Annotated in this window: 63 protein-coding genes (2 of these 63 only partly in view); 19 read left to right on the top strand and 44 right to left on the bottom strand. The window is 69.6% G+C overall.

The annotated features are described in order from the left end of the window. Window positions 1-264, top strand: the 3' portion of a protein-coding gene (cutA, locus tag ACZ7OH_RS33745; protein ID WP_470284534.1) for a divalent-cation tolerance protein CutA. It extends 63 nt beyond the left edge of the window; only the last 264 of its 327 coding nucleotides appear in the window; its start codon lies beyond the left edge, outside the window; it ends in the stop codon at window positions 262-264. On the opposite strand, the gene ACZ7OH_RS33740 is transcribed toward cutA, so the two are convergent. Then, window positions 261-1,256 carry a hypothetical protein gene (locus ACZ7OH_RS33740; protein ID WP_470284533.1) on the bottom strand — a complete coding sequence of 332 codons (996 nt, stop codon included), beginning with the start codon at window positions 1,254-1,256 and terminating at the stop codon, window positions 261-263. The two genes, cutA and ACZ7OH_RS33740, sit on opposite strands and share 4 nt — an antisense overlap. Before the next feature lie 365 nt (window positions 1,257-1,621). Between ACZ7OH_RS33740 and ACZ7OH_RS33735 the strand changes: the two genes are divergently transcribed. The 6 genes from ACZ7OH_RS33735 (at window position 1,622) to ACZ7OH_RS33710 (ending at window position 4,028) form a co-directional block, all read left to right on the top strand. Continuing rightward, the gene (locus tag ACZ7OH_RS33735; RefSeq protein ID WP_470284532.1) at window positions 1,622-1,954 is read left to right on the top strand and encodes a hypothetical protein; all 333 of its coding nucleotides are present in this window, start codon (window positions 1,622-1,624) and stop codon (window positions 1,952-1,954) included. Next, the gene (locus ACZ7OH_RS33730; RefSeq protein WP_470284531.1) at window positions 1,951-2,307 is read left to right on the top strand and encodes a hypothetical protein; all 357 of its coding nucleotides are present in this window, start codon (window positions 1,951-1,953) and stop codon (window positions 2,305-2,307) included. The genes ACZ7OH_RS33735 and ACZ7OH_RS33730 overlap by 4 nt, the downstream gene beginning before the upstream one ends. After that, window positions 2,294-2,548, top strand: coding sequence for a hypothetical protein (locus tag ACZ7OH_RS33725; protein WP_470284530.1), 255 nt, complete (start codon window positions 2,294-2,296; stop codon window positions 2,546-2,548). Before ACZ7OH_RS33730 ends, ACZ7OH_RS33725 begins: the two co-directional genes overlap by 14 nt. Beyond that, window positions 2,545-2,904, top strand: a complete 360-nt coding sequence (locus ACZ7OH_RS33720; RefSeq protein ID WP_470284529.1) for a helix-turn-helix domain-containing protein — start codon at window positions 2,545-2,547, stop codon at window positions 2,902-2,904. The genes ACZ7OH_RS33725 and ACZ7OH_RS33720 overlap by 4 nt, the downstream gene beginning before the upstream one ends. Continuing rightward, the gene (locus ACZ7OH_RS33715; protein WP_470284528.1) at window positions 2,901-3,260 is read left to right on the top strand and encodes a helix-turn-helix domain-containing protein; all 360 of its coding nucleotides are present in this window, start codon (window positions 2,901-2,903) and stop codon (window positions 3,258-3,260) included. The genes ACZ7OH_RS33720 and ACZ7OH_RS33715 overlap by 4 nt, the downstream gene beginning before the upstream one ends. A 528-nt stretch (window positions 3,261-3,788) precedes the next feature. After that, complete coding sequence (locus ACZ7OH_RS33710) at window positions 3,789-4,028, top strand: helix-turn-helix transcriptional regulator (RefSeq protein WP_470284527.1); 240 nt, start codon at window positions 3,789-3,791, stop codon at window positions 4,026-4,028. A gap of 69 nt (window positions 4,029-4,097) precedes the next feature. On the opposite strand, the gene ACZ7OH_RS33705 is transcribed toward ACZ7OH_RS33710, so the two are convergent. The 33 genes from ACZ7OH_RS33705 to ACZ7OH_RS33545 all read right to left on the bottom strand — a co-directional run bounded on the left by ACZ7OH_RS33705 (window position 4,098) and on the right by ACZ7OH_RS33545 (window position 26,921). Next, on the bottom strand, window positions 4,098-4,436 hold the full coding sequence (locus tag ACZ7OH_RS33705; RefSeq protein ID WP_470284526.1) for a hypothetical protein: 339 nt from the start codon (window positions 4,434-4,436) through the stop codon (window positions 4,098-4,100). Next, the gene (locus tag ACZ7OH_RS33700) at window positions 4,433-5,212 is read right to left on the bottom strand and encodes a hypothetical protein (protein ID WP_470284525.1); all 780 of its coding nucleotides are present in this window, start codon (window positions 5,210-5,212) and stop codon (window positions 4,433-4,435) included. Before ACZ7OH_RS33700 ends, ACZ7OH_RS33705 begins: the two co-directional genes overlap by 4 nt. Beyond that, a complete protein-coding gene (locus ACZ7OH_RS33695; RefSeq protein ID WP_470284524.1) occupies window positions 5,212-5,853 on the bottom strand; it encodes a hypothetical protein in 642 nt (213 codons plus the stop codon). The genes ACZ7OH_RS33700 and ACZ7OH_RS33695 overlap by 1 nt, the downstream gene beginning before the upstream one ends. Beyond that, entirely contained in the window at window positions 5,843-6,094 is a 252-nt protein-coding gene (locus ACZ7OH_RS33690) for a hypothetical protein (protein WP_470284523.1), read from the bottom strand. Before ACZ7OH_RS33690 ends, ACZ7OH_RS33695 begins: the two co-directional genes overlap by 11 nt. A 74-nt stretch (window positions 6,095-6,168) precedes the next feature. Beyond that, the gene (locus ACZ7OH_RS33685; protein WP_470284522.1) at window positions 6,169-6,708 is read right to left on the bottom strand and encodes a hypothetical protein; all 540 of its coding nucleotides are present in this window, start codon (window positions 6,706-6,708) and stop codon (window positions 6,169-6,171) included. A 21-nt stretch (window positions 6,709-6,729) separates the two neighbouring features. After that, a complete protein-coding gene (locus tag ACZ7OH_RS33680) occupies window positions 6,730-7,452 on the bottom strand; it encodes a hypothetical protein (RefSeq protein WP_470284521.1) in 723 nt (240 codons plus the stop codon). After that, window positions 7,452-8,594, bottom strand: coding sequence for a DUF5047 domain-containing protein (locus ACZ7OH_RS33675; RefSeq protein WP_470284520.1), 1,143 nt, complete (start codon window positions 8,592-8,594; stop codon window positions 7,452-7,454). Before ACZ7OH_RS33675 ends, ACZ7OH_RS33680 begins: the two co-directional genes overlap by 1 nt. Next, window positions 8,591-9,994, bottom strand: a complete 1,404-nt coding sequence (locus ACZ7OH_RS33670) for a hypothetical protein (protein ID WP_470284519.1) — start codon at window positions 9,992-9,994, stop codon at window positions 8,591-8,593. Before ACZ7OH_RS33670 ends, ACZ7OH_RS33675 begins: the two co-directional genes overlap by 4 nt. After that, complete coding sequence (locus ACZ7OH_RS33665; protein ID WP_470284518.1) at window positions 9,991-11,835, bottom strand: hypothetical protein; 1,845 nt, start codon at window positions 11,833-11,835, stop codon at window positions 9,991-9,993. Before ACZ7OH_RS33665 ends, ACZ7OH_RS33670 begins: the two co-directional genes overlap by 4 nt. Window positions 11,836-11,921: 86 nt before the next feature. After that, window positions 11,922-12,419, bottom strand: coding sequence for a hypothetical protein (locus tag ACZ7OH_RS33660; RefSeq protein ID WP_470284517.1), 498 nt, complete (start codon window positions 12,417-12,419; stop codon window positions 11,922-11,924). 205 nt (window positions 12,420-12,624) lie between these two features. Continuing rightward, window positions 12,625-12,894 carry a hypothetical protein gene (locus ACZ7OH_RS33655; protein WP_470284516.1) on the bottom strand — a complete coding sequence of 90 codons (270 nt, stop codon included), beginning with the start codon at window positions 12,892-12,894 and terminating at the stop codon, window positions 12,625-12,627. A gap of 21 nt (window positions 12,895-12,915) precedes the next feature. Beyond that, a complete protein-coding gene (locus ACZ7OH_RS33650) occupies window positions 12,916-13,266 on the bottom strand; it encodes a hypothetical protein (RefSeq protein ID WP_470284515.1) in 351 nt (116 codons plus the stop codon). Between the two features lie 14 nt (window positions 13,267-13,280). Beyond that, a complete protein-coding gene (locus tag ACZ7OH_RS33645) occupies window positions 13,281-13,694 on the bottom strand; it encodes a hypothetical protein (protein ID WP_470284514.1) in 414 nt (137 codons plus the stop codon). A gap of 13 nt (window positions 13,695-13,707) precedes the next feature. Then, window positions 13,708-14,073, bottom strand: a complete 366-nt coding sequence (locus tag ACZ7OH_RS33640; protein WP_470284513.1) for a hypothetical protein — start codon at window positions 14,071-14,073, stop codon at window positions 13,708-13,710. Beyond that, window positions 14,070-14,420: a phage head-tail connector protein gene (locus ACZ7OH_RS33635; RefSeq protein WP_470284512.1), complete on the bottom strand. Its 351-nt coding sequence runs from the start codon at window positions 14,418-14,420 to the stop codon at window positions 14,070-14,072. Before ACZ7OH_RS33635 ends, ACZ7OH_RS33640 begins: the two co-directional genes overlap by 4 nt. Further along, on the bottom strand, window positions 14,417-14,686 hold the full coding sequence (locus ACZ7OH_RS33630; RefSeq protein ID WP_470284511.1) for a hypothetical protein: 270 nt from the start codon (window positions 14,684-14,686) through the stop codon (window positions 14,417-14,419). The genes ACZ7OH_RS33635 and ACZ7OH_RS33630 overlap by 4 nt, the downstream gene beginning before the upstream one ends. Then, entirely contained in the window at window positions 14,686-17,808 is a 3,123-nt protein-coding gene (locus ACZ7OH_RS33625) for a phage portal protein (RefSeq protein WP_470284510.1), read from the bottom strand. Before ACZ7OH_RS33625 ends, ACZ7OH_RS33630 begins: the two co-directional genes overlap by 1 nt. Before the next feature lie 56 nt (window positions 17,809-17,864). Then, window positions 17,865-19,433 carry a terminase gene (locus ACZ7OH_RS33620; protein ID WP_470284509.1) on the bottom strand — a complete coding sequence of 523 codons (1,569 nt, stop codon included), beginning with the start codon at window positions 19,431-19,433 and terminating at the stop codon, window positions 17,865-17,867. Further along, complete coding sequence (locus tag ACZ7OH_RS33615) at window positions 19,433-19,762, bottom strand: terminase small subunit (protein ID WP_470284508.1); 330 nt, start codon at window positions 19,760-19,762, stop codon at window positions 19,433-19,435. The genes ACZ7OH_RS33620 and ACZ7OH_RS33615 overlap by 1 nt, the downstream gene beginning before the upstream one ends. Before the next feature lie 149 nt (window positions 19,763-19,911). Further along, on the bottom strand, window positions 19,912-20,202 hold the full coding sequence (locus ACZ7OH_RS33610) for a hypothetical protein (RefSeq protein ID WP_470284507.1): 291 nt from the start codon (window positions 20,200-20,202) through the stop codon (window positions 19,912-19,914). After that, window positions 20,195-20,410 (bottom strand): helix-turn-helix domain-containing protein, encoded by a 216-nt coding sequence (locus tag ACZ7OH_RS33605; protein WP_470284506.1) that lies wholly within the window; start codon window positions 20,408-20,410, stop codon window positions 20,195-20,197. The genes ACZ7OH_RS33610 and ACZ7OH_RS33605 overlap by 8 nt, the downstream gene beginning before the upstream one ends. Before the next feature lie 74 nt (window positions 20,411-20,484). Next, window positions 20,485-20,979 carry an HNH endonuclease gene (locus tag ACZ7OH_RS33600; RefSeq protein WP_470284505.1) on the bottom strand — a complete coding sequence of 165 codons (495 nt, stop codon included), beginning with the start codon at window positions 20,977-20,979 and terminating at the stop codon, window positions 20,485-20,487. A gap of 328 nt (window positions 20,980-21,307) precedes the next feature. Then, window positions 21,308-21,580 carry a hypothetical protein gene (locus tag ACZ7OH_RS33595; RefSeq protein WP_470284504.1) on the bottom strand — a complete coding sequence of 91 codons (273 nt, stop codon included), beginning with the start codon at window positions 21,578-21,580 and terminating at the stop codon, window positions 21,308-21,310. Window positions 21,581-21,590: 10 nt separating this feature from the next. Next, on the bottom strand, window positions 21,591-22,913 hold the full coding sequence (locus ACZ7OH_RS33590) for a replicative DNA helicase (RefSeq protein WP_470284503.1): 1,323 nt from the start codon (window positions 22,911-22,913) through the stop codon (window positions 21,591-21,593). Beyond that, window positions 22,910-23,995: a hypothetical protein gene (locus ACZ7OH_RS33585; protein ID WP_470284502.1), complete on the bottom strand. Its 1,086-nt coding sequence runs from the start codon at window positions 23,993-23,995 to the stop codon at window positions 22,910-22,912. The genes ACZ7OH_RS33590 and ACZ7OH_RS33585 overlap by 4 nt, the downstream gene beginning before the upstream one ends. Continuing rightward, complete coding sequence (locus ACZ7OH_RS33580; protein ID WP_470284501.1) at window positions 23,995-24,297, bottom strand: hypothetical protein; 303 nt, start codon at window positions 24,295-24,297, stop codon at window positions 23,995-23,997. The genes ACZ7OH_RS33585 and ACZ7OH_RS33580 overlap by 1 nt, the downstream gene beginning before the upstream one ends. Window positions 24,298-24,391: 94 nt before the next feature. Further along, window positions 24,392-24,703 carry a hypothetical protein gene (locus ACZ7OH_RS33575; RefSeq protein ID WP_470284500.1) on the bottom strand — a complete coding sequence of 104 codons (312 nt, stop codon included), beginning with the start codon at window positions 24,701-24,703 and terminating at the stop codon, window positions 24,392-24,394. Further along, window positions 24,696-24,896: a hypothetical protein gene (locus ACZ7OH_RS33570; protein WP_470284499.1), complete on the bottom strand. Its 201-nt coding sequence runs from the start codon at window positions 24,894-24,896 to the stop codon at window positions 24,696-24,698. Before ACZ7OH_RS33570 ends, ACZ7OH_RS33575 begins: the two co-directional genes overlap by 8 nt. Beyond that, the gene (locus tag ACZ7OH_RS33565; RefSeq protein ID WP_470284498.1) at window positions 24,893-25,444 is read right to left on the bottom strand and encodes a hypothetical protein; all 552 of its coding nucleotides are present in this window, start codon (window positions 25,442-25,444) and stop codon (window positions 24,893-24,895) included. Before ACZ7OH_RS33565 ends, ACZ7OH_RS33570 begins: the two co-directional genes overlap by 4 nt. Continuing rightward, window positions 25,437-25,694: a hypothetical protein gene (locus ACZ7OH_RS33560; protein WP_470284497.1), complete on the bottom strand. Its 258-nt coding sequence runs from the start codon at window positions 25,692-25,694 to the stop codon at window positions 25,437-25,439. Before ACZ7OH_RS33560 ends, ACZ7OH_RS33565 begins: the two co-directional genes overlap by 8 nt. Next, a complete protein-coding gene (locus ACZ7OH_RS33555; protein ID WP_470284496.1) occupies window positions 25,691-26,059 on the bottom strand; it encodes a DUF6907 domain-containing protein in 369 nt (122 codons plus the stop codon). Before ACZ7OH_RS33555 ends, ACZ7OH_RS33560 begins: the two co-directional genes overlap by 4 nt. Next, window positions 26,056-26,718: a hypothetical protein gene (locus ACZ7OH_RS33550; RefSeq protein WP_470284495.1), complete on the bottom strand. Its 663-nt coding sequence runs from the start codon at window positions 26,716-26,718 to the stop codon at window positions 26,056-26,058. Before ACZ7OH_RS33550 ends, ACZ7OH_RS33555 begins: the two co-directional genes overlap by 4 nt. Next, entirely contained in the window at window positions 26,715-26,921 is a 207-nt protein-coding gene (locus ACZ7OH_RS33545; protein WP_470284494.1) for a helix-turn-helix domain-containing protein, read from the bottom strand. Before ACZ7OH_RS33545 ends, ACZ7OH_RS33550 begins: the two co-directional genes overlap by 4 nt. Before the next feature lie 224 nt (window positions 26,922-27,145). On the opposite strand from ACZ7OH_RS33545, the gene ACZ7OH_RS33540 reads away from it, so the two are divergent. From ACZ7OH_RS33540 to ACZ7OH_RS33530, 3 genes are all read left to right on the top strand, one after another. After that, window positions 27,146-27,988, top strand: coding sequence for a hypothetical protein (locus ACZ7OH_RS33540; protein ID WP_470284493.1), 843 nt, complete (start codon window positions 27,146-27,148; stop codon window positions 27,986-27,988). Further along, complete coding sequence (locus tag ACZ7OH_RS33535; RefSeq protein WP_470284492.1) at window positions 27,988-29,190, top strand: tyrosine-type recombinase/integrase; 1,203 nt, start codon at window positions 27,988-27,990, stop codon at window positions 29,188-29,190. Before ACZ7OH_RS33540 ends, ACZ7OH_RS33535 begins: the two co-directional genes overlap by 1 nt. 91 nt (window positions 29,191-29,281) lie before the next feature. Further along, complete coding sequence (locus ACZ7OH_RS33530) at window positions 29,282-30,124, top strand: PaaX family transcriptional regulator (protein ID WP_470284491.1); 843 nt, start codon at window positions 29,282-29,284, stop codon at window positions 30,122-30,124. Here the strand turns inward: ACZ7OH_RS33530 and ACZ7OH_RS33525 are convergent. Beyond that, the gene (locus ACZ7OH_RS33525) at window positions 30,111-30,506 is read right to left on the bottom strand and encodes a RidA family protein (RefSeq protein WP_465286015.1); all 396 of its coding nucleotides are present in this window, start codon (window positions 30,504-30,506) and stop codon (window positions 30,111-30,113) included. The genes ACZ7OH_RS33530 and ACZ7OH_RS33525 overlap by 14 nt on opposite strands. Window positions 30,507-30,573: 67 nt before the next feature. Between ACZ7OH_RS33525 and ACZ7OH_RS33520 the strand changes: the two genes are divergently transcribed. Continuing rightward, the gene (locus tag ACZ7OH_RS33520; protein WP_470284490.1) at window positions 30,574-32,916 is read left to right on the top strand and encodes a bifunctional salicylyl-CoA 5-hydroxylase/oxidoreductase; all 2,343 of its coding nucleotides are present in this window, start codon (window positions 30,574-30,576) and stop codon (window positions 32,914-32,916) included. Continuing rightward, the gene (locus ACZ7OH_RS33515; protein ID WP_470284489.1) at window positions 32,913-34,079 is read left to right on the top strand and encodes an acyl-CoA dehydrogenase family protein; all 1,167 of its coding nucleotides are present in this window, start codon (window positions 32,913-32,915) and stop codon (window positions 34,077-34,079) included. Before ACZ7OH_RS33520 ends, ACZ7OH_RS33515 begins: the two co-directional genes overlap by 4 nt. On the opposite strand, the gene ACZ7OH_RS33510 is transcribed toward ACZ7OH_RS33515, so the two are convergent. The 8 genes from ACZ7OH_RS33510 to ACZ7OH_RS33475 all read right to left on the bottom strand — a co-directional run bounded on the left by ACZ7OH_RS33510 (window position 34,024) and on the right by ACZ7OH_RS33475 (window position 43,448). Then, window positions 34,024-34,734 carry a DUF2306 domain-containing protein gene (locus ACZ7OH_RS33510; protein WP_470284488.1) on the bottom strand — a complete coding sequence of 237 codons (711 nt, stop codon included), beginning with the start codon at window positions 34,732-34,734 and terminating at the stop codon, window positions 34,024-34,026. The genes ACZ7OH_RS33515 and ACZ7OH_RS33510 overlap by 56 nt on opposite strands. A 123-nt stretch (window positions 34,735-34,857) precedes the next feature. Then, entirely contained in the window at window positions 34,858-36,261 is a 1,404-nt protein-coding gene (locus tag ACZ7OH_RS33505; protein ID WP_470284487.1) for a GH1 family beta-glucosidase, read from the bottom strand. Window positions 36,262-36,302: 41 nt separating this feature from the next. Continuing rightward, window positions 36,303-37,298 carry an ABC transporter ATP-binding protein gene (locus tag ACZ7OH_RS33500; protein WP_470284486.1) on the bottom strand — a complete coding sequence of 332 codons (996 nt, stop codon included), beginning with the start codon at window positions 37,296-37,298 and terminating at the stop codon, window positions 36,303-36,305. Then, window positions 37,295-38,287, bottom strand: coding sequence for an ABC transporter permease (locus ACZ7OH_RS33495; protein WP_470284485.1), 993 nt, complete (start codon window positions 38,285-38,287; stop codon window positions 37,295-37,297). Before ACZ7OH_RS33495 ends, ACZ7OH_RS33500 begins: the two co-directional genes overlap by 4 nt. Before the next feature lies 1 nt (window position 38,288). After that, the gene (locus ACZ7OH_RS33490) at window positions 38,289-39,269 is read right to left on the bottom strand and encodes an ABC transporter permease (protein WP_470284484.1); all 981 of its coding nucleotides are present in this window, start codon (window positions 39,267-39,269) and stop codon (window positions 38,289-38,291) included. Then, window positions 39,266-40,369 (bottom strand): ABC transporter ATP-binding protein, encoded by a 1,104-nt coding sequence (locus ACZ7OH_RS33485; protein ID WP_470284483.1) that lies wholly within the window; start codon window positions 40,367-40,369, stop codon window positions 39,266-39,268. Before ACZ7OH_RS33485 ends, ACZ7OH_RS33490 begins: the two co-directional genes overlap by 4 nt. Before the next feature lie 14 nt (window positions 40,370-40,383). Continuing rightward, the gene (locus ACZ7OH_RS33480; RefSeq protein WP_470284482.1) at window positions 40,384-42,054 is read right to left on the bottom strand and encodes an ABC transporter substrate-binding protein; all 1,671 of its coding nucleotides are present in this window, start codon (window positions 42,052-42,054) and stop codon (window positions 40,384-40,386) included. 206 nt (window positions 42,055-42,260) lie between these two features. Next, window positions 42,261-43,448: an ROK family transcriptional regulator gene (locus ACZ7OH_RS33475; RefSeq protein WP_470284481.1), complete on the bottom strand. Its 1,188-nt coding sequence runs from the start codon at window positions 43,446-43,448 to the stop codon at window positions 42,261-42,263. A 132-nt stretch (window positions 43,449-43,580) separates the two neighbouring features. Here ACZ7OH_RS33475 and ACZ7OH_RS33470 point away from each other — a divergent pair, with 132 nt between their 5' ends. The 6 genes from ACZ7OH_RS33470 (at window position 43,581) to ACZ7OH_RS33445 (ending at window position 51,824) form a co-directional block, all read left to right on the top strand. Then, a complete protein-coding gene (locus tag ACZ7OH_RS33470) occupies window positions 43,581-44,816 on the top strand; it encodes an ROK family transcriptional regulator (RefSeq protein WP_400895426.1) in 1,236 nt (411 codons plus the stop codon). Window positions 44,817-45,353: 537 nt separating this feature from the next. After that, window positions 45,354-46,583: a family 16 glycosylhydrolase gene (locus ACZ7OH_RS33465; RefSeq protein WP_470284480.1), complete on the top strand. Its 1,230-nt coding sequence runs from the start codon at window positions 45,354-45,356 to the stop codon at window positions 46,581-46,583. An 86-nt stretch (window positions 46,584-46,669) separates the two neighbouring features. Then, window positions 46,670-47,728, top strand: a complete 1,059-nt coding sequence (locus ACZ7OH_RS33460) for an RICIN domain-containing protein (protein ID WP_470284581.1) — start codon at window positions 46,670-46,672, stop codon at window positions 47,726-47,728. After that, complete coding sequence (locus tag ACZ7OH_RS33455; protein ID WP_470284479.1) at window positions 47,725-49,581, top strand: ricin-type beta-trefoil lectin domain protein; 1,857 nt, start codon at window positions 47,725-47,727, stop codon at window positions 49,579-49,581. The genes ACZ7OH_RS33460 and ACZ7OH_RS33455 overlap by 4 nt, the downstream gene beginning before the upstream one ends. Beyond that, entirely contained in the window at window positions 49,578-50,939 is a 1,362-nt protein-coding gene (locus tag ACZ7OH_RS33450; protein ID WP_470284478.1) for a ricin-type beta-trefoil lectin domain protein, read from the top strand. Before ACZ7OH_RS33455 ends, ACZ7OH_RS33450 begins: the two co-directional genes overlap by 4 nt. A 225-nt stretch (window positions 50,940-51,164) precedes the next feature. Continuing rightward, complete coding sequence (locus ACZ7OH_RS33445; protein ID WP_470284477.1) at window positions 51,165-51,824, top strand: DNA alkylation repair protein; 660 nt, start codon at window positions 51,165-51,167, stop codon at window positions 51,822-51,824. Here ACZ7OH_RS33445 and ACZ7OH_RS33440 read toward each other — a convergent pair whose 3' ends face one another. Then, window positions 51,825-52,547 (bottom strand): GntR family transcriptional regulator, encoded by a 723-nt coding sequence (locus ACZ7OH_RS33440; protein WP_470284580.1) that lies wholly within the window; start codon window positions 52,545-52,547, stop codon window positions 51,825-51,827. Window positions 52,548-52,662: 115 nt separating this feature from the next. Between ACZ7OH_RS33440 and ACZ7OH_RS33435 the strand changes: the two genes are divergently transcribed. Then, window positions 52,663-53,535, top strand: partial view of an MFS transporter gene (locus tag ACZ7OH_RS33435; RefSeq protein ID WP_470284476.1) — the 5' portion only. Its footprint extends 372 nt past the window's final position; only the first 873 of its 1,245 coding nucleotides appear in the window; it begins with the start codon at window positions 52,663-52,665; its stop codon lies beyond the right edge, outside the window.

Genomic DNA, 53,535 nt, shown 5'->3' with positions numbered 1-53,535 from the left:
GGATCGGCGGTGACCGCGCACCTGGCGGCCACCGCGCAGGTCACCGGGCCAGTGGCGTCGTTCTTCTGGCACCTCGGCGAGCAAGGCGAGGGCGAAGAGTGGAACGTGACGTTCAAGACCACGGACGCCCGCTACGCCGAACTCGAAGCGCACATCGTCGAGCACCACCCATGGGACAAGCCCGAGGTGACCGCCGTCGAGCTCGCGCGGGGCTCTGCCGGCTATCTGCGGTGGATCGAGGAGTCGACCAGCGCGGAAGCCTAGACGCCCAACCGGGTCAGCAGCTCGCCGACCGTCGGCGTCGACCGGTACCGCGCCAGCTGGCGAGCGACGGCCTGAATCCGGATGGCCGGGCGCACCGAGCTCACCCCGGCGGCCAGGTCGGCGGCGCGCGTCAAGGTCGCGGCGGCCTGCTCGACCTCGTGAGCGTGCAGGTAGGACGTGGCGAGCCAGGTCAGGTACAGCGCCTTGTCCCGCGCGTGCGTGTCGTCGAACCCGGACAGCACGCGCTCCAACACCGGCACCGCCCGCAGCGGACGGCGCAGCTCGGTCCAGCACCGACCGGCCATGATGTCGATTTCGGCGTCGTTCACCCAGAACACCCAGTCCGGATCGGGCCGGTCATCCCGGACCTGCAGCGCCTCACGGGCCAGGTTCAGCGCCCGGTCGGCCTCCTGGGGCTCGCGCGCCGTCGCGTGCGCCCACGCCTTCCGCTCGAGCAGCAGCGCGTTCACCTTCGGCGTGGCCATCGGGCGGGCGACCTCGCACGAGTCGGTCGCCAGCGCGGTCCCGCTCTGGGCGGTGGTCGTCTGCTGGTAAGCGGCGTAGGCCAGGGCGTTTCCGGCGAGGTCGAGCGCGCCGGCCTCTTCGGCGGCTGTCCGGCTGTCGGTGTAGAGCCGCTGGGCGAGTGCGTGCTGGCCGTGGTCGAACGCCGCCCATCCGGCCTGCTGCTGTTGCTCGGCCAGCAGCGCCCGCAACTGCTGCCCGATCTCGCCCGAATGGCTGGAATCGCGGAGCAGCTGGTGGGTGAAATCGACCTCGGCGGAGTAGACCGGGAAGGTCTCCGCGCCGCCCATGATGTTGTCGAGGCGACGGAGGCGAGCTGTCCGGCGGCGCAGTTCGTCGACATCGGATTGACCGATTCGGCGCGCGGTGGGTTGGTCGGTGCGGGCCAGCGGAATCGCCAGGGCGGCCATTGCACCGATGAACTCGCGCCGCTGCACTACCTCTCCCGTCTTCGCCTTTCGCCGTTTCATGCGAGTCACCGCGACGGCTTGCCGAATTTCGTGCACGTCGATCTCGAAGCTCGCGGCGATGTACTCCTGCCAGAACGGCGTCGGCAATCGACGCTCGGACTCCCACCGCGACACTTCGTTCCGGGTGACGGGCCTCCCCGAGATCTCGGAAAGCACCTCAGCCAGGCTCGCCTGAGAACGACCAGATTCGTCGCGCCGGCTCCGGAGCAGTGCACCGATTCCTTGCTGCTCCACTCGTACTCCTCGCGGTTCTCGCCTCGCCAGGTGGCCATCATCGCCCTGGCCCCCGGTTCTGGCCACCCCCTGCGAATGGCCACCTCTCCGGGCTCCTCCTACCAGGCATTATCGCTCCTAGCGTCAACCGCGTGACGACGCGCGACCCGCACAACATCCCCGGCACTGTGGCAACGCTGGCCAGTGACGCCACGGCCGCCTACCGCCACACTCTCGCCGGAGCCGATTACGTGCCGCGCCGCTTCGCTCGCGGGGATAGCAGCCGCCCGGATGAGATCCACTGGTTCTACGAGCCGCGACTCCGGCCCGGCGTCTACGACGGACAGACCCTCTGCACTCCTGGCCCTAACTCGCTCGGCATGTTCCTCCCGAACAACCAGCTGTCCGAGCACCTCGAGGGCGGCGTGCCGTGCGAGAAGTGCAACGCCCGTTGGCCGCTCCCCACCGTGAGCGCCGACCGGTGACCGCGCTCGACGACCGGCCACTCACCCGCCTGCAGCTGCTGCCCCCCGGTGCCCGCTGGGAGTGGCGCCTCTTCGACGCCGACGGCCGCGCACACCTCTACCTCGTCGCCGAACTCGCCAACCCTCGAATGGACCTGCTGCGGCCGTGGTGCCTGCTCGGCCCCGGCTACCCACTCGAACACGACCGGCACGAACTGGGCCCGCGGGGCGCGCTCCCGCGCCGAGCCCAGGTCTGCCCGTCGTGCGCTGCCCACACCTGGGCTCGTGTCCCGCACCCCCGGGCCGAGACCGAGTGCGGTGGCGTGTTCGTCGGCGACCTGTTCGAGGTGGTGACCCGCGATGCACGCGCGTGACCGCCAGCTCCTCGCCGGGCTGGCCCGGACGAACACTGAGATCGGGCAGGTCGTCGTCGAGCTACTGAGCCTGCAGGACAGCGACGAGAAGTACGCAGCGGGCCTGCGGACCATCGGCCGCCAGCTGGTGCAGATCGGCGCCCAGCTCGCCGCACGGGCCGGCGAACTCGACGGCCGGGTACTCGGCGCCGCCGAGCTACTGGCGGAGCAGCAGCCAGAGTCCGGGACGGAGGCGCCGTGATTGGGACTTCCGAACGGGCGCCCATCCCCGACGACGTGGTGCGGGAACTGGCGGAGCACTACGCGGCCGGCGAGACGATCGAAGGGCTGGTTGCGCGGTACCCGTACAGCTACCGCAAGATCCGGACGGCGTTGCTGGATGCCGGGGTCACGCTGCGGCCGCCGCGCATCCCTCTTCCCCCGACCCCGCCCGGGCTGGTCAACGCCTATCGCGGCGGGCGGTCGATTCGGCAGCTCGCGACGACCTACGGCATGTCGTACAACCAGACGCGGAACGTGCTGCTGGCCGAGGGAGTGGAGCTGCGGGGGCGCGGCGCGCCGAGCTTGGAGCCGTCGCCGCGCGGGGGTCTCCGGTGACGCCTGAGGAGTGGGCTGTTCGCGAGCAGCAGGAGGCCGCCGAGCGTGCCCGCCGCAACGCGGCCATGGTGCAGGCGTTCCTGGACGGCGCCACGATCACCAAGGTCGCCGAGCGGTTCGACCTCTCGCCGAACTGGACCGGGCAGATCCTGCGCGCCTGCGGCGCGCCGCTGCCGACGAGCGGCCAGGGGTTCGCGCTCGACCTCGACTTCCGCCCGTACCGCCGGAGGTACGAGGCGGGCAAGACGGTGCGCGCACTGGCCGACGAGGCCGGGATCTCCTACAGCGCGATGCGCCGCGGCCTGGCGAGCGCCGGCACCGAATTCCGGTCCCGCGGCACGCCCCCGCGGAGATGACTCCCGGCCGACGCGTCTGCCCTCCCTCCCCTCGTGGCGGGCGCGCCGGCCGGGTTCCAGACCGCCGCCCACACCGTGCCGTGGCGGCGGAGTCGGGTCCGGTGCGCGGCTACGGCCGGCCTTGCCGGGCGCACCGGACCCGGACTTCACCTGCTCACCGCACTGAACCAAAGGACGGTCGATGCCGCGCAACCCCGCAGGACCAGGACCGACGAGGCCGGGACCGGGCAAGGACAGGCCTACCAGCCCGACGCGCGACAACCCCGGCCCACAGCCCCGTCCGATCCAGCCGCCACCCCCGAGGCGCTAGGAGAAGCCATGCCCAAGAGGCCGACACCTCGCCGGCGCGACCGCCGGAGCTGTCTCGCCGGAGGCCAGGACGGGAAGGTGGTCTACGACGGCCTGGCCGGGAGCTACCCCCCGCAGCAGCCAACCGGCCCGACTCGACCGGGCGACCCGTACCGATCGAGTTTGTTCCGCTGGGCGCAGCACCCGCCGGAGCAGGACGACGAGAGTTAGGATCGGGCTATGCGGTCAACCCGGGAAATGCGCAAGCTGGCGGCGGTACTCCTCGCGGGGGCCACCGATGCCCGCTTCTACCCCGAGGACCTGCGCCGCGCTGCGCAGGTGCATAGCAGGCGGCTCTACCCGATTCTGAACAAGATGCAGGACCGCGGCTGGCTCGCGGACGGGTGGGACGAACCCGACAAGACCCACCGCTACTACGTACTTACCGACGAGGGTCGGCGCGAGCTGGCCAGGCCGTAGCCGCCCAGCGCTGGACACGACGAAGGTCCCCGCACCGAACCGGTGCGGGGACCTTCGCGCATGAGGTGCCTACCGGTCGTTGGTGATCACCGGCCACCCCGGCGGTGGAGCCTCCGGCAGGCTCGTCACGACGGGGGTTCCGTCCCCGCTGGTGCCGTAGCTCGGCGGCTGGTTCGAGCCGAGCAGCAGCCGCGTCGCCCACGGGGGAAGGTACGCCTCGACGGCGCGCAGGCCGGCGTACACGCCGGCGAACACGAGCGGCACGAGCACCGTCCGGCCGAGCCCGTCGAGCGCGCCGGTGACGCTGGCCGGCAGGCCGAGTCCGACGAGGTAGGCGATCAGCGAGGACCAGAGGCCGGGCACGATCGTGCGCAGCCACGACACCAGCCGGTCGCCGAGCCCGCTCACTGGGCACCGCCGAGCAGGGCGCCAGCGCGGTCGGTGACGGCTTGGGCGATCTGCTCGGCGTCCTGGTCGCTGATCGCGTCGACCTTCTGCACCTCGGCGACGAGCGCCGTGGTGAGGGCGGGGAGCAGCTTCGCGGCGATCTCCTCGGCCGACGCCCCTCCCGCCTTGGCCGCCAGCGCGGTGACCTTGGCGTCCATGTCCTTGAGGAACGCGGCGAAGTTGCGGTTACCGTTCGTGTCGAAAACGTTGCCCCACATCAGCTTCGCGAAGTCGTCGGGGGTGAACATGTCGTCCTCCTTGTCGGGCCCGTCCACGCCGGGCCAGTAGTCGGCGACGACGGACACGTCGACGCCCTGGTAGTCGAGCAGGTACTGCGCGGCGATCGCGCCGTCGGGGATCACCGGCGAGCCGCTGGCGGTGGCGATCCAGTAGAGCGGCGGTGCTACGCCCTGGGCGGTGAAAGCGGCCTTGACCTTCGGCCAGGTCGAGCGGTTGCAGTAGATGACCGGGTGCGCGAACCCATCCCGTCGGCGTTGCGCGGCCCAGCCGGGCGCCTGCTCGGGCGTGGCGTCGCCGGGCTCCACGTCGAGCACGTGACCGTCCCGGGTGGACGCCTTCTTGACGATGGTCACCTTGCGGGCGTTCGGGAAGAGTGCCCAGTCGCCCGCGTTCCACGGTTCCAGCTTGATCTTGTCGATGTAGCCGGCCACCAGCGCGGGCGTCCGGTTGTGGTTCAGGATGTTCCGTGCCGTGACGGCGTCGTACATCGTGCGCATCAGCTACCTCCGGGGTCGGGTGGGTCGGTGCTCGGTGGCCTCGAGGTGTTGGGGTCGACGCACGCCTTGCCGGTGTAGGTGGAGCCGTCGGGCGCGGTGATCACGGCGTCGCGCAGCTCGTAGCCGTCCGGGCACGTCGGCCCCGGCGGGCCGGCCGGACCTTCCTGACCGGCCGGCCCGCGACACTGGTCAGGCTCGGCCATGCACGCTGGGGTCTGGCCGTCCTTTCCGTTCGTCCCGTCGGCGCCGTTCTTCCCGTCCTGGCCGTCGGTCCCGTCGGTGCCGTTCTGGCCGTCGGCGCCGCGGCACTGGCTCGGCTCGAAGTAGCACGGCGCCGTCTTGCCGTCCGTCCCGTTGCGACCGTTCCGGCCGTCCCGGGCCGCGGCCGGCGCCGGAGTGGCTTGCACTTTCGCGGCCTGCTCGCACGCGCGGCCGAGCTCGGCCGCAGCGGGTCCGCCCTTCGCGCACGCCTCGGCCACCTGGTCGGCCAGCGACCTCGCCGCGCCGGCCGCCTGGTCCCGCTCGGTCGTCGCCGTGCTCGCGGCGTCGCGCGCGACAACCTGGCCGTAGACGAGCCACCCCACGCCGCCGAGGGCGACCAGCGCCAGGACCAGCGCGACGATTCCGGTCCTACCCCGCATCAGGCGCACCTCCCGCCCGTCGCTCGGCGGCCGCGGCGCGGTCCTCGGCGGCGCGGCGCAGCTCGCGCTCCTCGTCGAGCCGCGTGTTCAGTTTGTCCACTTCGGAGCGAAGCTCGGCGATGTCGCGCTTCAGCTCGGCGATTTCTTCGTCGTGCGCTTCGTTCACCCGCTTCAGCTCGGCGGTATTGCGTCGGTCAGCGATGACCAGCAGCCGCGCCAGGTAGCCGATGATCCCGGTCACGACGGCCCCCGTTCCGCCGGTGGCGAGCAGACTTCCCACATTCACCCGTCACCTGCCCTGCTCACGGCGGATCATCAGGCCGCCCAGATCTTGAATTTGGCGAACCGGTTGGTGACCGCATTGGCCGTCGCCGACCCGCTGTAGTAGTAGGCGCTGATCTGCGTACCGGCGTCCAGCCAGATGGTGCCGGCCACGAACACGTCGCCGTAGCCGGTCGTGGCCAGGCCGGGCAGCAGCAGCGTCGCGTCCGCGTAGGGCGCGGTGGTGACCGCCATCGAGTCTCCCGCCGCCGGGATGCTCTTGCGGCACTGGGCGTAGATGTTGTACGGGCGGCTGGCCCCGATGGTCCACGTGTCGGTCCCGTTGAACGTGATCCCGTTAGCCGGCCTGGTGTTGGTCGGAAACGTCAGCTTGGTAGCAGTACCGGTGACCAGCGACTGCCCGGTGTTCGCTGCCCACTCGCCGCCGACGGGCACGGCCGCAGCTGCTGTGGAGTCGGCGAGGGCGCCCACGGTGGTCTCGATAGCCTGCTCGGCGTTCTTGAGGTACAGGGACAGATTCGGTGGGTCGGTGACCTCCGGGTATGCCCAGCCGTATCGCGCGGTGTTGCCCATGACTGGGCTCCTTCCCTTGTGTCAGAACGGAATAACGGTGATCGAGCGGTCGGCAAAGTCGGCGCCAGGGTTGGCGGCGATCGCCCGGTACTTGAGCGTGAAGGTGTTCGTACCCTGGTTGAGCCCGTTCGCGGCGGTGATCAGCGCAACCTGACTCGACACGTACTTGAAGCCGACCGGCGCCGACGTGGTTGCGTACCAGGTGTATCCGCCGCAGTACCAGGGATTCGCGGCGATGGTCGACGCTCCGCTGACCTGAACTGCGGCCGTGCCGCCGATGTACTGCCCCGTCGCCGTGCCTGCGTTCGCGAGCGACACGACAGTGACTCCGAAGAGGACTAGGCATCGGCGGCTCGATCCGATGTAGACCGACACCTCGGGGCCGTAGGTAGCGAGGTCGCCGTAGGCCGTGCTCGTGGTGTTCTGCTGCGCACTCACTGCGTTGGCCTGGACCTGGTTGCCCGCGCTGGCACCCGGGGCGGCGACCTTGCCGATGATGTACCACTGCGACATACGTTTCTCGACCATGACGGTGTCACCCGGCTGGTACGTGACACCGATGCCGGACTGAAGCACGCGCATGTTCGACACTGCAGCGCCGTTGACCCACACCGAATTCAGGCCGGTTGACTCGTCCCACGAGAGAATCTGGCCCTGGTAGTGCGCGAGGTCGGAGCCCCCGGGCGGGGTTGCCGCAGCGGCGTTTGCGGCGGCCATGGCGACGGCGTAGGCAAGAGCGTCCATCAGCCTGCCCTCCGCGCAAGGTACTGCTTGCGGGTGTCGATGCCCATCGAGTCCCCCGGCGCCAGGCCATAGGTCGCGCGGTCGATCACGTGCACCTCGGAGTTGCCCGGGTAGGACACGGTGACCACGTCCCAGCCCTCCAGCGCCGGGTTCGGCACCGAGCCGAGCGACACCGCGTACGGCAGCCCGGTGACCTTCGCCAGCTTCGCCGTAGCAGCGGCCCGGCACTGGTCGACGGTCGTCATGAACGCCGAGCTGTAGACGGTGGGCACCAGACCGAACGGGCCACCGACCCACGTGGGCGAGGTCGGGTCGTCGTCGGACACCACGGCCTGCACGGGCGGCAGCTCGCCGACCGGCTCGCCGCGGGCCACGACGATGTTGTAGACCGCGTCCCGAGAGATCGTGCGCTGCATCGACACCAGCACACCGCGCGCGCCGGAGTTGATCTCCCACACCGGCGCTGCCTTCGTCAGGTCGGGCACGCTCCGCACCTGAAATCGGCCGGCGTAGTCGAAGTACCCGTACTTCCCGTACGCGGCAAGCAAGTCCTGCACGAACCCCAGCCGGTCCTCGTCGAGCACGTGATCCGCTCCGAGCAGCGTGGTGTACGCGCTGAAGTCGTAGACCGAAACCAGCCCCGGCACCGCCTGGCCCACCACGTAGTCGATGACCGACCCCACCGAGGCACCGGCGCCGAACTGGACCGGTGCGGTGTTGCGCGCGTCGCGGACCATCGCCATCCGGTCCGATGCGGTGATCCGGATCGCGCCGTCCGGGGCGGACTGCTGCTCGACCTTGTCGATCCGGAAGTAGCCGAGCCCCACCAGTTCCTGCGTGCCGGTGCCGTACTCGATGCCTCGCTCGACGTAGATCTCCTGCCCGTAGGGCGTGCCCGGGTCGCTGGGCTTGGACGGCCACGGGTAGATCGTCGACAGGTCCAACGTGGACTGAACGTCGGCGGTCATGTCGGTGGTCACGTCACCGGAGATGACCGGCAGCCGCCCGAGGTCGGACACACCGGGCATCGCGATCCCGGTCGGAGCCGTGCCGGTCTGGCCCGGCGCGACCAGCGTGCACCGGGACGCGAGCGTGTGCGAGCCGCGCAGGCCGGCGAGGAAGCTATCGGTGACGGGCCTCATGGCACGATCACCACCGCGGTCGACACCTTGTCCATCAGCGCCGAGATCGTGGGGACCGCGGCGAGCACGTCGGCGATCGTGGCGTAGGTGGCCACCACATCGGCGATCGTGAACGTGTCGCTGTAGACCGTGGACGCCGCCGCGGCGACTTCGGTCAGCGGCAGGTCGAAGTACCGGCGCACGCCGCGGGTGGAGGTCTTGCGCTGCGTGCGGTCGCCGATCGTGGCGTAGACCGTCGGGATCGCGCACAGTGCCTCGGGCGCTTGCAGGAACACCTGGTGCCCGGTCGCGAGGGCGTTGGCGAAGTCGGCGGCCGCGGCCAGGCTCGGCGTGGTCACAGTGATGGTGAACCGCCGGGAGCCGGGCACGTCGTTGATCGCGATCGGTATCGTGCGCCCGACGATGTCGAACAGCGCCACGCGCGCCGGGTTGGTGATCTCGGAGATGCCGGTAACGGTGATCTTCCGGTTCAGCGATGGCCGGCGGACATTCTTCAGCCACACCGTGTCCAGGACCGGCGTGATGGTCGAGGTTTCCACACCGACGTTCGGGCGGCGGGTCATCCTCATCAGCCGGGCCTTAGACACCGCGGCCGAGCCACCGGTGTAGTTCGACGTGCCCGCGGTGACAGTCCGGACATTGGCCGTGGCGTCGGTCCTCCACGAGAGGTTCGATTCGGTGTTTGCCCCGGCAGAGTTCGTTCCGCCCTGCGGGTCGGAGAACGACGTGGGCGCGGTGGCGCCCGACGTGAAGTTCGACGCCTTCCACATGTGCATGACCCATGCGACGCCGTCCTGCGCCAGCGTCGCCCCGGGGTACGCGACGTTTTGCGCCGACGCGTTCGTCTGTAGCGCGACGTGAACCGGCACGTCGGCGTTGAGCCACGCGCGGGTGTGCGCCGAGCAGCTGTCACCTGTGGCGCCGCCGGTGAATGCCACACTCGGCGCCGTCACACCGCTCGCCATGGTCCGGTAGAACACCGCGACGTTCGAGGCGCCGGACAACACCCGTGTCCAGCCGGTCGGCGTCGTGACGCTCGCGGCGTTGTTGGCGTGGGTGACGAACAGCAGCAGCATCGCGCCGTTCGGCACGCCTGCGGGCAGCGGCGGATTCAACGTCGCGTTGTTCCCCGTCGTGTACGTGCCCACCCCGAAGTGCGTCACGGCGGCGGAGTCGACGGCCGTCACGCGGTAGGTGTTCGCGACACCGGCGGCAAACTCGTAGTCGTCGACCTTGCCCGCGCCCGCGGAGAGGCCGACCTTGTCGCCGCCGCGCACCGTCGTCCAGGTGATGCCATCGGTGGAGCGCTCTACCAACGCGTAGTCCGCGTCCGGGTCCAGACCGGTGAACGCCACGCGCACCCGGCCGAGGTCGTCGAGGTAGGTCGTTGTGGTGCTCATCGCATACCGCCCGCCCCGGCGCCGGCCGCGCGCGCCGTCGCCCGCCCGGTCTCGTCCAGCTCGATCCGGATTCGCTCGCTCATGCCCTTGCCCAGGTCGATCGTCAGCTCGACGACTTGCGGGCCGCCGAAGGTCTGCGCGTTGGACACCACGCGCCCGGTCTGGCCAGGGACGAACAACTCGGGGCCGCGCTCGCCGACGATGTACGGACGGCCGCCCTGCGCCGTGCCACCCTTCGCGAGGTACGGAATGTGCGGGATCGACGGGATGCCGACCGCGCCGGTGATGTTGTTGATCCCGTCGATGGCGCCGTTCAGCAGCCGGATCGCGCCGTTGAGCGCGCCCTTCAAGCCGTTGCCAATGCCGGACCAAATGCCCGAAAAGAAGTCGCCGACCTTGCCCCAAATGCCCTTGATGAAGCCCAGCGCATCTGAGAAGCGGTCTCGCACCCAGTTCATCGCGCCGGTCACCCCGCCGGTGATCCCGCCCCACACGCCGGAGAACCAGCCGGTGACGCCGGACCACACGCCTTGAATGAAGTGCCAGGCGTCAACGAGCCGTTGCCAAATCCAGTGCGCCGCAGTGGATACCGCGTCACTAACCACACCCCAAAGCCACACGAAAAAATCAGAAATCGGCGTCCAATAGGTGATGATCGTGGCGACGATCGCGATCAGCGCGGCAATCGCGAGGATCACCAACCCGATCGGGTTGGCCGACAACGCGATGTTCAGCAGCCACTGCGCGGCCGCCCACGCCCCAATTGCGATGATCAGCGGCGTGATCCAGCCGGTGTTCTGGGCAATGAAGTTCGCGATGTTCTGAAGCACGGGCGCCAAGAAATTGATCACCGGAACGAGGATGTTCCCGATGGTCGTAGCCAGGTTCGCGAAAGCCGAGGCCAGCGGCGGGATCGCCGGTGCCACGGCCTGAAGCACCGCGCCGAGCACCTTGGACACCACACCGGCGACGGTGTTCAGCGACTCGAAGAACTTCACGAGCGTGTCGTGGCCCTGCGCGGAGTCCAGGAACTCGCGCACGGTCTTCAGCATCGGAGCGATGAAACCGCCGATACCGCCGCCGGCGTCCTGGATCGCGCCGAGCACGGAGCTGATGATGCCGACCACGTCGCCGACGACACCGAAGAACGACTTGAAACCAGCTACGGCGCCCTGGATCCACTGCGTCAGCTCGCCGGAGTCGGCGAAGCTCTGCACCGCGGCGTTGAACTTCTCGCCGGCCGCGCCGAGCCCGCCCGACAGCTGCACCAGGATCGGCATCGCGACCGCGCCGATCCGCAGGAACGCGGCAATCACCGGCGCAAGGAACTTGCCGAGATTCTGGACGATCCGCCCCGTGCCCGACAGCAGGGTGTTGACCTGCTGCGTGCCCTTCGCCGAGGCGACCACGCCGGTGACCTTGGTGGCCACGCCGCCCATCGCGGTCGCGATCTGCTGGAACCCGCTCGTCGTCTTCGGGAGCAACCCCTGAAGGTTCCGCACCGCGGGCAGCAACGCGGATTCGAAGCTCGACGAGACCGACGCCTTCAGCGCGTTCAGCTGAGGGTCCAGCTGCGCAAACGCGCGTTTGGCACCGTCGGCGCCCAGCTTGACCGCCAGCATCGCGCCGGCGAACGCGAACCCGGCAGCGACCGCCAGCGGCAGCAGCCCGGCCGCGGCGATGATCCCGTTGATGGCGATCGGTACCAGGTTCGCGACCGACGCCGCGGACGCGGCCTTGGTCGCCAGGTCCATCAGGCCGCGCGCGGCCTTGCCGACTCCGGCCGCGACATCGTTGAGCGCCTTGCTTCGCTTCTTCGCGTCGTCGCCCAGCGCCTTCAATTCGGCCTTGGCGACCGCAGCCGCTGCGACCAGGCCCTGGCTGGACCCGTCGAACTTGATGCGGACTGTGCGCTCTCCGAGAGCCATCACGCACCGCCGTCGGAGAACTTGCGCACCACGTCGTCGACCGCGGCGTGCCACTCACGCGAGATCGTGGCGGCCTCGCGCTCGACGAGCGGGAAGAACGCATAGGCGTCCTGACCCTGGTGCGGCCGGTACTGGCGCCCGGCCGAGCTGGCATAGCGGGCCGCGGAGTACCAGCCCGAGCGACCGTTCATGCCGAACAGCGAGCCGAACAGCATGCCGTACGCGGGCGCCAGGTGGCGACCGAGCTTGCGCGTGCCGCCCACCTGGATCGCCGGCACCCGGTCGCGCACCGCCTTGACGGTCGTCGACAGGTTCGGGCCCTGCGGCCCGCCATGCAGCGACACGTCCACCACCGCCTTCACCGCGAGCTTGCGGGCCAGCGCCTGCGAGTGGTCCCGGATCGCGTTCTGCGCATCCTTCGGCAGCACGGAGAACGCGCGCAGAATCTCCCGCACACCCTCGATGCGCACCTTCACGACGAGCGTCGTCTTCGCCATCGGGGTGCACCTCCTCGCGCCTATCCGGACATCTGGGCGGAGCCGTAGCGGCTCGGGACTTCACCCGTCCCCGAGGTTTTTCCCTTGGCTTGCTTCTCGGCCTGTTCGAGATGCCAGACCATCGTGGTGATCGATCGCTCGTCGAGTCGTTCGAGGTACTGCGGCGCAATGCCTGTGGCTACGGCGATCCCGAGGATCGTGTAGCTCAGGGAGCCGCGGGGGTAGGGCCCGGCGGCGGCTCCTCCTCCTGCAGCGGTAGCACGTCGAAGGTCTCTTCGAACTCGGCGAGCTTGATCGGGGTGTCGGCCGGATGCTGGATCTTCATCACCAGGTGTGCCAGCTGGTAGAGCGTGGCCATCGACACGCCGTCCTCGAAGTCCGAGAGCTTGGTGCCGGTCGCCCGCTCGAACGCGAGGATCTGCCGAGGTTTCGCGACGACCTCGGCATCGAACCCGTTGTCGCCAGTGATCTTCAAGGTCATCATGGTGGCTGGCTCCTAGTAGGACAGGACGGAACGCTTGATGTCGGCCGGGGTGCCGGTGTAGTTGACGAACGCCCGGCCGGCGTTGGCGTCGCCGTCGGGGAAGGCGAACGTGCCCGGCGAGATCGGGCCGACGACCCGCGTGACACCGGCGGCGAGCGACACCGTCAGGTCGTCGACCGCGAGTCCGTCGAACGTGGCCTGCGAGACTACGACGGCGGTGGCGGGCGAGGCGCCGGTGTTGGACAACAGCAGGAACACCGTCGCGCCGGTGTCGATGATGTCGCCGTCGACGTTCGGGGACGCCGCGGTCGGGATGGTCCCGGCGCGGGTGATCTTCTGTGTGGTGACGGACTGGCGTGCCATGTCTTCGATCTCCCTTACGGCCGCGAGAAGTCGGGGTCACCGACGACCATCAGCGTGATCTCGGTCATCTCCTGGTCACCGCGGTCACCGCCGACCGCCACCGGCTGAATCAGCACCTGCCCGTTCCAGCGGACGTGCTCGAGCGCGATGTCCGGGTGGTGGTCGAGCTGGAAGTCCACGACCACGCCGCGGTTGGTCCAGCAGAAATCCTCGAATCCGCCGGCCACCCACTTGCTGTAGGTCTTCAGCTGCAGCGTCGGTTCGCTGTCGGTCTCGGCGATCGCGACGCCGTCCGGGCAGTAGCTGTAGAGCCGATCGCCGTCCTGCACGCCCGGATCGAGCTTCCAGCTCGACAGCTGGCACTCGACCGACACGGTGCCGATCGTGAGGTTCAGCAGCTTCAGCCGCCGCGCGGTGAGCGCACCCATGGTGTTCCTCCTCCTACAAACCCACGTCGACCGTGAGGGCGTACGTGGGGAGCTGAATCCCGCCCTGCTGCAGCAGGCCCGGGGATGCCGTGGCGACCGTGAACAGCGGGTCCGCTTCGATCGCGTCGCGCACCGGCTCGACGAGCTCGTAGAGCCGGGCGGTGGCGTACTGGTCGAACGGGACGACCAGGTGCACGACGAACGTGGCCTCGGTCGGACCGCCGCCTCGGCCGAAGCTGTCCCACGCGACGGTCGGTGGTGTGATCACCGCGCCGATGCCCTGCACCGTGGCGCCAGGGTCCTGGTAGACGCGCAGCTTGTCGACGATGGAGAGCGCCGCATCGAGCGCGGCGACGGCGTCCTGCATGCTGGTGCTCATCCGACGATCGCCCGTGCGTGACGGCCGATGCGGAGCAGCCGGTCGATGTCGGCATCGAACGACGGGACGCGCGCCGAGCCCAGCTCCGCCATGTCCACCAGCGCCTCCGGCGACCGGCGGCGGGTGAACCACCGCACGGCCAGCCGGATCGTGCCAAGCACCAGGTCGGCTGTCGGGACCTTCGCTCCCGGCATTGGGAACTGCCCGTAGTCCACATCGGACCGGACGCGTTCGACGAAGGCCACCGCGGCGTCGAGGTTCGCCTGCAGCAGGGCGTCGTCCCGGTCGTCCGGGACGGTCATGTCCTCCTTCAGGTCCGCGAGCTGCGGCGGCCACGTCACGGTCACGTCTGGTCGCCTCCCTCGGCGTGCTCGTCGTCCTGGTGCTCGTCCGCCGCCTGGTCCTCGATCACCCAACCGCGGTCGGTCAGCACCCAGCCGCCAGCGCGGCGGGTGTAGTCCGTGGTGGTGTCGCTGCCCTCGATTGCGGCGGCCTCGGTCGCGGCGGTCTCCTCGGCGCGCGCGGCCGCAGCCTCGGCGGCCGCGGCCTTCTCGGTTGTCTGCTCGGGCGTGGGTCGGTCAGCGCCGACCACACGCGACTTCGGGGCGGCCATCAGGCGCCGACCGTGTGACGGATGGCGTGCAGGCCGGTCGGGCGCAGCAGGCGCACCGCGACGTAGCCGAACAGCGCGAGGTCGATGTTCGCGGGCCCGCCACGCTCCTCGAAGCGGAACGTCAGCAGCGGCGACTCCCACGCCCACACGTCGTTGCGGTTGAAGATCAGCACATCGGCGTCACCCGCCGCGTTGCCGCTCATCGACCAGGTGGGCAGGTTCGGGAGGCCGTCGACGAACCAGCCCTGCGTGATCGCGTTGCCGACACCGGCGGAGTTCTGCGCGCCGATGCTCGGCAGCAGCGGACGACCGTTGCTGTCGACCGCGGTGGCGTAGCCGGTGGTGCCTTCCTGCGAGAGGTGCGCCACGGTCGGCGCGGCGAAGCGGTGGAACGGGAACTGCGCCAGCACCGCGCGCTCGGCGGCCAGCAGCTTCTCGCCGCCGTACGTGCCGGCCGCGGCCGAGCCGCCGGTCGAGGTGTACACCCAGGCGCCGGACGGGACCTGGCCGGCGGTGATGGTGCCGCCCTGGCCGTTGGCGCCGTTGAGCTCGGCGTACAGCTTGGCCTCGGCATTCTGCGAGTACGCCTCGGACATCGCCTGCGTGGCGATCGCGTCGATCGCGGGGTTCGAGCTGTCGGCGATCTCCCGGGTGATGGTGAACAGGCCGGAGACGGCGTTCGGGGTGACGGTCTTGGTGCCGACGACGAGCGTGCCCGAGGTCGGGTTCGTGCCCTCGGTGTGGTTGCCGGCCATGCCCGTGCTCGAGGTGTACGCCGGGATGGTGAACGGCGTCGCGTCGGACAGGGTGCCGCGGGAGACCGAGCCCCACAGCGGCCGGCCCTGCAGCAGCTGCGTGACGTAGAGGTCCGGACGGTACCCCGGCGGGATCACGGCCGCGGCGTTGGCGGTGGTCGCGCCGACGAACGCGGCCGAGGTCGCGTGGTGCGAGGCGCGGCGCTGCGCGTCGGCCAGCTGCAGGGAGAACTTCTCCAGCCGGGACCGGGCGTCCACGTCGCCCTCGGTGCGGGACTTCCACGCATCCTTGATCATCGACGGGCCGTGACCGTCCATCTGGTAGACCAGCGGTTCGCTGGTGACCGTGGCGGCCTGCCCGGCGGGAATGACTTCCCGGCCCTGCGGGGCGGGGAGCTTGGCGAACGCCTCGGCGACGGCCGAGCCGATCGCCTCGGACAGGCCGGCGGTGAACGCCGCGAAGTCGGGTGCCGCGCCCGCAGCCGGCGGGGCGGTGGTCTGCGGCTCGGCCGTGGGTGCGGTCATGGTGGGTTCCTTCTTCTCTCGGGTGGCGGCGACGGACGCGACTCGCGCGCCGTCGAAGGCAGGCATGGCGGTCAGGGCGACCGCGCGCAGCGTGGCGCTGTAGACCAGGCACACGGTTTCGTCGGTGGGGTCGGGCTCCCAGCCGTCGCCCTGCTCGAAGTCGACTTCGATGGAGAACCCGTCGTAGACGTGGTCCTCGGCCAGCGCGAGCATCGAGTCACCGTCGGGGCCGCGGCCGATGCGGAACGCGGCGGCCAGGCCGGCGTCGGTGCTGGCGAGGGTCGAGGCGTACCCGAAGGACTGGTAGCGGTCGTGGTCGCGGTTGAGCTTCACGCGGGTGGAGTCGCCACCCCAGTGCAGCGAGTCCTTGGCGAACTTCCACTTGCGTCCGCCCGAGCGCGCGACCGCGCCCCAGGGCACCGCCGTGCCAGAGACCGTCCGCTTCGCACTGTCCACTTTGAACTCGGCGATGGCCGGGTCGGCGACGAAGCCGAGCGTCAGGGTGCCGGGGTTGTCGTCGGCGAAGTTGACCGTGGAGAAGGGCAGTGCAGCGGACACGGGCGTCTCCTGGGCTTTGGTGCCCGGCGTCGGCGGAGTCGGGGGAAGCGCCGGCGCCGGGGGCTGGGGCTGGGGCTGGGGCTGGGGCTGGGGCTGGGGCTGGGGCTGGGGGACGGTCGCGGTGGGGATGTTCTCCAGCCGGGCGATCCGTTCGTCGTTGTAGACACCGACCTCGCGGCCGGCCTTGTACGCCTGCATCCGGGTCAAGGTGTCGGACTTGAGGAAGTGGGCGTACTCGTAGCGGGCCAGGTAGCCCCGAGGAAGCACGTCGTTCATCGACATGCGGTCCTCGATCGCCGCGGCGTAGGCGCGCAGCGTGAAGTCGATGAGGTCGAGGCGCCGCTGCTCGGCGTTGGCGTACGTGCGTGAGGTGGTGGACACGCCGAGGTCTTCCGGGTCCAGCCCGGTGAGCCGGGAGATCTCCAGAACGGCGTAGTCACGGGAGGACGCAAGCTGCAGCTGCTCGGGCGACCACTGCAGGGTGTTCGCCTTGAGCGCTGCCCCTACGTAGCCCCAGGCGCGTTCCTGATTGGCCTTGGCCCACTCGTTGAGGATGTCCTGCACCTCGTCCGGGGTGGGGTCGGTCATGCCGTCGGCGGGCGAGAAGTAGCCCAGCGGCAACGGGTCCGACGCCGACCGCGACGCGGCGGCGTCGAGCATCAGCGCGATGCGGATCGCTCGGGCGCCGGCGACGAGGAGCGGGTCGCTCGGCGCGTCGATCCGGATCAACTCGGCGTCGGGGACGTACTCCCACGCCGAGCCCTGCGGCCGGCCGGTCGTCGAGGAGACGTAGACCTTGGAGTCCTCCTGGACGTTGACCGTGCGCGCGTCGAGCTTGCGGATCTTGGTCGGGTAGCCGTGCCAGCCGAACTCCAGCACCCGCCACCAGGCCACGCCCTCGAACAGAAGATCCTCGATGGTGCGGGTCATCGTGACCGACCGCGCCACGTCCGGTTCGGGCTGCAGCAGCAGCGTGTACGTGTCCTCGACCACCGCGCGCGTCGGCGCGTGGGTCTGCAGGGGCAGCGCGCCGAGGGTGCCGCAGATCAGGTCACGGGCCCGCTTCACGGCCGGCACCGACATGGCCATCCGGCGCGATACCCGGGTGGAGAGCAGCCCTTCCGACAGCGGGCCACCGGCGGCCATCTCCGGCGGGATGTCGAGGGTGAAGTTGAGCGGCCGGGCCCAGCGGGGAGTTTCGACCGGGTCAGCCTGCGCGCGGACGCGCTCGGGTGCGGGCGCGGGGCCAGCGCCCCACGTGAAGATGTCCCGCAGCAGTCCCACGCGATCAAGATACGATCAGTACCTGGATACCGTCATCATCCGAGCTTCGATGTGAGCTACTCACTACGGGGGCGTGCCACCACCACGAGCGGCCGAGCCGCCGGCGGCGGAAGGGTGCGCGCCAGGTGCACGGCGCCGGCGGCGGCGTACGCCGCATCGCAGTGTCCGGCGCCCTTGCGAGTGAAGCGCCACGCGTCGCCCTGGCGGGCCCGCTCCGCGCTCGTCACGTGCGCGGTCAGCAGCTCGTCGTCGGAGTGGGCGATCTCGTGCCCGGTGATCATCTCGGCGAAGCCCATGCAGATCGCTGCGCCGTCCTTGCGCAGTTCGTCGACCTCGACGCCCCGCGGCGGCCACGCTGCCCGCGGGCCCTGCTTGCGGTCGGCGAGATCGGCGGCGACCGCGGCGGCCGGGCCGTTGGGGAACCACCCCAGCTTGCGCGGCTTCATCTTCGCCACCAGGGGCGGCAGCTCGCGGCGCAGCTGCTGCGTGGCGTTCGGGCCTTCCCAGCGGCGCACGATCTCGATGCGCACCCGCCCGTCCGGCAGCAACGCGGCCGCGGCAAGCGTGGCGTGCTTGCCGTCCAGCGACACGTCGACAGCGGCCGCGACCCGGTCGCGCACGTCGTCGAGGGCGCCCGGGTCCGCGCAGTCGGCCCACGCGCCGGCATCCACGGCCGGGTCGAGCATCGGTACCTTGACGCAGAGGATCTCCGTGAGGAACCCGGCCAGCTCCTCACCGCCGGCCTTCTCGGCGCGCAGGGCGTCGCCCAGCAACGATTCGACTTCCGTACGCCTTCCGAGGTTCGGATTCGCCATCGCCAGCGCGCGCACATCGGTCGGCTTGGACCCGAGCGGAGCGCTCCACTCCAGCAGGCCGAGCCGTCGGTCACCCTCGCCGGTCTCGATGAACTGCATCGCCGAGGCGCGCAGCGAGTCCAGCACCACCGACCGGTGATCACCTTGGTTGCTGATCGCCCAGACCTGCGCGTCCGGCACGGCGTTCGTCGCCGGCACCGCGGCGTTCCACGCCGTCCAGTCGTGGTGTTCGCGCAGCTCATCGAGGATCAACCGGTCGATCGTGAGCGACCGACCGCCCTTGCGGTTCGACGCGGCGATCTTGTACCGCGTCTTGTAGATCGTGCGCAGCGTCTGCTCGCCGTTCGCGCGGCGGACGCCGTTCACCGGGATGTCCTCGGCCAACGCGTCGGAGCCCTCGGCGAGCTCGACGGCCTTCTCCCAAGACTCCCGCGCGTAGTCGAGGTTCGTGCTGGTGCCCAGCACCAGGCGCCGCTCCTCGATGAACAGCCAGAACAGCACCAGGATCACCAGCAGCTCGGTCTTGCCCTGCTGGCGGGCGACCAGGATCAGCAGCACGCGGAACCGCGGCCGGCCGTCCGGCAGCAGCTCCCCGGCGTGGATCGCCGCCCACCGCTGCCACGGGTCCAGCGGTCGCTCGAGGGTGTCCCGAGCGAACTCCTCAACCTCGAACCCGTAGCTGGTCTCCGGCGTCAGCGCGCACCCGCACCCGCACGGACCGGGCGGCCCCTTGATCAGCGGCCGGGTCCAGATCCGCGGCAGCGTCGAGCCCAGCACCGCGCCGGCCTCCGGCGCCTCGGCCGCGCTCATCAGCCGGTTCCGTCTGTCTGCCGTGCCGCTCGACGCGCCTTCAGCTCGTCCTTAGCCAGCTGCGCCGCTGAGCGGGCCGTCGGTGCGGCCTGCGGCACGATGGACTTCCGGGCCGCCGGGGTCGCGCCCAGCTCGGTCAGCACCGCCAGCAGCTTGCCCGCCAACTCGGCCAGCGTCCGCCCGGACTCCTCGGCGTCGATCGCCGCCCCGAGACGCAAGGCAAGCGCGATGGCAGCCTGGTCCTCCCCGTCCAGGTCAAGCTCGGCCAGCGCGACCCGGACGGCGCCCAGCACGTCCCCGGGGTCGGCCAGCGCGCCCGAGCCGGTCACCGCGGGCCCCCGCAGAGCCCGGGGAGAGAGAAGATGACAGGGACGTGGATCAACCGGGGTGGGGGGTCCGGGAAAAACTGCAGGTCAGAGCCACTGTCCACTGTGCACGCGCATTTCCGCAGGTCAGGGACTTGTCTTCGCATGGTCCGTCACCACCTGGTCATCGGTCGGGGGGCAGGGTCGGCCATGCGCGCGGCCTCGCGGGCAGCAGCACCAGCAGCTCGGTTGCACGTGCGGTGTTCGGGCCCGGAGTACTCGCGCTTGCCGGTGCCGTCGCGGTGGCCGAGGTCCCAGGGTTCGCCGGGCGCGATGAGGTAGCCGCAGCGTGCGCACGGCACGGTGCCCAGCGCCACGGTCGGCGCGAGCTGCGCGCGTAGCTGCTGGTGCCGGGCGCCGTAGCCCTTGCGGGTGGTGTCGCCTGGGCGCTGGTGGTCAGCCATCGCCGCCGTGTCCGATGTAGACGCGGGCGCCGATGGCGTCGCAGTAGCGGCGGATGGTCGACATGCGCGGGTCGTGGCGTCCGTTGTCGATGGCGCACACGGCTTCGCGGGTCAGGCCGGCGCGGTGCGCGGTCTCGGTCTGCGTGAGGCCGGCCTGCTCGCGCAGCATCCGCAGGTGCCGGCCGACACCGGTCGCGTCGTTCGCCATGCACCCATTCTAACCTTCTAACCCGGTGAGATGGTTAGTCTGCGGTGAGGCGGTGACTGCGGCCGCGATGACGTTCATGAGGCTGGCGGAGACTGAATTGCGCCTCGGTCCGTAGCACCTGGCGTCCGTTCGGTCGGCCACGTGTTGCACCACAGGCAGCTCCACACGAGGTTCGAAACATGGTTCCGGCCGCCCTCGACGAGCGGGACGACGTGCGACAGGCTGCCGATCCGCCGCCCGACCGCGGTCCATGTCGAGGGCGCACCGTTCGGCTTGGACGGCCTGCCCTCGACGGCAAGCGACCCGCAGTAGACGCACCGGCCCCGCGCGGCGTCGAGTACGTCGACGACTTCCTGGACCGTTAGTTTCTCCTCAGCATGGCTCAGCAGCTTGGGGCGGTTCGCGACCCTGACCTTGTTCCTGCACCAGGCGCGCCGTTCCTGCGGCGTCGTCCGCGCGAGGTATTCGTCCCACGAGCTGTACCGCGGAGGTGGCGGTTCCACGGGAGGCCCTTCCGGCTCTGGCGGCCGGGGCGGTTTGACCCGCGCGATGATCAGCTTGCCTTCCATGGTGTTCTCCTTGCGGCGGCAGGACATCAATGCTGTCGGACTCGCGGAGGCCCGACAGGCCGGCCTTGCCGCGCGGCGAAGGTTAGTGTCTCGTTCGGGTTGGCGCGCCGGCCGTGCGTCGGCGACTGCGGAGCGGCGAACTCGGCGGATTCCTCAACGGCAAGAGCTACTTGATCCCAGACGACGAGATCCGAGCGTTCCTCGCCCGCGGAGTGGCGGGCAATCAGCCGCGACGATGACGAGCGGCGCGTGAGGCCGGGCTCCCGGCACTGTCCAGGCCGCCCGGCCTCATGTCATCGCGCCGTTCCCGGCAGCGAGGGTTTCCTTCTCAGAGGTGCAGTTCGACCAACTCGTGCCTGTTCGAGCAGCGACCCCCACACCCGGTGTCGTTGATCAGTTTCAGCGAGCTTTGGGCGCTGTCGAGGTCGGCGTGTAGCTGAACGGTAACCGCCAGCTCGTACGGACCGTGCGGGCATCTGGCCACGGTGGCGTAGGGCCCTTCACCGGTGATCCAGACCGCGCGCCGCCAGATGCACTTGGCCATTGCGAAGAACGTCCGGTGCTTGCGGGTGCAGTTGTGCTGTCGGTAGACCTTCGGCATCAGGACATCCTCACCCGATTCTGGACAGGTACGGGCGCCAAGGCAGCTCGATTTCACCCATGCGGCCGAACCGGTTCTTGGCGATGTCGATCGTGAGCATGCCGTTGGGCTCGCCCTCGTCGTCGTACTGGCGGGCCAGCAGGATCACGGCGTCCGCGTCCTGCTCGATGCTTCCGGACTCGCGCAAGTCGGAAAGGCCGGCCTTGCCGCGCGCGACGGCGTTGCGGTTCAGCTGCGCGGGGACGACCACCGCGCAGTCGAGCTCCCGGGACAGCTGCTTGAGGCCGCGGGAGATCGCCGACACCTGCTGTTCGCGCGGCATCCGCCGGTCGCCGTTGAGCAGCTGCAGGTAGTCGATCACCACCACGTCGAGCCCGGTCCGCCGCTTGATCGCGCGGCACTGGGCGGCGATGTAGCCGAGGGTCAGGTCCGGGCGTTCGTTGATCGTGAGCGGGAAGTCCTGCGCGCGGGCCCGGTACTCGTGGAAGTTGCGCCACGAGTGCTCGGACAGCTCGCGGCGGGTGATCTCGCCCATCTCGACGGTGGCTCCGTTGGCCACGATCCGGCCGGCGACCTCGACCGAGCCCATCTCGACGGAGAAGATCACGGCGGGGTGGCCGAGGCTCGCGGCGTGCTCGGCGATCTGGTGTGCGGCGATCGACTTGCCTTCTCCGGGCCGCGCGCCGACGACGATCATCCGTCCCATGTGGAGCCCGCCGGAGAACCGCTCGTTGAGGTCGTCCCACGGCGTCGGGACGTAGCGATAGGTCTCTGGGTTGCGCAGCGCCGCGTCCAGGTCGGTGAGCACGTCCCGGAAGGTCCGGGTGTGCTCGTCCTGGCCGAGCTCGGCGGTGTCGAGCTTGGCCAGCTCCTCGTGTGCGGCGGCGAGCGCGGACGAGCCGTCGGCGGCCGCCATGGTGCGCTGCTGAATCCGCACGGTGGCCTCGACGACGCGCCGGAGTGCGCCGCAGCGGGTGACCTCGGCGAGCGCGTTCGGGAAGTCCGCCGGGTTTGGGACGGCGCCGACGAACCGGGCCAGGGTCCGCTCGGCGAGCTCGCCGGCGGTGTCGGCGGCCGCGGCGACGGTGCGCGCGGTGACCGGCTTGCCCTCGGCGTGCAGCCGCTGCGCGGCCTCCCACAGGCCGCCGTACGCGGCCACGGAGAAGTCCTCCGGCTGGACCCGCGCCAGGGCTTCCTCGCGCATCTCGCGGGCGGTGATCGTGGTCAGGAGGCTGATCAGGTACGCCTCTTCGGCGACCGGGCGCAGCTGGGCCAGCGCCTCGGCGGCCAGGTTCGGCGCCGGATACTGCACGTCGTCGTTGAGGTCGGTCATGCCGCCACCTCCTGGCCGAGCTTCGCCAGCGCGGCCTCGCGGTGGTCCTCGATCCAGGTCCGCGCCGAGGTCCGGAAGAACTCCGCGATGTTCGCTTTGCCCTCGACGGTGACCGGGAGGTCCGGCCGTTCGTACCGGTCGCCGAGCACGCGGGCCACGGCGGCGGCGTCACCGGCCTGCCAGCGGCCGCGCAGCCACTCGGCGGGGTCCCCGGTCGGTTTCGGCGCGTTCGCCGCGCCTCGGCCCGTACGGGGCCGGGACGGCGTGCGCTCCTGCTCGGTGCGCATCCACCGCTGCCACGTCCGCACCCAGTCGAGTTTCCGGGCGTCCTTGCCCGGCTTGGAGGCCCAGTGGTCCACGAAGTTCGCCGTCTGCGTGGCGAGGTCCACGTCAGGTGCGTTCTTGGCCGCCCAGGTGCGCATCGCCTCGGTCACGGCGAAGTCGTCGGGGATGCGGGTACCGCGCCGGTCCGGCGTCGACTTCGGCGAAGTCGTGCCAACGGAACCAACAACGGAAGGTGACTTACCCCCTTCCCCTACCCCTTCCCCTTCCCCGCAGCTTTTTCGCGGCCGTTCACTTTTTTTCTGATCGGCGATCCTGTCCGATGTGGAATTTCCACTCTGGACGGTCGGGGCCGGTGCCTCGGCGGTGTCCGGGTCGAGCTCGGCGGCCGCCTGGCGCGCGTCCTCGGTGCCGACCTTGCGCAGCTCCGCGGCAAGCACGTGGCGCAGCGTCTCGGACTGGACCTGCAGAGCGACCCTCAGGGCGTTCTTGAACACCTTGCCGTTGCTGGACACGCCGTCGTTGCGCATGAACGTGCGCACCAGCAGCTCGCCGGTGTCCTCGTCGATCACGACGTACCGCTTCGCGGCCAGCCCGGCGAGCGCAGCCTCGACGCGGTTGGGCGTCATGTCCTCGGCTAGCCGTGCCCACGGGCGCGGCGTGAGCGCCAAGACGCCGGCGTTGCTGATCGTGGGCTGCGACAGCAGCGCCTCGAACAGCCACTGCTGGTCGACCGTAAGGGCCCGGAAGTCGGCGTCCCGCCAGATGCGGCACAGAATGCGTGCGTGCTCGCGCGCCATCACGCCACCCTTTCCAAGATCATGTTTCGCACGGACCAGCGGACCCACCGCTGGCCGGCCTGGTAGTCCACCGTCCGATCGAGCGCGTCGACGCGCTGCAGCAGCGCGGCGCACTCGGCAGGATCGGGGGCGGCGTCGAGGAGGTCGCCGAGCGCGGCGAGCGTCGCCATGAGCTCGGCGTAGGCCGGGTCCTCGGCCCGGTAGGTCTCGGCGTCGGCGCGGGCGGCCGCGGTCGAGCCGGTGATGTCTACCGGCCCAACCGCGACCACCTGCAGTGCCCCGTCCACAGCGGACTCGCTCATGAAGGCACTACTGCATCGCTCGCCATGAAGGACACGCTACGGCCGTTCGCGCGTCGCAAAAGGGCAAAAGTATGACACCGCAGGAAGAAATCGTTCACGCCGCACCGCCGAGCAGCCCGGCCTCGGCGGACTCGTCGCCGAACTCGCGCAGCACGTCGTAGACGGTTGGGTTACGGCCAAGCTTGACGCGCACGGTGTCCGTTCGGGCCCAGCCGCGGCGTAGGTCGTCGGCATCGAGGACCGGCCCGGATCCGGCGGCGATGCGCCGGGCGATCTCCGCGGCCGCGATGCCGCTGCAGATCGCCACGGCGTCGCCGTCCATCGTCTCTCCGCGCCCCGGAACGTGCCGGAAGTGCCGAGCGTGCAGCGCGAAGTCCGACGCGTCGCGGTAGCGGAACTCAGCCACGGTCGTCCTCCTCACGTTCGCCGGTGTGCTCGCGCACGAGCCGGTACAGCTCGCGCGCGACGGCCTCGTCGTGCTCCTCGAGCACCTTCGCCGACGGGTTCGCCCGGCCGACGCGGAGAACAGCCACGGCCCCGCCGACGAACCCGATCGCCAAGAAGGCGAGCAGCCAGCTGATCAACGTCGCGTCGCTCACGCCGCGCCTCCGACCTGCCGCTGGTACCACGCGCGGCCTTCGTCGGTGGCCTCCCAGACCACCCAGTCCGCGCCGCGGTGACGCCGGGTCCGGCCGGAGTCGACGACGTAGCCGCCCTCGGCCAGCTCGCCGCGCCGCGGCCGCACGCTGTTGGGCAGGATGCGGAGGTCCCGGGCGATCTCGAAGTCGGTCGCCCCGTTCCCCTCGACGATGAACCGCAGGATGGCGCCGCGCTGGTTGCCGGTGCGCGGTTCGACGAGCCGCGCCGCGCGCGCCGAGGTCGCCGGCGGGTCCGCAGCCACCTTCCCTTCGGCGTTCCGGGTGACCTCCGCGTCGCGGACGGCGGCCATGTCGCCGAGGTGCCGGACGTAGCCCAGCACCTCAGCCTCGACCGCGGCGATCGCGTCGAGCGCGCGCATCCGGCCGACCCGGGCGGCCTCGGCGAAGTGCTTCGTCCGTGCCGCTAGCGCAGCCGGATGCATCGGCGGCGTGGCCCCCGAGGGGGTCGGAGCCATGCCGTCCGGAGTGGACAGAAAATCGTCAGACACTGGCCACCTCCGCGACGCCCTCGGCCGCCCAGAGCTCGCGGCACGCCGCGATCATCCGGGCGCGCGCTGCACGCTCGACCTCCTCGACGGTCAGGCCGGTGCGGGCGGCCTCCTCCTCGTTCAGTCGCTGGCATGCGGCGTCGGCGATCAGGAACGCGCCGTGCCAGTCCGCGGGGTCCTGCAGCAGCAGCGCCTCGATCTGGTCGACGAGCGAGGCCAAGTCGCTCGTCGACGCCACCGGCGCCGTCATCGCGCACCGCCGCGGGCCTGCTTGACGAGCTTGCGCAGGGTGCGCGCAACGCGGTCGGCCTCGTCGACGGTGAACACGACGCCAGGGCCGTGCTTGCCGTTCTCCGGGGTGATGCTGATCTGCGGGCCCACCTCGCGGAAGCCCTGATCCATGCCGATGATCAGGTGCACGGGGACATACTGCACCCCGCCGTAGCACTCCCCCAGATCCTCGATGGTGCCCTCGGCGAGCATCGAGTCCAGCTCCACGGACTTGGACCAGTGCCGTCGGTCCTCGGGGTGCTCGATCTCCGGGTGCCGACCGCGGCACCACGAGGGGCACGGAACGGCGTCAGTGTGGTTGAGCCAATCCGGGTAGTCGGTCACGCCACACTCACGATCCGGCGCATGGCGTCGCCCACCTCGGCAACCGTCGAGAAGTCGCCGGCCTCGACCCGGGCGAACAGCACACCGAGCTCGGTCAGCTGACGGTCCGACTCGCCGACGGCGTCCAGCTCGGCGACGAACTCGGCGGCGTCGGCCTGGCGCGCGGCGTCGAGCAGCTGCGCGGCCAGGGCGCGCGCCGTCGCGGGCTTCAGCCACGCCTCGGCGTACACGTCCTCGTGCTGCTCGTCCTCGTTGTACGGGTGCTCGATCACCACGAGCACCCGCTGTTCGCGGGTGCGTTCCTCCGACCAGGCGATCGCCTGCGCGGTGGCAGGCAGCTCCCGCACCGAGAACGCCACGTCCGGCAGCGTCGGCGCCGAACTGGTGCACGGGTGCACCCCACCCTCGGGGTAGTCGCAGAATGGCGCGTGGGCGAATACGGCGTCTCGCTCGGCGATTCCGGCCAGCAGACGCTCTGCGTACTCCTCGTTCGACTGGACACGGCCAGATGGGTGATCGGCCGCGGTGTGACGCGCGGTAACATCTGCGGTGGACATGCGGGTTCCTTCCTGCGTGTTCGCTACGGCGGGCCGCTCGCCGGGACCGGCAAGTTCGAGCGGGCGGCTCGTCCTGGGGATGGTTCTCGCGGAAGTCGTCATGCCGACCTCCGCGCCTTCGCGGGCGTCTCGCCCCTGATGTAGCGGTCCAGGTCCTCCTGGTAGATCCGCCAGGGGCAGTTCACTCCTCGCTGGTAGCCGACGCATTCACCGCGCTGCAACGCTTTCAGCATCGTCTTCCGGTGCACGTGGGCGTAGATGGCCGCTTCGTTGAGCGTCAGCGGCCTGACGAGACTTTCGGTCAAGGGTTCCTCCCGGTTGGACCGTTCAGCGGGTCAAGATCCCCCGCACGACGGCGAACCTACACACGAGGCTCCCATAGATGCAACACTGTCGAACGCGTGATCCCATGCTTGAACTGGGCTACTAACGAGTAGTCACCCATTTGGGTCACTTTAAGTCGGAGCTACATGCATGTAGTTACCAGTCGCACCTAGACACTCCTACATGTTCCTGCAATGCTAGAACCGTGGACGAAACCCAGTTGGTCGACGAGGCCGATGAACAGCGCCATCTCGCCCAGCTCGGCGAGGTCATCAAGCAAGAGCGCGTTCGCCTTGGCCTTACAGCCGAACAGGCCGCAAAGGAAGCCAAGGTTGCATATAAGACGTGGCTACGTGTTGAGTCCGGGCAACCCGTCCGAAATCTAACCTGGAATGGCGTCGATCGACTCTTCTCGCTTCCCCCCGGCACGGCCTTGCGCGCCAAAGGAATCGAATGGGGACTTAATCTACGGTATGAAATCCAGAGATACACAAACGGAATATCAGTACAATACGGAAGCGGACCCCCGAAGCGTCAGTCACTCCCCGGAAGGCGCACAGAAAGTGACTCGTACGACTTTGGGAAGCCAATCTTCAATGACAACGACCTCGCCAGCGTCCCACTTGAGAAGAGGCTCTTAGGACTCGACCTTGACGGCCTGCGTCGCTTACGAGACATGATTGACGGAGCAGTGTTCACCTTAGAACGCCCCGTATTTGAAGAGAAAGTCGCCTCAGCTGGAATGCTTCTAGCCGAGTTGTCAAATGAGCTTGCTCGGCTTCAAGAACACAGAGAGCACCTCTCATACGTATTCTATAAAATAAAGACCGAACTCTTAAATGCAAAAGAAAAAGGAACAGCGGAGGATGTCCAGAACCTGGAGGATCAGCTAGTCAGAGTGCAGGAGGATCGCGCCAGCGTAGAGGTGAACCTCAGGTTCGTCACAGACCGCCGCGGAGAGGCGCGAATGAGGTTCGAAATGCTGCAAGAAGAAGCCCGGCAAGCAGCAGAAAAGGCTGAAAAGTATAGGAAAGATCAGGAGACGTAATGCCCAGCACCGAGAAGCTTCCGAGCGGTAGGTGGCGCGGTCTCTACGTCGACGCCGACGGGAAGAAGCAGCGGGTCAAGGGCACCTTCCCGCGCAAGACCGACGCCCGCGAGGCCGCAGTCGACGCCGAGGCGAAGGCCAAGCGGAAGGCCGCTGCGTCGGACGGCACGCTCTCGGCTGGCGTCTCGTTCAGGGACTTCTACGAGACGCTCAGCGAAACGCGGAAGTTCGATTCCGACCGCGGCATGGTCGAGGCCAGCGTGATGAACAAGTACGTGCTGCCGAAGTGGGGCGACGAGCCCCTGAACCGGATCAAGCGCGTGCAGGTCAACAACTGGGTGAAGACCGACCTGAAGGTCCGGACGGGCATGAGCCCGGGGTACGTCCAGCTGATCTACTCGGCGTTCCGGCTCGTGATGACCGCCGCTGTGGACCAGGAAGTCCTCGATGCGAGCCCCTGCGTGCGCATCGACTTGCCGACACTGAACCGGCGGAAGCCAAAGAAGTTCGTGACCACCGAGCGCGCGCAGGAGAGCCGCGGCAACTTCGGCGACGACTCCGCCGTGTACGCCGACATGGTCGACTTCGGCCTCGAGGTCGGCATGCGCCCGAACGAGCTGGCCGGCCTGCACGTCGCCCGGATCGACCGGAAGCGGCGGAAGGTGCACGTGGTCGAGGTGTACGTGCAGCGCGCGAAGAAGATACGCGGCTACCCCAAGGACGGCGACGTGCGAACGGTCCCGATGACCAAGCGCGCGTGCGAAATCTACGACTCCCGCATCGAAGGGCGAGACCTCAAGGACGGGTGCGGGGCCGAGCACTACGACGGCTCGGAGTGCACCAGTGCCCTGCTGTTCGTCAACCGCGACGGCCGGCCCGCCAACCAGGCGGCGTTGCGCCGCGCGATGAAGCGAGCCGGGCTGGACACCGGTGGATACGGCCTGCGCCGCGGCTACGCCACGCGCGCGGTCGAGGGCGGCGCCGACGTGATGACCGTGAAGAGGTCGATGGGCCACGCCGACCTCGACGAGCTGTTCGGCTACGTACAGGAGACGGAGCAGTCGGACGACCTCCTGCGGGCCGCCCTCGGCGACAAGAAGCCGCTGCGCGTCGTGGGATCGCGTGGGACGAGCCGTGGGACGAAGCGCGGCAACCAGGCACTCCCAGCCGCTACCACCGACGACGTAACAAACGCCCGCTGACCAGCGACAACACCCCCAGACACTCCCCCTCGCAACCACACGCCCCAAATCGTGTTCTCCCCGGTGGCGAGCCACACGTTATTGTGGCCCGATGACGGCCGTACCCGAGGCAACCGAACTGGACGGCTCCGGCCGTGCGGCCCAGCCTCGCCAGCTCATCGTGACGGTGTACGGCCTCTACTCGCGCACCGAGGGCGGGTGGCTCTCGGTCGCCTCGCTGATCGACCTGCTGGCGGCCGTCGGTGTCGACGAGCCCGCCGTGCGCTCCTCCATCTCCCGGCTGAAGCGGCGCGGGATCCTCGAAGCCGTTCGCCGCGGCGCGACCGCGGGCTACGAGCTGTCCGACGCCGCCCGGGACATTCTGCGCGAGGGCGACGAGCGGATCTTCCGCCGCGGGCGCGCGACCCCGGCCGACGGCTGGCTGCTCGCGGTGTTCTCCGTGCCGGAGACCGAGCGGCACAAGCGCCACCTCCTGCGCACCCAGCTCGCCCGGATGGGCTTCGGCACCGCCGCGTCCGGCGTCTGGATCGCCCCGGCGCACCTGCACGCGGCGACCGAGGAGGCGCTGACCCGGCTCGGCCTGGCCGGGTACGCCGACCTGTTCCGCGCCGACCACCTCGCCTTCGGCGACGTCCGGGCGAAGATCCGCGACTGGTGGGACCTCGACCGGCTCAACGAGCTGTACACGACGTTCCTCGACGAGCACGGCCCCGCGCTGCGCCGCAAGTCCGTGACCGACGAGCAGGCCTTCGCCGACTACGTCCGCGTGCTGACCGGCTGGCGGCGGATGCCCTACCTAGACCCCGGCCTGCCCGCGGAGTTCCTGCCCCGCGACTGGTCCGGGATCCGCGCGGCCGACCTGTTCTTCGAGCTGCACGCGCAGCTGGAAGACCCGGCCCGCGCGTTCGTCGCCAAGTCGATCAACTTCGGCTGACGACCGCGAAGCCCTGGACCTCGACCAAGGCCTCCTCGTCCCACAGCCGGGAGACGCCGATGCCGGCCATCGCCGGGTACTCGGTGCCCGCGAGCCGCTTCCACACCGCGCCGATTTCGCGCGCGTGGGCGCGGTAGTCCGCCATGTCGACGATGTAGATCGTCACGCTGCACAGGTCTTCCGGGGCACCGCCCGCCGCGCGCAGCGACGTCAGCAGGTTGCCGAGCGCGCGCTCGAACTGCTCCACGACGCCGTCGCCGACGATCTTGTTCGACGCGTCGAGCGCCGTCTGGCCGGCGAGGAAGACGACCCGGCCCTCGGCCACGACCGCGTGCGAGAACCCGGACGGCTTGCCCAGCTCCGGCGGGTTGATGCGTTCCATGCGGCACACCGTACGCCATCTTTCGCGTTATTGACGGTCGTACCGGTGACGACATATCCTCGACGGCGTGCGTATCGCGGTCATCGGTGGCGGCCCGGCGGGTCTGTACTTCGCCGCGCTGGCGAAGCAGCTCGGTCCCGGTCACGAAATCACCGTCTGGGAACGCAACGCGCCGGACGACACGTTCGGCTTCGGCGTCGTGTTCTCCGACGAGACGCTCGGCGGCATCGAGCACGCCGACGCGTCCGTGCACGAAGCCATGAAGGCCGAGTTCGCCCGCTGGGACGACATCGACGTCCACTACCGCGGCACGGTCACCACCTCGGGCGGCCACGGCTTCGCCGCGATGAGCCGCAAGCGCCTGCTCGGCATCCTGCAGAGCCGCTGCGCCGAGCTCGGCGTCGGCCTCCACTTCCGGGAGGAGGCACCGGCCGACCTCTCGGGCTACGACCTGGTGATCGCCGCCGACGGCGTCAACTCCGCGATCCGCGCCCGGCACGCCGAGACGTTCCGGCCGAGCGTCGAAACCCGCCGGTGCCACTACATCTGGCTCGGCACGGACCTGGTGTTCGACGCCTTCAAGTTCTACGTCCTCGAGACGCCGGCCGGGATCATGCAGATCCACGGCTACCCGTACGGCCGCGACGGCAGCACGTTCATCCTCGAGGTGCACGACGACGTCTGGCAGCGCGCGTTCGCGCCCATCGCGGCGACGTCGCTCCCGCCGGGCGAGAGCGACGAGAAGTCCATCGCGATGATCCGCGACCTGTGCTCGGACATCCTGGGCGACCACCGGATCATGGCCAACAACTCGAAGTGGGTCACGTTCGGCACCGTGCGCTGCGAGACCTGGGTGCACGACAACGTCGTCCTGCTCGGCGACGCGGCGCACACCGCGCACTTCTCGATCGGCTCCGGCACGAAGCTCGCGATGGAGGACGCGCTCGCGCTGGCCGCGTGCCTGCACGAAAACGACGGCGTCGCTTCGGCGTTGAAGGCCTACGAGCTGGAACGGCGGCCGGTCGTCCAGTCGACGCAGCGTGCCGCGCAGGCGAGCCTGGAGTGGTTCGAGAACATCGCGCAGTACACCCACCAGGACCCGCCGCAGTTCGCGTTCAACATCCTCACGCGCAGCCGCCGGGTGACCCACGACAACCTCCGCCTGCGCGATCCGGAGTTCGCCGCCGAGCTGGACCACTGGTTCGCGCGGTCGCTCGGGACGACGTCGCGGCCGCCGATGTTCCAGCCGTTCTCCTTGGGTGGCCTGGAGCTGCCGAACCGGATCGTCGTGTCCCCGATGGACATGTACTCGGCGGTGGACGGTGTCCCGGGCGACTTCCACCTGGTGCACCTGGGCAGCAAGGCCCTCGGCGGCGCCGGGCTGGTGATGACCGAGATGGTGTGCGTCTCCCCCGAAGGCCGGATCACACCCGGCTGCGGCGGGTTGTACACGGCCGAACAGGAAGCGGGGTGGAAGCGCGTCGTCGACTTCGTGCACACGCAGTCCCCGGCCCGCATGGGTGTCCAATTGGGACACTCGGGCCGCAAGGGCTCGACGAAGCTGATGTGGGACGGCATCGACGAGCCGTTGCCGTCGGACAACTGGGAAGTCTGCGCGCCTTCGGCGTTGCCGTACTCCTCGCGGAACCAAGTGCCGCGCGAACTGTCCACATCGGAGCTATCGGAGATCCGGTCGCAGTTCGTCTCGTGCGCGGAGGCTGCCGCTCGCGCCGGGTTCGACGTCCTCGAACTGCACTGCGCGCACGGCTACCTGCTGTCGTCGTTCCTCTCGCCGTTGACCAACCAGCGGACCGATGCCTACGGCGGCTCGCTGGAGAACCGGCTGCGGTTCCCGCTGGAGGTCTTCGACGCGGTGCGTGCCGTCTGGCCCGCCGAACGGCCGATGACCGTCCGGATCTCGGCGACGGACTGGTGCGAGGGCGGCATCGACGCCGACGACGCCGTCGAGATCGCGCGCGCGTTCGCTTCTCACGGGGCCGCGGGCATCGACGTCTCGACCGGGCAGGTCGTCAGCGAGGAACGCCCGCAGTACGGCCGCAGCTACCAGACGCCGTACGCCGACCGGATCCGCAACGAGGTCGGGCGCGAGTACGGGATCGCGGTGATCGCGGTCGGCGCGATTTCGTCGTACGACGACGTCAACTCGCTGATCCTCGCGGGCCGCGCGGACCTCTGCGCCCTGGGCCGCACGCACCTCTACGATCCACAGTGGACGTTGCACGCGGCGGTCGAGCAGGACTACCCGCTGCCGTGGCCGAAGCCGTTCGCCGCCGGCCGCCGCAAGCCCCAGACCGGCCGCAGCGACGGGCCGGAGCCGCGTCTCGACCTCGTCCGCTCCGGGCCGACGGGGACCGCCCATGCCCGCTGGCGACCGGGAGCTTCGTCATGACGTTCACCCTCGACCCCGACCAGCAGGCGTTCGCCGCGGAGGTGCGGCGGCTGAGCGCGGAGCAGCTGCGCTCGCTCGCCGAGTCCGGTGTGGAGGGTGCGGTGAACCGGCCGCTCCTCAAGGAGATGGGGGCGCTCGGCCTGCTCGCGCGGCTCTTCCCGGGCGTCGCTTCGGGGTCGCCTTCCCGCCAGGCGGCCGCGACCGACCTGTGCATCTTGCGGGAGAACCTGGCCACGGTGAACACCGAGGCCGAGACGGCGCTCGCGTTGCAGGGCCTGGGGAGTTACCCGATCCTGCAGTCCGGACAGGACAGTCAGGTCGCGAAGTGGCTGCCCGCCGTGGCGGCCGGCGACGCGGTGGCAGCGTTCGCGCTGACCGAGCCGGACGCGGGTTCGGACGCGGCCGCGCTGTCCCTGGCAGCGGAGGCCGACGGCGACGGCTGGCGCCTGACCGGCTCGAAGATGTGGATCTCGAACGCCCCCGAAGCCGACTTCTACACGGTGTTCGCCCGCACGACGCCCGGCGCGGGCTCGCGCGGGGTCAGCGCGTTCGTCGTCCCGGCCGACCGCCCGGGCCTGGGCGGCGAGCACCTGGACCTGGTGAGCCCGCACCCGATCGGCACGGTCACGTTCGACGGCGTCGAGGTCCGGCGCGAGGAGCTGCTCGGCGAGGAGAACCGCGGGTTCGCGGTGGCGATGCGGACGCTGGACCTGTTCCGCCCGAGCGTCGGCGCGTTCGCCGTCGGGATGGCGCAGGCCGCCCTGGACGCCACTGTTTCGCATACGAGCCAACGGGAAGCCTTCGGTGGCCCGCTGATCAAGCAACAGGCGGTGGCGCACGCGTTGGCGGAGATGGCGACGCGCACGGAGGCCGCGCGGCTCCTGGTCTACGCGGCCGCGGGCGCGTACGACGCGGGCGAGCAGAACCTCGGCGGCCGGGCGGCGATGGCGAAGCTGTTCGCCACGGAGGCGGCCCAGTTCGTCGTCGACTCGGCGGTCCAGCTGCACGGCGCCCGCGCGTTGCGACGCGGGCACCTGCTCGAACACCTCTACCGCGAAGTCCGCGCGCCCCGGATTTACGAAGGGGCGTCGGAGATCCAGCGGACGATCATCGCGCGCTGGCTGGCTTCCTCGCGGGCCGGTGCTCCAGGATCAGCTGGCTGACGATCAGCGCGAAGGCCAGGCCGCCCCACGAGGAGAGCGCGCCGATGCTCTGGCTGTAGGCCAGCTGGCTGCCGCCGAAGGTGGTCGGGATCCGCGGTTCCAGGACGATCATCGCGATCGGCGTGATGAGCCGGTTGACGATGATCGAGAAGGTCAGCGTCACACTGCGGATCATCCACTTGCGGTGGTCGCCGAACCGGCGTTCGCGCACCGCGCGCCAGCCCGCGATCGTGCAGCCGATCCACAGCACCGCGGCGAGCACGTCGCTGACCCGGGTGACCGGCCCGAACGGGCTCTGCGACCCGATGGTCAGGGCCATCAGCCCCGAGGGCAGCACCCCGCCGAAGACGTACGCGCGGCCGACGTTGCGGTGGATCACCGGGTGGGTCCGCCGCAGCCACGGCCAGATCTGCAGCACGGCGCCGCCCATGGCGATCGAGCCGAAGATGACGTGCGCGACGAGGAACCAGTAGTGCGCCGGGAAGCCCTCGGGCTGCGGCACCCGCGACCGGGCGGGGTCGAGCGCCAGGTAGGGGGGCAGCGAGAAGGACAGGAAGGCGAGCACGAGCAGGGCCAGCGGGCCGATCCACGGCCGTCGCCACCAGGCCTTTCGCGCCGTCTGAGGTACGGGCCGGGCCGCGGTTCGGACTGCCATGATTCCCCTCCGTCGTCGGGATCCGTCCCAGCCGACGTTAGGGGTTGCCCGGGGGCGCGAACCATGGTGCGCACCACCGACGCGGGGGTGGGGCGTACCCCACCCCCGATCGAGTGACCTCGCTCAGCTGCCGCGGACCCGCCGCACCGTGTCGCGGTAGAAGTAGCCGCTCTGCTTGATCGTGCGCTCCTGCGTCTCGTAGTCCACCCGGATCAGGCCGAACCGCTTCGCGTACCCGTACGCCCACTCGAAGTTGTCCAAAAGGGACCAAGCGAAGTACCCGCGCACATCAGCACCCGCTTCGCGCGCCGCCGCGACCGCGGCGATGTGCGATGCCAAGTACGCCGTGCGCTGCTCGTCGCGGACGAAACCCGACGAGTCCGGGTCGTCGTCGAACGCCGAGCCGTTCTCCGTGATGTACATCGGCAGGCCCGGGTAGTCGCGACCCAGGCGCGTCAGCAGCTCAGTGAACTTTCCCGGCAGGATCTCCCAGCCCATCGCCGTCGTCGGCTCGCCGAACGGGACCACCCGGGATGCCGGGATGCCCTCGTCGTCGATCGCGCGGCCCGTCTCGTCGACGCCCGAGAACTGCTGGCCGAAGTAGTAGTTCACGCCCAGGAAGTCCAGCGGCGTCGAAATCACCGAAAGGTCGCCGTCCTGGACCGGAAGACGAACTCCGCGGTCGGCCAGGTCCTCCACCACGTCGGCCGGGTAGCGCCCGTGCACCAGCGGGTCCAGGTAGACCCGGACGCCGAGGCCGTCGGCCTGCCGGGCCGCGCGGACGTCCTCCGGGGAGTCCGTCGCCGGGTCCGCCGTGCACATGTTCAGCGTGATGCCGAACTCCGTGTCCGGCGGGGCGGCCTCACGCATCCGCTGCGTCGCGAGGCCGTGACCCAGCAGCAGGTGGTGCACTGCGTGCAACCCCGCCGCGTAGTCGCGCCGGCCCGGCGCCATCACGCCGTGGACGTACCCGTGCATCGCCGAGCACCACGGCTCGTTCAACGTCGTCCAGTGCCGGACCCGATCGGAAAGCCGGTCGAACACCAGCATCGCGTAGTCCGCGAACCGGTACGCCGTGTCGCGCGCCGGCCAGCCGCCCGCGTCCTCCAGCTCCTGCGGCAGGTCCCAGTGGTACAGCGTGAGCCACGGCGTGATCCCGCGGCTCAGCGTCTCGTCGACCAGCCGGTCGTAGAACCCGATCCCGGCCTCGTTGACGCCGCCGCGGCCGCGCGGCTGGACCCGGGGCCACGCCACGGAAAACCGGTACGTGTCCGCACCGAGCTCGCTCACCAGCTCGATGTCCGACGGCATCCGGTGGTAGTGGTCGCACGCCACGTCGCCGGTGTCGTTGTTGTCGATGGCCCAGGGGACCTGGCAGAACGTGTCCCAAATGGACGGAGTGCGCCCGTCTTCCGCGACCGCGCCTTCGATCTGGTACGCGGCGGTGGCCACGCCCCAGCGGAAGTCCGGCGGCAGCGTGTCGATCAGCGCCTGCTGTTCGGCGGTCGCGGCGGTGGTCTCGGTCAAGGCGGGTCTCCTCCAGGTGGACCGGATAGGACAGACGGCGTTCAGGGGGTCGCGACCGGGTGCAGGAAGCAAGCCACTTCCCGTGACGGGTCGCCGCCGGGCAAGCCCAGCTCGGGCACCTTCGAGTCGCACGGCTCGAAGGCTTTGGGACACCGCGGGTGGAACGCGCAGCCGGCCGGCATGCCGCGCGTGTCCGGCGGCGATCCGGGGATCCCGGCCAGCTCGCGGCGCGGACCGCGCAGGGCCGGGAACGAGTTCAGCAAGCCGAAGCTGTACGGGTGCAGCGCGTCCCGGTAGAGCGCCGACGCCGGCGCCTGCTCGACGATCCGGCCGCCGTACATGATCGCGATCCGGTCCGAGAACTCGACCAGCAGCGACAGGTCGTGCGTGATGAACAGGACCGAGAAGCCCAGCCGTTCCCGCAGTTCCACGAGCTGACCGAGGATCTGCCGCTGCATCACGACGTCGAGCGCGGTGGTCGGCTCGTCCATGATGACGACCCGGGGTTCGAGCGCCAGCGCCATCGCGATCATCACGCGCTGACGCATGCCGCCGGAGAGCTGGTGCGGGTACGCCTCCAGCCGGTCGGCCGAGATCCCGACCAGCTTGAGCAGTTCACGCGCCCGCGCCACCCGGCTCGCGCGGGTCGACTTCGGTTCGTGCGCCTTGATGACGTCGACCAGCTGCGTGACGACCTTGTGCACCGGGTTCAGCGAGTTCATCGCGCCCTGGAACACGATGGAAGTCTCCGCCCACCGGAAGTCCCGGAGCTGCCGGTCCGTCAGGCGAAGGACGTCGTAGGGCTCGCCGTCCGCAGGATGGTAAATGACCTGGCCGCCGCGGATCACGCCCGGCGGCGCGAGCAGCCGCGTCAGCCCGTAGGCCAAAGTGGACTTCCCGCTGCCGCTTTCCCCGGCCAGGCCGAGGACTTCGCCTCGGTGCAGCGTCAGGTGCACGTCCCGGACCGCGCGCACGGCCTCTTCGCCGACGCCGTAGTCGACGTCCAGGCCCTTGATCTCCAGGACCGGGTCCATCATGGCTGTTCCTCCCGCCCGAGCACGGGCGTGAAGCCCACGCGCATGCGATGCGTCCGCCCGTCGGCGCCCTTGACGCGGGCCTTGCCGCTGCCGCGCAGCCGCGGGCTGACGAACTCGTCGATGCCGAAGTTGAGCAGGGACAACGCGGTGCCGAGGATCGCGATGGCCAGCCCGGCCGGCACGAACCACCACCACGCGCCCTGCGCGAGGGCCTGCTGGCTCTGCGCCCAGAACAGGATCGTGCCCCAGTTCCAGTTGGACAGTCCGGAGACGCCGACGAACGCGAGCGTGATCTCCGACATCACCGCGAAGATCACCGTGCCGACGAAACTGGACGCGATCACCGCGGTCAGGTTCGGCAGGATCTCGAAGAAGATGATCCGCCACGTCGACTCGCCGGTCGCCCGGGCCGCTTCGACGTATTCCCGGCCGCGCAACGAAAGCGTCTGCGCTCTGAGGACGCGCGCGCCCCACGCCCACGACGTGAAGCCGATGATCACGGCGACGAGGTAGTCACCGCCGGTGGGCACCGCGCTGCCGATGATGATGATCAGCGGCAGCGCCGGGATCACCAGGAACACATTGGACAGTGCGGACAGCCCTTCGCCGGGCGTCCCGCCGAGGTAGCCGGACGTCACGCCGACGAGCACCGCGAGGATCGTCGCCACGATCCCGGCGGTCAGCCCGACCAGCATGACGCTGCGCGTGCCGACCACGACCTGGCTGAAGATGTCCTGGCCGAGGTGGGTGGTGCCGAACCAGTGCCGGCCCGAGGGCGACTCCATCAGGTCGTTGCTGCGCGCCGACGGGTCGTACGGCGCGATCCACTCGCCGATGATCGCGATCACCACGAAGAAGACGATGACGGCGAGCCCGGTGACCGTCTTGCCGCCGGTCAGGAACCGGAACCGGCGCCGCTTCGACCGGCCGGCGACCGCGTCGACGGGGAGGGCTTGGGCGGCTTTGACGTCCGCCGCGGGTACGGCCATGTCAGCCCTCCTTCCGGGTGCGCGGGTCGAGCGCGAGGTAGGCGACGTCGGCGAACAGGTTCGCCACCAGCACCGACAGCGTGATGATCAGGAAGATGCCCTGCATCAGCGGGTAGTCCTGCGAGCCGACCGCCTGGAACAGCTGGTAGCCGACGCCCGGGTAGGAGAAGACGATCTCCACCAGGAGCGTGCCGCCGACGATGAACCCCAGCGCCAGCGCGAAGCCGGACACGCTGGGCAGCAGCGCGTTGCGCGCCGCGTACCCGACCATCACCCGGCGCTCGGGCAGGCCCTTGGCGTGCGCGACCGTGACGTAGTCCTCCGACGCGACGGTGACCATCATGTTGCGCATGCCCAGGATCCAGCTACCCATCGAGCTGATCAGGATGGTCAGCGCGGGCAGCAGGCTGTGCTGGATCGCGCTGCCGATGAACGTGCCGTCCCAGCCCGGGATGGTGCCGGGGTCGTAGCCCCCGGACGACGGGAAGAAGCTGCCCGGGCCGGCCAGCAGCGTCAGCGCGATCAGGCCGAGCCAGAAGTACGGGATCGACGAGAGGAACGTCGTCACCGGCAGCAGGCCGTCGACCCACGAGCCGCGCTTCCAGCCGGCGATGACGCCGAGCCCGGTGCCGAGCGCAAAGCCGACGATCGTCGTGATGCCGACCAGGATGATCGTCCACGGCAGACTGTCGCTCAGCAGGTCGGACACCGGCGTCGGGAAGAACGTGAACGAGATCCCGAGGTCGCCGCGGAAGAGCTGGCCCCAGTAGTCGAAGTACTGGGAGATCAGGCTTTCGTTCTTGTCGAGTCCGAAGAGGACGTACAGCGACTGGACCGCGTCCTGGCTGATCATGCCCTGGTTCTTCGCGATCAGCGACTGCACGGGGTCGCCCGGGATCATCCGCGGGATGAAGAAGTTGATGGTGACGGCGGCCCAGGCCGTGAAGAGGTAGAAGGCCAGCCGTTGCAGCAGGTACCTCATCGGGCGGTCCCGTCGTACAGCCAGCACGCGGCCCAGTGGCCGGGCGCGTCGTCGACCTCGAACCGCGGTGGCAGGTCCGTCTTGCACCGCTCCATCGCAACGGGGCAGCGCGGGTGGAACCGGCACCCGGACGGCGGGTCGATCAGGCTCGGCGGCTCGCCCGCCCCGCGCTCGGCCGGCACCTCGCCGGGGTCGAGCTCGGCCGCGCCGCCGGCCAGCCGGTCGGGGTCGGGCGCGGAGTCGATGAGCAGCCGCGTGTACGGGTGCGCCGGGTTCTGCGTGATGGTCTCACTGTCGCCGCCCTCGACCATCCGGCCGGCGTACATCACCATCGTCTCGTCGGCGAAGTAGCGCGCGGACGCGATGTCGTGCGTGATGTACAGGATCGCCAGGTGGAGGCGTTCCTTGAGGTCCCGCAACAGGTTCAGCACGCCGAGCCGGATGGAGACGTCCAACATGGACACCGGCTCGTCGGCCAGCAGCGCCTCCGGGTCGGCGCCGAGCGCCCGCGCGATCGCGACGCGCTGGCGCTGCCCGCCGGACAGCTCGTGCGGGAACTTGTCGATGTACCGTTCGGGCGGCGTCAGCTGGACGCGGGAAAGCAGCTCGTGCAACGACTTCTCGAGGTCGTCGCCCGCGCGGCCGTGGATCTTCAGCGCCCGCGTCAGGTGGTAGCGCACCGTGTGCACCGGGTTCAGCGACGCGAACGGGTCCTGGAAGATCATCTGGACCCGGCGCGCGTAGGCGCGGAACGCCTTGCCGTGCTTGACGTTCACGGTCTCGCCGTGCAGCCGGATGTCGCCGCCGGTGCGCGGGTAGAGCCCCGCGAGCAGGCGGGCGACCGTCGACTTGCCCGAGCCGGACTCGCCGACCAGCGCCGTGACCCGGCCCCGCCGCAGCGTCAGGGTGACGTCGTCGACGGCCTGGACGGCGCGGCGCGGCCCGGTGAGACCCGCGCGTCCGCGCCGCCGTACGGGGAAGTGCTTGGTGAGTCCCGCCGCCTCCAGAACAACGGGGAGGTCCCCCTCCGACCCGACGGCGATGGGGCCGGAGGGGGCCGGGGCGGCCGCGTCGCCGCGGCCGTCCCCGGTCTCCGTCATGACTGAATCCGCCATCAGGCCGCGGGCTTCAGGTGCAGGACGATGTCGAGCGCGTTGCGCAGCGTGGGCTGCGCCGGGCCGTACGGGTTGGCGTCGTCCGGCCAGCCGACCCAGTTCTTCGTGCTGTACTCGCCGCCGGAGTTGGCCGCCGAGGTCGGGACCATCGGCTGCTGGTCGATCATGATCTTCTGCAGCGTCGCCATGGCGGCGGTGCGGGCGGCGTCGTCCTCGGCGTTGGCGTAGGTCTCGAGCGCCTTGGTCGCCTCGTCGTTCTTGAAGCGGCCGTAGTTGCCGTTGATGCCACCCTGGCCGGTCGGCTTGTAGCGGTTGCCGTCCATGACGTCGCGGTACATGTCGTACGGCGTCGCACCGTCGTTGGTCCAGTGCATCAGGCCTTCGAAGTCACCGGTGTCGACCGACTTGATCCACGCGTCCTGGTTCATCTTCTCGACCGTGGCGGTGATGCCGATCTGCGCCAGGTTGTCCTTGATGATCTCCAGGTCGGTGATGTAGTCCGACCAGCCCGACGGGACCGTCAGCTTGAGGGTGACCGGCTTGCCGCTCGGGTCGGCCAGCTTGTCGCCGTTGAACTTGTAGCCCGCGCCGGTCAGCAGCGACTTGGCGCCCGGGACGTCGACCTGGACCGTCTGGCCCTTGTACTGCGGCGCGATGAACGGGTCGCCCGCCGGCGTCGGGATGCCGGTGACCTGGTCGTTCTTCGGGTAGAAGTAGCCGGCCTCGCCCTGGTTGAAGATGTCGTCGCGGTTGATCACCTTGCTGACCGCCTGACGCAGCTTGGCGTCGTTCCAGGGGGCCTTCTCGGTGTTGAACCACAGGCCGTGCACGGCCAGCTGCGCCGGGAACCACAGCTTGTAGTGCTGCGGGTCCTTGTTCGTGTAGACGGCCTTGTAGTTCGGGATGAAGACGAAGCTCCACTCCGACGCGCCGCTGACCAGCGCGCTGACCTGCGCGTTGTTGTCGGTGTAGGAGGTGTAGCGGATCTCCTTGACCTTCGGCGCTTCCTGCCAGTAGCCGGCGTCGCGCCGGGTGACGATCATCGTCTGCGGCGTGAACGACTTGAGCGTGTACGGCCCGGTGCCGATCGGGTTCTTCACGGTGTCGAGCGCCGGGTCCTTGACCGACTGCCAGACGTGCTTCGGCACGACGAGCGTCTGCAGGATCTTGAGCTGGTTGACGAACTGGGACGTCTCGAAGCCCAGCGTCACCTGGTTGCCGGCCGCGGTGATGTCCTTGTACGGCACGGCGTCGACGTTCAGCGCCTTGTTGTCGCGCAGCAGCTGGAACGTGTAGGCGACGTCGTCGCCGGTCATCGGCTGGTTGTCGGAGAACTTGACACCGTCACGGACGGTCAGAACCAGCTTCTTGTAGTTGTCCGACCAGTCCCACTTCGTCGCGAGCCACGGCTTGCCCGGCTCCTGCGGCTTGACGCGGTTGAGCATGACGAGGGGCTCGTAGATCATCCACCGGTACCCCATGTTCGACAGGGCGGACGTCTCGAGGAACGGGTTGTTGTTCTCCGATTGCGGGCCGTCGGGCTTGCCCACGTTGAGCACCTGGTCCGGGTTGCTCTGCGCGGCGTTCGAGCTGCCGCCCGAACACGCGGTCAGGCCGCTCAGGGCCATGGCGGCCACCAGCGCTGCGACGATGGAGCGCTTGACTCGCATCGTTCCTCCTAGTCATCGACGACGTGCGTAGATGTCGACTGGTAGCGAGCCCCGACCGCCGGCGACCGAACGACGTCCCGAAGTCAACCCGGGTGACTCGGGTCACGTCAATAACACGGCGGTAACGTTTTGTACCTAAGTTTAAGTACTGAAAGAACTGGCGGTCTGGACCTGTCTCGGTGATTACTCCTTGCGACGCAAGGGAATCAGCCAGTCCGGCCCCCGTTCGCGAGCAGCTGCGCGATGGGCAGGGTGGCCGCGCCGAGCGCGACCGCGTCCGGCCCGAGGCTGCCGAGGACGACCTCGGTGCGCCCGGCCAGGTAGTCGAGCGCGTGCCGGCCCACCGCGTCGCGCACGGCGGGCAGGATCGCCGGTCCCATGATCGCCCCCGCCGAGCCGGAGAGCACCACCCGGTCCGGGCTGAGCAGGTTGATCAGGTTCGCGATGCCGATCCCCAGGTACTCGCCGGTCTCCGCGAGGACGTCGGCGGCGGGGCCGTCGTCGCGGGCTTCGTCGACGATCCGCGCCAGCTCGTTGTCGCTTTCATCTCCGATGACCGGCTCCTTGCCGACGCGGTCGGCGTAGTGCCGGACGATCGCCTCGGTGCCTACGTAAGCCTCGAGGCAGCCGTGCGAGCCGCACCGGCACGCCGCCCCGCCCGCCTTGACGACGGTGTGGCCCCACTCGCTGGTGGTGATGCCGGGGTGCGACGGCCCGGCGGTCGCGACGGCGGCCCCGACGCCCACGCCGAGCAGGGCGACGATGGCGCGTTCGGCACCCCGGCCGGCGCCGCGCCAGGCCTCGACCTGGCCGAGCGTCCGGGCGCGGTTGTCGAGGTGGAGGGGCGCGGCGATGTGCGGGTGGATGAGGTCGGCGAAGGCGACACCGCGCCAGCCGAGGGTGGGCGCGTGCACGATCCCGCCGTCGCGGACCGCGCCGGGCACGCCGATGCCGACGCCGAACACCGCGTCCGGTTCGCCCCCTTCGAGCACTTCGTCGATGCCGGTTCGCACCAAACCGGCCACTTCGTCCGGGTCCAAGCGGGTGCCGACGAGCGGGTGGCGGACCGTGCCGAGCGTCCCGAGAGCGCAGTCGAACAAGCCGACCTCGACGTGCGTTTCGCCGACGTCGACGCCGACGACGTGCCCGAAGTCGGGCCGCACGGCGAGCAGCGTCCGCGGCCGTCCGCCGTCGGATTCGACCGAGCCGGCCTCGGCGACGACGCCGTCGGCGATGAGCTCGGAGACGACGTTGGTAACGGTGGCGGCCGACAGTCCCGATTCAGCTACTAGTTCCAGCCTGCTGACGGGGCCGCGGAGGTAGAGGGAGGACAGGAGTGCCGCGCGGTTGTGCCGCCGGAGGTCTCGAGTTGTCTGGCGTACCACCTGGGTCACCTGGGGGATTGTGCCAGATACCACCCATGCCACTATGGGTTCGGGACTTAGTTCACCACTTAATACATAGCCACAACTTACGGTGATCAGGCATCCTGGTCGCAGCCGGTGAGAGTTTCAGATGGGTTGCCCATGGCGAGCAAGCGCACCACCGTCCGTGATCTGCGGCGGCACAACCGTTCCCTGCTGCTGTCGAAACTGTACTTCGACGGCCCGCTGTCGCGGCACGAACTGAGCCAGCTCACCGGATTGAGTGCGGCGACGGTCAGCAACGTGACCGCCGAACTGGGCGAAGAGCGCCTCATCACGGAGGCGGGCCAGGTCGAGTCCGACGGCGGCCGGCCCCGGGTGCTGCTGCGCGTCGACCCGGCGTACGGGCACGTCGCGGGCGTCGACATCGGCGAGACGGGCGTCAAGGTGGAGCTGTTCGACCTGGCGATGACCCGCCTGGCAACGGTGGACCACCCGCTCCCGAAGGCCCCGGACCCGGCAACGGCGGTCGAGCAGGTGACGTCCGGACTGCGCGAAGTGTTCGCGAGCGCGGGCATCGACGAAGCAACGGTGCTGGGCGTGGGCATCGGCGTCCCGGGCACGGTCGAGCAGGGAGCGCGAGTACTGGTCCACGCACCGACGGTGGGCTGGGACGCGGTGCCGCTGGTATCGCTACTGCAGGACGCGGGGGTATCGCTGCCGTTGTTCGTCGACAACGGAGCGAAGACGCAGGGCCAGGCGGAGATGTGGTTCGGCGCGGGCCGGGGAGCGCGCCACGCGGTGATAGCGCTGATCGGCTCGGGCGTGGGCGCGGCGGTGGTGACGGACGGAACGACGTACCGGGGATCGACGAGCAGCGCGGGCGAGTGGGGCCACACAACGATCGCGTACGGAGGCCAGCAGTGCCGCTGCGGAGCGCTCGGCTGCTTGGAGGCGTACATCGGCGCGGGCGGAGTGCTGGCGAGGTACCGGCGAGTGCGGGGGAAGGAAGTCCCGGGCGAGGACGAGCAGGCCCAGTTCGCGGCCCTGCTGGAGGCGGCCCCGAAGTCCAAGACGGCGGCAAAGGTACTGGACGAGACGGCGGGCTACCTGGGCGCGGGGATAGCGAACTTGATCAACTTGTTCAACCCGGAGCGCATAGTGATCGGCGGCTGGGCAGGCTTGGCCCTGGGTGAGCAACTGTTACCCCGAATCCGCGAAGCGGCGAGCGAGCACGCGCTGAGGCACCCGTTCAGCCAGACATCAATCCAGCTGGGCTCGTTGGGCCTGGACGCGGTGGCAACAGGAGCGGCAACGCTACCGGTGGCGGACCTGCTGGAGCAGGGAGCAACATCGAAGATCGCCAAGCCAGGAGCCCCAAACTCAGACGCGGCGTGAGGCAAAACCAAGGGGAACCCGAGAACAGGCACCGACGAGGACCCAGACTCCCCCGCACCCCGATCCGAAGCCACAACACGGCCGGCAGCGCCGGGTCAAGGCATCTTTCCCGCCTTGACGCGGTGTTGCCGGCCGTAGTCACAATGAGGGCTTCGGGGTGCCGGAAGGGGCGACGGGCCAGGGTGCCGGAAGGGCACAACGAAGCCACCGAGCACGTGCCCCGCTGACCGGGAACCCGCCCCACCAGCGTCGCACCCGCCAAACCCGCCACCCACTCACCCTTAATTCGGGTTGAAAAAAAATGACCGCCCGACGGTTGCCCGGCTTGTCTGGACCATGCATACTTTGTTGCCAGGCACAACAAAGCACCCGGCAAAGACGTCGCCGCCCGTAAAGTCCGACCCCGCCCACGGACCGCGAGCGCCGGCCAAACGGTCGCGCCTGCCGCCGCCCCGGCATGCGAGGCCACCTCCCCCTCCCCGCGTTCCGTGCTGCGCGCGGAACGCCGTTCCCCCCACGGTGAGAGAGGCGACAACGATGTCCACCTCGTTCCGAAAAGCCCGAAAGAGAACAGCCGCGCTCTTCGCCGCGGCCTCCCTGCTCCTCCTCGGCCAGCAGGTCTTGACCCCGGTAGCAGCCGAGGCCGCCGCCACCTTCACCGACGACTTCAACGGCCCCGCGGGCGCCGCCGTCGACGGGTCGAAGTGGCAGCTCGAAACCGGCGACAACGTCAACAACCACGAGCGGCAGTACTACACCTCCGGCACCAACAACGCCCAGCTCGACGGCCAGGGCCACCTCGTCATCACCGCCAAGAAGGAAAACCCCGGCAACTACAACTGCTGGTACGGCCGCTGCGAGTACACCTCCGCGCGGATGAACACCGCCGGCAAGTTCAGCCAGGCCTACGGCCACTTCGAGACGCGCATGAAGCTCCCGCGCGGACAGGGCATGTGGCCGGCGTTCTGGATGCTCGGCGGCAGCAACTGGCCGACCGACGGCGAAATCGACGTCATGGAGAACGTCGGGTTCGAGCCGAACACCGTGCACGGCACCATCCACGGCCCCGGCTACTCCGGCTCCGGCGGCATCGGCGCGGCCTACAACGGCCCGAACTTCTCCGACGACTTCCACACCTACGCCGTCGACTGGTCGCCCAACCAGATCAAGTGGTACGTCGACGGCAACCTCTACCAGACGCGCACGCCGGCCGACCTGAACGGCAACCGTTGGGTCTACGACCACAACTTCTTCATCATCCTCAACCTCGCCGTCGGCGGGTACTGGCCCGGCGACCCGAACAGCAGCACGCAGTTCCCGCAGCAGCTCATCGTCGACTACGTCCACGTCACCACCGACACCGGGGGCGGCACCCCGCCGAGCGGCCGGACCGGCACTATCACCGGCATCGGCGGCAAGTGCGTCGACGTCGCGGGCGCGAACACCGCCAACGGCACGCCGATCCAGATCACCGACTGCAACGGCAACGCCGCGCAGAACTGGACCATCGGCACCGACGGCACGATCCGCGCCCTCGGCAAGTGCATGGACGTCAGCGCCGCGGGCACCGCGGACGGGACCCCCGTGCAGCTCTACGACTGCAACGGGACCGTGGCCCAGCAATGGGCGATCAGCGGGGCGAAGGACATCGTGAACCCCAACGCGAACAAGTGCCTCGACGCCACCGGCAATTCGAGTGCGAACGGCACCCGCCTGCAGATCTGGACCTGCGGCGGCACGGCCAACCAGAAGTGGAACACTCCCTGATCCACCCCCTCGGGCAGGCGGGCCCCGCCCGGCCCGTCTGCCCGGCACTCTTTCCTTACCCCACAAGGAGAATCCCAGTGCGACGAATGTTCGTCGCGCTAATGGGGTGTGCCCTGTTAGCGCTTTCTTCCCTCACCACCGGCTCCGCCCAAGCCGCCGTCGAGGCCGGTCCGTCCGCGAGCCAGCTGCTCGCGAAGACCCAGACCTGCCAGCAGATTTCGAACGGCAAATATTCCTTCGACGAAGGCGGCGCGGCCACCGTGCCCGTCTGCCAGGCCAACGGCGCGGTGTTCTTCACGGCCGACATGGACATCGACTGCGACGGGGTCTGGACGACCCAGTGCAACGAGAACACCGACTGCTGCTTCTACCCCGACACCGCGTTCCACACCTCGACCGACCAGCCGCTCAACGCGGCCCAGCTGCCGTACATCGTGCTGCCGCAGCCGACGTCCACTTGGGACTACCGCAACTACGGCATCGACGGCGGCTCGGTCGTGGCGGTGATCTACAACAACCAGGTCACCTACGCCGTCGTCGGCGACACGGGTCCGACGAGCATCATCGGTGAGGCGTCCTACGCCACCGCCGTCAACCTCGGCATCAACCCGGACCCGTCCAACGGCGGCACCGAGGGCCCGGTGACGTACATCGTGTTCCCGAACACGCACGTCAACCCGATCGAGAACCACGCCAACGCCACGAGCCTCGGCGAGCAGGTCGCGACGCAGTTCGCCGGCGGCACCACGACGCCGCCCGCCCAGAACGCCGGGCGGATCACCGGCATCGGCGGCAAGTGCGCCGACGTCGCCGGCGCGAGCAACGCCAACGGCACCGCCGTCCAGCTGTACGACTGCAACGGCACGACCGCTCAACAGTGGACAGCCGGCAGCGACGGGACCGTGAAAGCGCTCGGCAAGTGCCTCGACGTCACCAGTGCCGGCACGGCCAACGGCACGCCGACCCAGCTGTGGGACTGCAACGGTTCCGCCGCGCAGAAGTGGTCGGCCAACGGATCGCAGAACCTCGTGAACGCCGGCTCCGGCAAGTGCCTCGACGCCACCGGGAACTCGAGCGCCAACGGGACCCGGCTCCAGATCTGGACCTGCGGGTCCGGCGCGAACCAGAAGTGGACGCTGCCATGAAGAAACTGCTCACCCTGCTCGGCGTGACCGCGCTCGCCGCGGCCACCTTCGCCGCGCCCGCGCAGGCCGCGGGCGAGACCGTGAACGTCTGGCTCACCACCACCAGCGACTCCGGCGGCCGGACGGTCACCCGCGGCCTGCAGCAGCAGACGCCGGTCACCTTCGCCTCGGGCACCGGCTCCGGCGGCGTGACCATCAACGTCAACGAAAACACCACCTACCAGCAGTTCGAAGGCGGTGGAGCGTCCTTCACGGACACCGCCGCGTGGCTGCTGAACTCCAGCGGGGCGCTGTCCCAGGCCACCCGCGACGACACGATGCGCAAGCTGTTCGACCCGAACAACGGCATCGGGCTGAGCTTCATCCGCAACCCGCTCGGCGCGTCCGACCTGGCCCGCTACAGCTACACCTTCGACGACATGCCGGCCGGGCAGACCGACCCGAACCTGACGCACTTCTCGATCGCCCACGACCAGGCCGACGTGCTGCCGCTGACCAAGCAGGCCAAGCAGCTCAACCCGCAGGCCAAGGTGATGGCGTCGCCGTGGAGCGCGCCGCCGTGGATGAAGGACAACGACAGCTACCTGCTCGGCTGGGTCCAGTCGCAGTACTACCCGGCCTACGCGCAGTACTTCGTCAAGTACCTCCAGGCCTACCAGGCCGCGGGCGTGCCGATCGACTACGTCTCGATGCAGAACGAGCCGACGTGCTGCTCGAGCTACCCGTCGACCAACTGGAACGGCGCCGGGCTGGCGTACTTCGCGAAGAACAACCTGCTGCCGGCCCTGCAGGGCGCCGGACTGTCCACAAAGGTCCTCGCGCTCGACTGGAACTGGGACACCTACGCGTCCTACGGCGCACCGACCCTGGACGACCCGGCGATCCGCAACCACCCGAACTTCGGCGGCGTCGCCTGGCACGGCTACGGCGGCGACATCACGCAGCAGACGACGACGCACAACCAGTACCCGAACGTCAACGCCTACTCGACCGAGCACTCCGGGGGCACCTGGATCTCGAACCAGCAGGCCGAGGACATGAACAACATCGTCGACTACACGCGCAACTGGTCGAAGAGCTTCGTCAAGTGGAGCCTCGGCGTCGACCAGAACATGGGCCCGCACAACGGCGGCTGCGGCACCTGCACCGGCCTGATCACCGTCCACAACGGAGACTCGCGCAGCGGGCAGGTCGACTACACCGTCGAGTACTACACGATGGGCCACCTGACGAAGTTCGTGAAGCCCGGCGCGTACCGGATCGACTCGACCGACAACTCGACCGTCCGGAACGTCGCTTGGAAGAACCCGGACGGCTCGAAGGCGCTCATCGCGTACAACTCCGGCACGGGCAACCAGAGCGTGCGCGTGAACTGGGGCGGCTCGTCGTTCACCTACACCCTGCCCGGCCACACCTCGGCCACGTTCACCTGGAGCGGCAACCAGGGCACCGGCGGGGGCGGCACCGGCAAGACCGGTCCGATCACCGGCCTCGGTGGCAAGTGCATCGACGTCGCCGGCGCCAGCAGCGCCAACGGCACCGCCGTCCAGCTCTACGACTGCAACGGCTCCAGCGCCCAGCAGTGGACCGTCGGCACCGACGGCACGGTCCGCGCGCTCGGCAAGTGCCTCGACGTGACCGGGCAGTCCACAGCGGACGGTGCGCAGCTGCAGCTCTGGGACTGCGGCGGCACGGCCAACCAGCAGTGGGCGGCCACCGCGGCCCGGGACCTCGTCGGGGCCGGGTCGAACAAGTGCGTCGACGCGACCGGCAACTCCAGCGCCAACGGCACCCGGCTGCAGATCTGGACGTGCACCGGCGCCGCCAACCAGAAGTGGAACGTGCCCGCATGAAGAAGACAGCAGTATTCGGTGCGCTGATCGCCGCGTCGGCGCTGGTGCTCGCACCGGGCGTCGCGCAGGCGGCGACCGGCCCGATCACCGGCATCGCCGGCAAGTGCGTCGACGTCAAGGCGGCGAGCACCGCCAACGGCACGGCGATCCAGCTGTACGACTGCAACGGAACCAACGCCCAACAGTGGACGGTCGGCTCCGACGGATCCCTGCAGGCGCTGGGCAAGTGCCTGGACGTCACGAGCGCGGGCACCGCGAACGGCACCACGGTCCAGCTCTGGGACTGCAACGGCTCCGCCGCCCAGAAGTGGACGGCCAACGCGGCGAAGAACCTGGTCAACACCGGTTCGGGCAAGTGCCTCGACGCGACCGGCAACTCCAGCGCGAACGGCACGCGGCTGCAGATCTGGACGTGCGCGAGCACGGCCAACCAGCAGTGGACGCTCCCGTCCGGCGGCACCACGCCGCCGCCGAGCGGGCCGGGCGTGATGGCCGTGGCGCCGTACCTCTACAACGGCTGGGGCAACCCGCCGAGCCCGCAGACGATCCAGAACGCCACCGGCGTCAAGTGGTTCACGCTGGCGTTCATCCTGTCCAACGGCTACTGCAACCCGATGTGGGACGGCGGCCGGGCGCTCACCGGCGGTGTCGACCAGAACACCATCAACGCGGTGCGCGCGGGCGGCGGCGACGTCATCCCGTCGTTCGGCGGCTACTCCGGCAACAAGCTGGAGTCGTCGTGCGGCAGCGCGGGTGAGCTGGCGGCGGGCTACCAGAAGGTGATCAGCGCCTACGGCCTCAAGGCGATCGACATCGACATCGAGGCCGACGCCTACAGCAACCCGACCGTGCAGCAGCGCACGGTCGACGCGCTGAAGACGGTGCGGGCGAACAACCCGGGCATCAAGCTGTACGTCACGTTCGGCACCGGACAGTCCGGCCCGGACAACAGCCTGGTGAACCGGGCGGCGCAGTCCGGGCTGACGGTCGACGGCTGGGTCATCATGCCGTTCGACTTCGGCGGCGCCGGCCAGAACATGGGCACGCTGACCCAGCGCGCGGCCGAGGGACTCAAGAACGTCGTCAAGACCGCGTACGGCTACGACGACGACACGGCCTACCGGCACATGGGCATCTCGTCGATGAACGGCATCACGGACAACAACGAGACGGTCACGCTGAACGACTTCACCACCATCCTGGCCTACGCGAACTCCCACCACCTGGCCCGGTTGACGTTCTGGTCGGCCAACCGCGACCGCCCGTGCCCGGGCGCCTACCCGAACGACGACACGTGTTCGGGCGTTTCCCAGCAGGCGTGGGACTTCACGAGGATCTTCGCCCGCTACGCCGGCTGACGGCGGGCAACAGCAGGCCCGGCCGGGGTTCCGGCCGGGCCTGCCGCGTGTTCGAGGGCTGCCGGACCGTGACACTGGGGAGGCCCCGGCCCGGCAGCGGTGGGCTCCGCCTGCCGCTGGGGGTCTCCGGCGGCGAAACCGCTTTCGCAGGCTATCGAGCCGAGCGGGAATTGGGGACCGTCAAAATGCCGGGGTGCCCGAACGGGCAGCCGTAGACTGGCCGCCGTGCCCGAATCGACAGTGGACGCCGTGCTCGCGGAGCTGGCCGCGCTCGAGGACCCCAAGGCCCGCGCGATCAACGAGAAGCACGGCGACGACCACGGCGTCAACCTCGGCAAGCTGCGCGCGGTCGCGAAGCGGCTGAAGACGCAGCAGGACCTCGCCCGCGATCTCTGGGCCACCGGCGACACGGCGGCGAAGCTCCTCGCCACCCTGATCTGCCGCCCGAAGGCGTTCGACCGCGACGAGCTGGACGCCATGCTGCGGACCGCCGGCACCCCCAAGGCGCACGACTGGCTCGTGAATTACGTGGTGAGGAAGAGCCCGCACGCCGAAGAACTGCGCCGGACCTGGTTCGCCGACCCGGATCCCGTGGCCGCGAGCGCCGGCTGGGCGCTGACCACCGACCGCGTGGCGAACCACCCCGAAGACCTCGACGGCCTCCTCGACCTCGTCGAGAAGGAGCTGAAGGACGCGCCGGACCGGCTGCAGTGGGCGATGAACAGCTGCCTGGCCCGGATCGGGATCGAGCACGACAGCCACCGCGCCCGCGCGATCGACATCGGCGAACGCCTCGAGGTGCGCAAGGACTACCCGACCCCGCCGAACTGCACGTCGCCGTTCGCGCCGGTCTGGATCGCCGAAATGGTGCGCCGGCAGGCGTAGCTACTCCGCCGCGACCGCCGCCCGGGCCGCTTCGGCGCGGTCCGCGTACGCCTCGACCAGCTGCTCCTCGGCGTCCTCGAGGTACTTCATCAGCAGCTGCTCCGCGCCCGGCCCGTCGCCGGCCTCGATGCGGTCCAGGATCTCGTGGTTGCGCGGCAGGTAGCGCTCGTGGAAGCGCCGCGGCTCGGCCATGATGTGGAAGACCAGCCGCAGTTCGGCGGTCAGCCGGCCGACCAGCTCGTTGACGCGCTCGCTGCCGGACAGCGCGGCCAGCTCCTGGTGGAACCACACGTTCGCGGTGCCGAGGTCCTTCCAGTTCCCGGTGCGCGCGGCCTCGTCGCCGATCTCGACCTTCTCCTTGATCCGCTGGAAGGTCGCCGGCTTCGCCGTCACCCCGCGGACCGCGGCGCACTCGATGATCTTGCGGACGCGGTAGATGTCGACGACGTCCTCGACGCTCGGGATGCGGACGAAGACCCCGCGGTTGAGCTCGTGGGCCAGCAGCCGCTCGTGCGTGAGCAGCCGGAACGCCTCGCGCAGCGTGTTGCGGGAGACGCCGAGCGCGTTGCCGATGTCCTGCTCCGAGAGCCGGCCGCCGGGCAGGAAGAAGCCTTCCGCGATGCGCTTGCGCAGGACGCCGGCGACCCGCTCGGCCGTGCTCTTGCGGCTGACCAGGCCGCGGTCGGCCTCCAGGCCCGGGAGCCCGCTGTCTTCGATGACCACGCCGACGATGGTACCCGTCACACTAAGGACGATGTAATTGCCGTCTTGTGGAATTGTTCAACAATCCCTAGTGTGTGAGGCACGCCACGATGAGACACTGGCCAGGAGGTGCCCCATGACTGCGACAACTGCTACCGAGGCTCGGCCGTTCGACTGGTTCCGCACGCTCGGCAAACGCGGGCGCCGCGCCTTCGTGGGCGCCTTCGGCGGCTACGGGCTGGACTCGTTCGACTACCAGACCCTGCCGCTCGGCCTGGCCGCGATCACCGCGTACTTCGGGATATCCAGCGGCGAAGCCGGGCTGCTCGGCACGACGACGCTGGTCGTGTCGGCCGTCGGCGGGGTCGGGGCCGGCATGCTGGCCGACCGGATCGGCCGCGTCCGCACGCTGCAGATCACCATCGCGATGTACACGATCTTCACCGTGCTCTGCGGGTTCGCGCCCAACTTCGAGACGCTGCTGGTCTTCCGCGCCCTGCAGGGCCTGGGCTTCGGTGGTGAGTGGGCGGCCGGCGCCGCGCTGGTCGCGGAGTACTCGCAGGCCAAGTACCGCGGCCGGACCGTGGCGTTCGTGCAGAGCGCGTGGGCGGTCGGCTGGGGCCTGTCGGTGATCGTCTACACCGTGGTGTTCAGCGTCGCGAGCGACGACGTCGCCTGGCGGATCATGTTCTGGACCGGCGTCATCCCGGCGCTGCTCGTGCTGTGGGTCCGCAAGAGCGTCAAGGACGCCCCGCGCGCCGAAGAACGGCTCAAGACCGAGCGCGTGAAAGGCACGCTGGTCAAGATCTTCCAGGCCGACCTGCTGCGCACGACGCTCTTCGCCGCGCTGCTCGCCACCGGCGTCCAGGGCGGGTACTACACGATCTCGACGTGGCTGCCGTCCTACCTGAAGAAGACACGCGAGCTGACCGTGATCGGCACCGGCGGCTACCTCGCGTTCCTCATCACCGGCGCGTTCGTCGGCTACGTCTGCGGCGGCTACCTCACG

The sequence above is a fragment of the Amycolatopsis sp. NPDC114478 genome, assembly GCF_055633805.1.
The sequence above is the reverse complement of the archived record's forward strand: the minus strand, read 5'-3'. Positions and strand labels throughout refer to the sequence as shown.

Bases quoted from the DNA above. Each gene is read 5' to 3' on its own strand.
- ACZ7OH_RS33740 (WP_470284533.1), bottom strand. From the start codon at position 1,256: ATGAAACGGCGAAAGGCGAAGACGGGAGAGGTAGTGCAGCGGCGCGAG.
- ACZ7OH_RS33725 (WP_470284530.1), top strand. From the start codon at position 2,294: ATGCACGCGCGTGACCGCCAGCTCCTCGCCGGGCTGGCCCGGACGAAC.
- ACZ7OH_RS33710 (WP_470284527.1), top strand. From the start codon at position 3,789: ATGCGGTCAACCCGGGAAATGCGCAAGCTGGCGGCGGTACTCCTCGCG.
- ACZ7OH_RS33700 (WP_470284525.1), bottom strand. From the start codon at position 5,212: ATGCGCACGATGTACGACGCCGTCACGGCACGGAACATCCTGAACCAC.
- ACZ7OH_RS33695 (WP_470284524.1), bottom strand. From the start codon at position 5,853: ATGCGGGGTAGGACCGGAATCGTCGCGCTGGTCCTGGCGCTGGTCGCC.
- ACZ7OH_RS33685 (WP_470284522.1), bottom strand. From the start codon at position 6,708: ATGGGCAACACCGCGCGATACGGCTGGGCATACCCGGAGGTCACCGAC.
- ACZ7OH_RS33680 (WP_470284521.1), bottom strand. From the start codon at position 7,452: ATGGACGCTCTTGCCTACGCCGTCGCCATGGCCGCCGCAAACGCCGCT.
- ACZ7OH_RS33675 (WP_470284520.1), bottom strand. From the start codon at position 8,594: ATGAGGCCCGTCACCGATAGCTTCCTCGCCGGCCTGCGCGGCTCGCAC.
- ACZ7OH_RS33670 (WP_470284519.1), bottom strand. From the start codon at position 9,994: ATGAGCACCACAACGACCTACCTCGACGACCTCGGCCGGGTGCGCGTG.
- ACZ7OH_RS33660 (WP_470284517.1), bottom strand. From the start codon at position 12,419: ATGGCGAAGACGACGCTCGTCGTGAAGGTGCGCATCGAGGGTGTGCGG.
- ACZ7OH_RS33650 (WP_470284515.1), bottom strand. From the start codon at position 13,266: ATGGCACGCCAGTCCGTCACCACACAGAAGATCACCCGCGCCGGGACC.
- ACZ7OH_RS33645 (WP_470284514.1), bottom strand. From the start codon at position 13,694: ATGGGTGCGCTCACCGCGCGGCGGCTGAAGCTGCTGAACCTCACGATC.
- ACZ7OH_RS33640 (WP_470284513.1), bottom strand. From the start codon at position 14,073: ATGAGCACCAGCATGCAGGACGCCGTCGCCGCGCTCGATGCGGCGCTC.
- ACZ7OH_RS33630 (WP_470284511.1), bottom strand. From the start codon at position 14,686: ATGGCCGCCCCGAAGTCGCGTGTGGTCGGCGCTGACCGACCCACGCCC.
- ACZ7OH_RS33620 (WP_470284509.1), bottom strand. From the start codon at position 19,433: ATGAGCGCGGCCGAGGCGCCGGAGGCCGGCGCGGTGCTGGGCTCGACG.
- ACZ7OH_RS33610 (WP_470284507.1), bottom strand. From the start codon at position 20,202: ATGGCTGACCACCAGCGCCCAGGCGACACCACCCGCAAGGGCTACGGC.
- ACZ7OH_RS33605 (WP_470284506.1), bottom strand. From the start codon at position 20,410: ATGGCGAACGACGCGACCGGTGTCGGCCGGCACCTGCGGATGCTGCGC.
- ACZ7OH_RS33600 (WP_470284505.1), bottom strand. From the start codon at position 20,979: ATGGAAGGCAAGCTGATCATCGCGCGGGTCAAACCGCCCCGGCCGCCA.
- ACZ7OH_RS33595 (WP_470284504.1), bottom strand. From the start codon at position 21,580: ATGCCGAAGGTCTACCGACAGCACAACTGCACCCGCAAGCACCGGACG.
- ACZ7OH_RS33590 (WP_470284503.1), bottom strand. From the start codon at position 22,913: ATGACCGACCTCAACGACGACGTGCAGTATCCGGCGCCGAACCTGGCC.
- ACZ7OH_RS33585 (WP_470284502.1), bottom strand. From the start codon at position 23,995: ATGGCGCGCGAGCACGCACGCATTCTGTGCCGCATCTGGCGGGACGCC.
- ACZ7OH_RS33580 (WP_470284501.1), bottom strand. From the start codon at position 24,297: ATGAGCGAGTCCGCTGTGGACGGGGCACTGCAGGTGGTCGCGGTTGGG.
- ACZ7OH_RS33560 (WP_470284497.1), bottom strand. From the start codon at position 25,694: ATGACGGCGCCGGTGGCGTCGACGAGCGACTTGGCCTCGCTCGTCGAC.
- ACZ7OH_RS33550 (WP_470284495.1), bottom strand. From the start codon at position 26,718: ATGACGACTTCCGCGAGAACCATCCCCAGGACGAGCCGCCCGCTCGAA.
- ACZ7OH_RS33535 (WP_470284492.1), top strand. From the start codon at position 27,988: ATGCCCAGCACCGAGAAGCTTCCGAGCGGTAGGTGGCGCGGTCTCTAC.
- ACZ7OH_RS33530 (WP_470284491.1), top strand. From the start codon at position 29,282: ATGACGGCCGTACCCGAGGCAACCGAACTGGACGGCTCCGGCCGTGCG.
- ACZ7OH_RS33525 (WP_465286015.1), bottom strand. From the start codon at position 30,506: ATGGAACGCATCAACCCGCCGGAGCTGGGCAAGCCGTCCGGGTTCTCG.
- ACZ7OH_RS33515 (WP_470284489.1), top strand. From the start codon at position 32,913: ATGACGTTCACCCTCGACCCCGACCAGCAGGCGTTCGCCGCGGAGGTG.
- ACZ7OH_RS33510 (WP_470284488.1), bottom strand. From the start codon at position 34,734: ATGGCAGTCCGAACCGCGGCCCGGCCCGTACCTCAGACGGCGCGAAAG.
- ACZ7OH_RS33500 (WP_470284486.1), bottom strand. From the start codon at position 37,298: ATGATGGACCCGGTCCTGGAGATCAAGGGCCTGGACGTCGACTACGGC.
- ACZ7OH_RS33495 (WP_470284485.1), bottom strand. From the start codon at position 38,287: ATGGCCGTACCCGCGGCGGACGTCAAAGCCGCCCAAGCCCTCCCCGTC.
- ACZ7OH_RS33490 (WP_470284484.1), bottom strand. From the start codon at position 39,269: ATGAGGTACCTGCTGCAACGGCTGGCCTTCTACCTCTTCACGGCCTGG.
- ACZ7OH_RS33485 (WP_470284483.1), bottom strand. From the start codon at position 40,369: ATGACGGAGACCGGGGACGGCCGCGGCGACGCGGCCGCCCCGGCCCCC.
- ACZ7OH_RS33480 (WP_470284482.1), bottom strand. From the start codon at position 42,054: ATGCGAGTCAAGCGCTCCATCGTCGCAGCGCTGGTGGCCGCCATGGCC.
- ACZ7OH_RS33470 (WP_400895426.1), top strand. From the start codon at position 43,581: ATGGCGAGCAAGCGCACCACCGTCCGTGATCTGCGGCGGCACAACCGT.
- ACZ7OH_RS33465 (WP_470284480.1), top strand. From the start codon at position 45,354: ATGTCCACCTCGTTCCGAAAAGCCCGAAAGAGAACAGCCGCGCTCTTC.
- ACZ7OH_RS33460 (WP_470284581.1), top strand. From the start codon at position 46,670: ATGTTCGTCGCGCTAATGGGGTGTGCCCTGTTAGCGCTTTCTTCCCTC.
- ACZ7OH_RS33455 (WP_470284479.1), top strand. From the start codon at position 47,725: ATGAAGAAACTGCTCACCCTGCTCGGCGTGACCGCGCTCGCCGCGGCC.
- ACZ7OH_RS33450 (WP_470284478.1), top strand. From the start codon at position 49,578: ATGAAGAAGACAGCAGTATTCGGTGCGCTGATCGCCGCGTCGGCGCTG.